Here is a 57,671-nt window from a genome sequence, read left to right on the forward strand (position 1 = left end):
CTCGTCACGCGCCCCGGCTATCCGCCCGGATACGCGGGCACGGCGGGCGCGTTGCCCTTCGGGGCGAACGTGCATGAAATGCCGGCGAGCGAGGTGCCGTCGCAGTCATTCGACGTCGTCCTCTTTCAGCACAAACGACAATGGGACGATGACCGTCTCAACCTTCTCACCGACGCGCAACGGCGCCTGCCGCGTGTCTATATCGAACACGATCCGCCGCAGGAAAATCCCTTCGAGCAGAAGCACTGGGTGCAGGAGCGCGACACGCTGCTCGTGCATGTCACGCACTTCAACCGGCTGATGTGGGACAGCGGCGACACCCCGACGCGCGTCATCGAACATGGCGTGGTGGTGCCGGAACACGTGCGCTACAGCGGTGAGCTGGAGCGCGGCATCGCGGTGATCAATCATCTGCGTCAGCGCGGCAGGCGACTCGGGAACGATGTCTATGCGCAGGCCGCCGCGTGCGTGCCGCTCGATCTCGTTGGCATGGACGCGCAATCGGCGGGCGGGGTCGGCGAGATCGGCAACCTGGAGCTTGCGGCGTTCAGCGCCAGATATCGCTTCTTCTTCAACCCGATTCGCTGGACGAGTCTCGGGCTTGCGATCGTCGAGGCGATGACGATCGGCATGCCGATCGTCGGACTCGCGACGACCGAACTCGCCACCGTGATCCGCAACGGTGAGAACGGCTTCGTCCATACGGATACGCATGCGCTCATCGACGCCATGCAGCAGATGCTGCGCGATCCCGCTGAAGCACGGCGTCTCGGCGAAGGCGCTCGACGGACTGCGCTCGAACGCTTTCACATCGCCCGCTTCGCCCGCGACTGGGACGAAGCGCTACGCCACGTATGCAGCTAGCACGCATCATCACGGGAACATTTGAACATGAAAGAAGCTTATAGAAAGCGCATTCTGGTGACGGGCGGCGCAGGCTTTCTCGGCTCGCATCTGTGCGAGCGACTCGTGGCACAAGGTCATGACGTGTTATGCGTCGATAACTTCTACACCGGCACGAAGGACAATATCGCGCATCTGTTCGACAGCCCTAACTTCGAGCTGATGCGCCATGACGTCACCTTTCCGCTCTATGTGGAGGTGGACGAAATCTATAACCTCGCGTGCCCCGCTTCGCCGATCCATTACCAGCACGACCCGGTGCAGACGACGAAGACGAGCGTGCACGGCGCGATCAACATGCTCGGGCTCGCCAAGCGCGTCCACGCGAAGATCTTCCAGGCGTCGACGAGCGAAGTCTATGGCGACGCGCACGTGCATCCGCAACAGGAAGCGTACTGGGGCAATGTGAATCCCATCGGGCCGCGTTCGTGTTACGACGAAGGCAAGCGCTGCGCCGAAACGCTCTTCATGGATTACCGGCGGCAGCATGGGCTGTCGATCAAGATCGCGCGCATCTTCAATACGTATGGGCCGCGCATGCATCCGTCGGACGGGCGCGTGATTTCGAACTTCATGATGCAGGCGTTATCGGGCCAGCCGATTACGGTGTATGGCGAAGGCACGCAAACGCGCTCGTTCTGTTATGTCGATGATATGGTCGATGCGTTCATCCGCCTCATGAATACGCCCGACGAACTGACGGGCCCGGTGAATCTCGGTAATCCGCACGAACTGACGATGCTCGAAGTCGCGCGGCGCATCATCGCGTTGACGGGCTCGTCGTCGGAGATTGTGTTCAAGCCTTTGCCGATGGATGATCCATGGCATCGACAGCCGGATATTGCGCTCGCGCGCGAGGCGCTCGGCTGGTCGCCGACGACGCCGCTCGACGAAGGGCTGCAGCGCACGGCGCAACATTTCCGGCAGATCATCGAAGCGTCGGAGTCGCGCGCGGCGCAGCACATTTAGTCCGTGCGCGCCGTCACCGCACCGATCGTCCCGATCAGCTTCGGCGCAGGCACGGGCTTCGTGAGATGCGCCTGAAAGCCCGCCGCTTGCGCGCGTGAGCGCGCTTCGGCCTGCGTATGTCCCGTCAGCGCGATCGCGGGCATGCGTTCGCCGAGCGACGCCCCACGGCTCGCCTCTTCCTCACGAACGCGTCGCAGGACTTCATAGCCGTCCTGCTCGCCGCCGAGCACGATATCGCAGAGCAACACGTCGGGCCATTGCGCGCCCGGCAGCGCTCGCAGTTTCGCGAGTGCCTCATCGCCCGATGCGCACAACACCACATGCGCACCGACCGATTCGAGCACACCCTCCAGCGCATCGCGTGCTTCCTCCTGATCGTCGAGCACCATCACCGTGACGCCGGCGAGCGCATCGTCGTGCGCGGCTTCGGCGGTGGCCGTATCGTCGAGCACCGGGCGCAAGGGCATCGTCGCGACATAGGCGACGTGCTTGTCGATATAGCGCACAGCCAGGCTGCCGCCTGACTCCGTCAATGCGTTCTCGAGACGCCGCACCTGTTGCTGCGACAGATCCGCGGGATTCGGGCGTTGTCCCATCACTGTGAGGCTCGCGTGATTGCCTTCGCGGAACACGCGCAACTCGATGCGCTCACCGCGCATCGCGGCGCCCATCTGCGCGCGGCACAACTCGGCGACGATCTGCTGCAGCACACTCGCATCGCCGGATACGCGCAAGCCCGGCTCGGTGATGACGGTATATAGATTCACGCCGCGCGCCGCGATCTCTTCGTGCAGCGCATCGACGACGCCCGCGACGATCGCGTCGAGCCCGACCGCCTGCGCCGAGACCTTTCGTTGCGCGTGCTCCAGCTCGCCCTGCTGCCACTGCAGCGACCACATGCGCGCATACACGCCGTCGCGTGCGAGCAGCTCATGGTGCTGTCCCTGCTCGACGATACGCCCGTGCTCCATCACGAGTATCCAGTCCGCATCGACCACGGTCGAGAGCCGATGCGCGATGACGATTGACGTGCGTCCCTTCGCGAGACGATCCAGCTCGTTCTGGATCGCGCGTTCAGAACGCGTATCGAGCGCGGAGGTCGCCTCGTCGAACACGATGATGCGCGGATTCTTCAGTATCGCGCGCGCGATCGCGATGCGCTGACGTTCGCCGCCCGAGAGCCGCACGCCGCGCTCGCCGACACGGGTCTCGTAGTGATCCGGCAGGCGCTCGATGAAGCCATCGAGTTGTGCGGCGCGCGCGGCGTGCACGATATCCGCGCGCGTGGCCTCGGGACGGCCATAGCCGATGTTGTAGGCGATCGTATCGTTGAAGAGCACCGTGTCCTGCGGCACGATGCCGATAGTCTCGCGCAGGCTGTTCTGCGTGACGTGCGCGAGGTCCTGTCCGTCGATCCGTATCGCGCCCGCGGTCGGCTCATAAAGCCTGAACAACAGCTTCACGAGCGTCGACTTGCCTGAGCCGCTGCCTCCGACTACGGCGAGCTTCTTGCCTGGATGCGCGCGAAAATCGACGTCGCGCAAAATCTGCCGCGCCGGATCGTAGCCGAACTCGACATGATCGAACTCGATTTCACCCGCCGTCACGACGAGCGGTTGCGCCCCTGCCTCGTCCACATCCTCGCGCACGCGGCCGCGCGACAGAAGAATGTTGAACATGCGCTCGACGTTCACGAACGCGTCGTTGGTCTCGCGAAACACGAAGCCGAGCGTGTTGAGCGGGTTGCAGACTTGCACGATATACGCGTTCACCAGCACGAGGTCGCCGACGCTCATCGTGCCCGCGACGACCTGTTGCGCGGCGCGCAGCATCACCGCCGCGATGCCGACGGCGATGATCGTGCTCTGCCCCACGTGCAGCAGCGTCAGCGCGCGTTGATTGGCGACACGCGCATGCACCCAATCGTCCAGCACGCTCGTGAGCCGGTTCGTTTCGATGCGCTCGCTCGCGAAGAACTTCACGGTTTCATAGTTGAGCAGGCTATCGACGAGCCGGCTGTCGGACTGGGCCTCGAGCTTGTTGACCGCGCGCTGGAAGCGCATGCGATAGCGCGTGAAGATGAGGGTCCATACGGAATACAGCACGAACGTCGCGGCGATGATCGAAATGAATTCGATAGCATAACTGCTCATCATCACGGCGACGACCGTGCCGATTTCGATCACCACCGGCACGATCGTGAAGAATGCGGTGCCGAGCAGAAATCCGACGCCGTCCGCGCCCTTTTGCACGTCCCGCACGACAGCGCCGGTTTCGCGCTGCGCATGAAAGCGCGCGCCCAGGGCATGAAGATGAGCGAACGTTCGCTCTGCAAAGGACGCCACGGTGCGCTGCGTGACGATGCTGAACACCACGTCGCGTGCCTCGTTCAGCACGTCGCCGAGATAGCGCAACAGAACGTAGGCGAGCACGAGAAAGACAGGAAAGACGACGGCCGATGCAGGATGACTGAACTCGTCGATGACGCGCTTGAGCATCAACGGCACGGCTACGACCGCGAGCCGCGCGCCGATCATCAGGACGATGGCGGCGGCGGTCTGATAACGCCACGCCCACACCGCGCGCCACAGGTCGGCAACGATGCGGCGGCGCACCTGGGTACGCGCTGCATCGGTCGATACGCCCGGCGTCACTCCTTCCAGTCCTTGCGCTTGCGGGTGTCGGAAGAAGCCGATGCGCCCTGCGCGTTCTTGTTCTGAACGCGCTGTTCTTCGGTGCGGCTCAACGTGGCGGGGTCCGTTCCCGACTGGCCCGCCGCACCCGCGCCGCCCTCCACGCCGGCGGACTTCCCGGACTCGCCGCGCGTTGACGCATTGCCCGGCGGCCCCCCGTTTTGCTGGGCCCATGCATTGGCGCCACCCCACATGCAGGCGCACGCGAGCGTGACAATCGTTACAAGGCGAAATTTGCGGTTCATCTGCACCTTCCGTTTGCGCGAACACTGCACATGCAGACGCGGTTCGCACGAGTGTTTCGATAGTCGTTCATAGCAATGCACGCGCCAGAATGCGCGACGCGTCGAACCGGAGCGGCTTCGTTGCATGTTAGACGGGTTTGCCCATCGCGCGGTCGATTTCTTCGTGCTATTGGGGGCTTCAGGATGACGCAGCGCCACTTCGCTTCAGATACCGCGCGATGAACGTGCGCGTCACATCGTGAGGAAAACGCACGGCCACGCTTTCGCCGCTGACCATTTCCACGACACCTTCGCCATAGCGCCGCACGAGGACGCGCTCGCCCCGCTCCAATGCGGGCACCGTCCGCTTCGGTCTTGCCCCGCCTTTCAACCGGGCCTGTTCGACAAGCTCGCGCGGGCTTTCGATGACCTCGGGCGGATGCAGGCAGTTGTCGCACTCCCCACAGGTCTTTCCCTCGAGTTCGTCGCCGGGCATGACGTAATGCGCGCCAGAGGCGGAGACCGTTTCGCACGCGCGTGCTTCATCCGTGTCGTGCGCGAAATAATCGAGCAGGATGCGCCATCGACACCGGGCGCTTTGCGCATAGCCGATCATGCTTTCCAGCACCGCGCGGTCGCGCTCCGCTCGCGCCACATAAGCATTCGATGCTTCGTCGAGTCTCGCGGCGGCCTTGCTGCCGTCCTCATCGATCAGCTTCATGCCGCCGTGACGCGTGCGTCGCGTCATGCCGATGTCGTTGAGCAACGTCGCCGCGACGCGGAGCTTGTTCGCGCCCACGTCGGGCAACGCTTCACGCAGGCGCGCAAGCGGCTTCTCGAGCGTCTTGCCGCTGTTCTCGTTGGCGAGCTCACGCACCGTGCGCGCGACGCGTTCGATCGTCTGCGCGCTCGGATAGCGGCCGCTCAGGAAGAACTGCTGCACCTGCTTGTCCTTCAGTTCGAACAGCAGCGTGCAGTTTGCCGGTTTGCCGTCGCGTCCCGCACGGCCTGCTTCCTGATAGTACGCATCGAGACTGCCCGGCATCTGCGCATGGATGACGAAGCGGATATCGGACTTGTCGATGCCCATGCCGAATGCGTTGGTGGCGACCATCACACGCGCCCGGTCTTCCATGAACGCGTCCTGTGACGCGGACCGCGCGTTCGCCGCGAGCTTGCCGTGATACCGCTGCGCCATCACGCCCGCTTCGACCAAAGCCGCATGAAGCGCGTCGCATTCCGCGACTGTCGCGCAATAGATGATGCCGCTGCCCTTCTCGCTGCACGCAAGTTCGACGACGCGCTTGCGCTTGTCCTCGGAGTTCGTCATCTGCTCGACGGCGAAGCGCAGGTTGTCGCGATAGACACCCGTATGAATGATATTGGCCTTGCGCATCGCGAGCTCGCGCACGATATCGACGATGACAGCGGGCGTCGCCGTCGCCGTGAGTGCGAGTACCGGCGGGCGGCCCAGCAGCGCGAGCGCCTGCGTGAGCTCGACATACGCGGGACGAAAGTCGTGTCCCCACTGCGAAATGCAGTGCGCCTCGTCGATCACGACGAGCGCGATCCCGGGGAAGCCCGGCGTCTTGAGTTCGTCGAGGAACTCCGTGCTGACCAGACGCTCCGGCGTGACGAACAGCATGCGCAACGCGTTTTTGGAGAGGGCATCCATTGCGTCGCGCGCTTCGCTCGCGGAGAGTGCGCTGTTCAGGACGGCGGTCGCAATGCCGGCTTGCGTCAACTTCGTCGCCTGATCGCGCATCAGCGAAATCAACGGCGAGACGATGAGCGTCATGCCTTCGAATTGCAGTGCGGGCAACTGGTAACACAGCGACTTCCCCGCGCCGGTGGGCATGACAGCAAGGGTATCGTGCCCGTCCATCACGCTGCGGATGACGTCTTCTTGTCCGGTCCGCAGATGCGGAAAGCCGAATACTCTACGCAGCGCATTTTCCAGTTGTCGGTCGAGCGGCTTGCGCGTGCGTTCTACGGTCGAAGGCATAAGATTCCATCGTTCGGAGCATGCGTTTGATCCGCTCGCGGTTCAACGCTTGCTCCGTTGTCTACAGGGACGTCGGCCGAAGCGGTCGCTTCGGCACTTTGTCAAACGCCCGCCGCGCCGCCTGACGGCACCTCGACGGGAAGCGAACGCTTATGCTCCGTTGCGGTATGGAAGCGCCGAATCGTGAGAAGCACCTCCTCGCTTACTTCCTTTCCCTCGAGAAAATCGTCGATGTCCTCGTAGGTAATGCCGTAGCTCTCCTCATCGGGTCGTTGCGGCGTGAGCGTCTCGAGATCGGCGGTCGGAACCTTCATGACGAGTGAGTCTGCCGCACCCATCGAACGCGCAAGCGCGCGCACGCGACGCTTCGTGAGTCCCGACAGGGGCAGCACGTCCGCGCCGCCATCGCCGTACTTCGTGAAGAAGCCCATGAGGGACTCCGCCGCGTGATCCGTGCCGATGACGACGCCGCGCCGCGCGCCCGCTATCGCGTATTGCGCGATCATCCGCTCGCGTGCCTTTATGTTTCCCAGCACGAAGTCTTCCTGGAAGTCATCGGTGTACTGTGCGCCGCCCTGCTTTAACGATGACAACATTTCGTCCGATGGCCCCTTCACGTTGACGGTCAGCGTCTCGTCGGGACGCACGAACTGAAGCGCGAGCTGCGCGTCTTTCTCGTCGCGCTGCGCGCCATAGGGCAGTCTGACAGCGACGAAGTGAGCCTCATAGCCGCGTGCACGAAGCCGCTCGACGCTCAGTTGCGCAAGACGTCCCGCCGTCGAAGAATCGACGCCGCCGCTGATACCGAGCACGTACGTCTTGAGTCCCTGTGAAAACAGGTAGTCGGCGAGAAAGGAGATGCGACGCTCGCGCTCTGCATCCACATCGAAATCGCCGGCGATGCCGAGTTCGCGGATGACCTGTTGCTGCCATTGTTGCCATTCACTCCTGCTTTCGTGCATGCTCGCCTCCCTGTTCGTTCGCTCAGCCTTGCCGCATCTCGTTGAAATGGTGTTCGATGCGCGATAACGCATACAGCGCGGCAGCTTTTCGGACTTCGTTGCGTTCACCCTCGAAGACCTTGGTCTCACTGAAAGTCTGGATGCGACCGTCGCGCAGCTTGTAAGACCAGGCAAAGCATTGCGTGCCGGCCGGCGGGCCGTCGTTTCCGGGAGGCGCATCGGCGACGCCCGTATTCGACACGGCAACATCCGCACAGCACGCCTCTTGAGCCAGCGCGCCCTCGGCCATTTCTCGCGCGACCGCCTCGCTTGTCAGTCCGTGCTGCTTCATCGTTTCTTCACGTACGCCGAGGAAGCCCGCCTTGCCAGTCGGCGAATAAGTCACGAAGCCAACATCGAGGCAAGCTCCGCTTCCCGGCACCGATGAGATCAGCGAAGCGATAAGGCCCGCAGTGCACGACTCGGCCGTCGCGAGCATCAGGCCGCGAGAGCTGAGAAACGACACGACCTGTCTCGGGATGTCCACTCTGTCTTCTCCGTTCTCGTTGGCGACTACCGGCCGACGCAACGGATCAGCAATCCGTAGACCAAAACGGAACACTGGACCGCCTTGTCGGCGCCGCGTTTTCGAAGCAGCGTGTGCCATAACAAGCGACGCCACGCCTTTTCTTCTGATGAATCAGGAGAGGCGTTTACCGTCCGGTCGCTCGGGCTTGTTCCCCGGCTTCCTGCGCAGCGTCACCGTTCGTGTTCTGGCCGCTCGTAGCGCCTTGCGCATCCTCGGCTTCGATGGATGCTATCGCCTGCTGCCAGAATTCCTCGGCGCGTCCGTCAGGCGAGCCCTCGCGCTCCCAAATCTCATAGGCGCGACGACGAATGCGGTCTTGCTCTTTCTGATCATCCATGACCTTTCTCCTGTTATGCGGCATCGCCGCCGCCGGATTGCGAAGCTTGCACGCTGCTGACGCAACCATCGTGCCGCGGTCATTCGATGCACTACGAGACCGGCAACTCATCGGGCCTCTGCCAATCGGCACGCCGTTGTCGGTAATTGCTTCCCGCTTCGATCGTGACGCTGAACATTTCGCGGCGATCAGCCCGCAAGATTTCCGGCGTTGTTGACGTTAACGCAGATACGTTGAACCGTGCGGTTCGCCCGATCGAACCGACGCACTATTACAGAGACCCCGTCCCACGAATGAACGACGCATTCCGCCCGATGCCGGATGAGAGCGGTGCGAGTGCCACGGACAGAGCCGCGGCGCCGAGCGCTGTCCCGCAGAATCAGCAATTCCTGTCTTTCGTCCTTGCGCGCCACGCCCGGGGCGTGTCGCCGCGCGTTCCCGGTCTCATGCTCATCGCGATGGCGGGCTGCGGCGTCGCGTCGATAATCTTTCAGATGCTCGGCGACCTGTCGCCTGGCGTGCGGCTGTTGCTTGCTGCGGGCGCCGGCGCCGGCGTCCTCGCGCTCGGCTGGCGATACCTGCGAGGTGAAGAGGCGCGTGCGGTCGCCGCGCACGCCCTCGCGAGCGCGCTGCTCGACGCCAATCGCGAGTGCATGAAGCTCCTCGATGTGAACGGCCACATGCTGCGCATTTCGGAGTTCGGCGCCGAGCTGATGCAGGCCCCGTCGCCCGAGGCGCTGGCGGGCGCAAACTGGCTCGGCTTCTGGTCCGGCGAAGACGCCAGCGCCGCCCGTGTTGCGTTCGACGGCGCATTGCGTGGCGCCCGGACCGCGTTCACAGGCGCGTGCGCGACGACGCAGGGACAGCCGAAATGGTGGCATTCGCGCCTCATCCCCATCATGGATGCGCGCAAGCACCGCGTGCTCGCGCTGCTCTGCGCCTCCACCGATGTCACGCTCGAACGGACGCTCAGCATCGACCTGCGCGCCAAGGAGCAGCTGATGTCGGAGATGGAAGCGCACGTCAGCATGGTGTTCTACTCCTATAGCGCGGACTTCACCTACTTTCATCATGTGAGTGCGGGCGCCCGGACCGTGTTCGGCATCGAGCCGGCGGTGCTTCACGCCCATCCCGCCGCCTGGCTCGATCTCGTCCTGCCGGAAGACCTTCCCGCGTTGCAGGCGGAGATGCACCGGATCGTCGCGGAGTCGGCTGAAGGCCGCATCCAGTACCGTATTCGACGCGCGAACGGGCAGGTTCGCTGGATACGCAGCACCGGCTTTCCCATGCGCAGCGAAACGGGTGCCGTGACGCATATCGTCGGCATCAGCGAGGACGTGACCGTCGAGCACGAGCATCTGGCCGAGCTCGACCGTCTCGCCTACTCCGACGCGCTCACGGGCCTCGCGAACCGCTGCGCGCTCGTGCGTCGCATCGAGGCGCTATGCGCTGCCGGGCTGCCGTTCGGGCTGATGTTCATCGACCTGGACCGCTTCAAGGTGCTCAACGATACCCTCGGCCACACCGCTGCAGACCGGCTGCTGCGGGAGGTCGGTCACACCATCAAGGCTGTGCTGCCGCCAGATGCCTATGTCGCCCGTCTGGGAGGCGACGAGTTCGCGGCGCTCGTCGCCGCCCCGGCCGACAAGGACGCTCTGTCGCGCGAGGTAGAGGCCGTGCTGCGGGGAATAGCCGAAAGCGGACAGGCGAGCCGCAGCGGCGCGTGTGTGACGGCATCGATCGGCGTTTCCGTGTTTCCGGACGACGGCGTGGATCACGAAGCGCTGCTGACGAGTGCCGACATCGCCATGTACGCCGCGAAAAAGGCCGGACGCAACGGCTTTTGCTTCGCCGCGAAAGACGCCATGAAGCGCATCGTCGAATTCGAACTCGAACGGGACCTGCCTGCGGCGCTCGCAGAAAACCAGTTCGTCCTTCACTATCAGCCGATTTACGACGCCCGCTCGCTCGGCGTTCATAGCGTCGAGGCGCTCATACGCTGGCGTCACCCGACGCGAGGCCTGATTCCTCCAGGCGCGTTCATCCCGATTCTGGAGGAGAGCGGCTTCATCGTTCCGGTCGGCGATTGGGTCATCGAACAGGCGCTGAGCCAGCTCGCCCGATGGCGGCAAAAGACGGCCACGCCGCTCGGTGTCTCGATCAACGTGTCTGCGCGGCAGTTCGGCGGCCGCCGCATCGTCGATGTCATCCACGACGCGTTGAGCCGTCATGACGTGTCGCCTTCCAGCCTGCACATCGAAATCACCGAAAGCGCGCTAATGGACGATCCCGCGCTCGCGCAGGAGACGCTCAGAGCGCTCAGGCGACTCGGCGTGGGCGTGGCGATCGACGATTTCGGCACCGGTTATTCGAGCCTGCGCTACCTTGCCGACTTCGCGCCCGACATGCTGAAGCTCGACCGGTCGTTTATCGGGCGCATGGCGACCGACGACTCCATCGAGATGATCGTGCGCGGGATGATCGACATATCGCACGGTCTGGGCGTGCGTGTCATCGCCGAGGGCGTCGAGCACGTCACGCAACTCGACGCGTTGCTCGAGGCGCGTTGCGACTTCGTGCAAGGCTATTTTCTGAGTCGGCCGCTCCCGGCAGAGGAGATCCTCGGCGTGAATGCGTTTCCGTCTGCCGTTCTCGAAAGCGAGTGACCGATTCAGGCTGTGCGCCTGCCCGCAGTCTTGTCTTGCGCCCTCGCGAGCCGCCGCGCGATTTCGGCGGCCGCCCCGTCGTCATCCGCGATGTTCAGAGGGCCTCCGTCGCCTTCCGATGCGAGTTTCAGATAGGCGGCGGCGAGCTTGCGCAACTCGTCCTCGGTCGCGTCTTCAATGCCGATCAACTGATTGCTCGCCAGGCGATGGGACGCCAGCAACTCGTTGAGCTTCAGATGAAGCGCGACGCTGTCCTTGTTTGCGCTCTGCTGAATGAGAAAGACCATCAGGAACGTGACGATCGTCGTGCCTGTATTGATGACCAATTGCCAGCCTTCGGAAAAGCGAAACATCGGTCCGGACACGAGCCATATCACGACCGAGATGACGGCGAGCCCGAATGCCACAGGCGAGCCCGCCCATCGCGTGACGGCACTCGCGAACGCGTCGAACGCCCGCGTGATCGGATTGGCTTTCGCGTAGCCCGGACTCGACGTCGTGGGCACGGTGTGCATCGGCTCTGCATCGGGCAGTGGGTTTTGTCGACTCATATTCGGGGCCGCAGAAGTAGTTCGAGCCAGAAATTTATCAACCGGACCTTTCGAAGGACATACGGGCGCCGTTTTTCTCGCTTCTGCCCGCGCCAATGCCGCTCACGGAGACCGGCTCATCGGGCGCTATATTAGGCCAACGCGCCAGCAGTTTCAGCGGGACATGCAACGCTCGCCATGAATCTTTCACCGGACTCGGCCTTTCAAGGCCGGCATCGAACCTGTTCCAGTCCGCGGAAATCCGTCGGGTACAGATCGGCACTCCCGTCCAGGTTTCCAGTCGCTGCGTAGAGCAACGGCTGCCCATCCGGATCGAGCACCGCGCCGTCGACGACCTGGCCCACCACCAGGCGATGATCGCCGGCCTCGATGTCGGTGACCGTCTGACAGTCGAAATAAGCAAGCGCGTCGGGCAATAGCGGCGCCCCCGTACGACCTGCACGCCACTGCACCGACGATAGTTTGTCGACCGCGCGGCCCGATTGCGTTCCGAAGTGCTCGGCCGATGCCTGCTGGTCCGCTCGCAGCACATTGATCGAGAAGACCCGCCCGCTCTTCAGAATCGCATAGGACGCGTGTTCCGGATTGATGCTGAGCGCGACGAGCAGCGGGCGATAGGAGACCATTGAGACCGAACTCGCAGTGAACGCATTTCGCAGATTGCCGTGCGCGACGCCGATTACATGGACGCCTGTGGTCAAGCGCCGGAAGAGGTCCGCCATGCCGTTGGCCATCACACCACCTTTGGTGTCGTTAGCCCTGCGATTCTGTTGATTCGATCATCGCGAAAGCTGTTCGCGCTTCATTCAAGGTTCGTTGCAATTCAGCGGGATGACAGTCCTGTTGCGGCGGGCGTGATAGCGGTATCGAAGTCGCCCAGTGCTTTTTCGAACCACACAGACCTGTCCGCCGAACGATTGCCGGGCTCGACCGACATGCGACGGTACCCACGAGCTTCGCAGGCCCGCGATGCACCCCGCTCGGCCGGCGTAACGCAGAGCCGCAGCACGTGATAGCCCAGCAAGCGTGCTTGTCCTTCGAGATGTGACAGCAAGGTCGCTTCGAGACCGCGATATTGCAGACGAACATATAAAAGCCTCACTTCGGCGACGTTGTAGCTTTGCCGTCGGATCGCTCCGCATCCCATCGCTTCGCCCATCGAGTTTCTCGCCAGCACGAAACGGGCGCGGATGCTCCGCAGGTCGCCATATGCAATGCTCTGCTGTGCGCTCTTCCCCGTCATCGCCGCGAGGTAGGCCGAGCGTTCATCGCATAACATGCGTGCGTCGAGCGAATCCGGCTCTTCGCTGCCGATATAGATGGTTTCGAAGTCGGTCATGCTTGCCTCTGCTTAAACGGAACCGGAAGGTAATGTCCGTTGTCTTGCCTAGCAATGTGCGTTCCGTCTGGTCGGGATTGCCATATCTGGCAGGAATGAGACGAATTAGACCGTGCGTGCCGAATATTTCCGTTGGACGGTTAATCGCCGCGTCGGGCGACGCGTAACGCTATTCCGATGCGGCGAATGTCGGTCCACGCCGCAAACGAATCGGACCACGAATAGTCAGTTCGGGGTTCAGCGTCGCCCGGCCTTGTGCGATGACGATTCTTCCGTCACAAGCCAGATGTGCAGCCACTTTCCGTACCGAGGGCATGAGTGCGCGCCATTCCTCTTCATCGCAAAGAAGCGTGCGCGCAACGTCCGATGGACAAATCGAGCTTGTTTCAGCGCGCCGGCCGAGCAGATCCAGCACGCAACGTTCGATGTCGAGATCCGTTATGGTCATTGCTGATTGCAAGCCTCACGCGTTTGCCGATCTTTCGAATTCTCATGCGAAGCAATATGCAGCGGCCGCCTCCGTCAGAGCGATGCCGCGTAGTTCCTCGGGCGATGCGAAATGCACATCGATGATCTCACGGTTATCGAGCCGTAGTTCGGGCATGGAATCGAGGTGCAGTTCGAAGAAATGCACGGTGTCTCTTCGTCCATCCCAGACACCGCAGGCGCTGCCCGCCGGAATCAGCGCGTGTGACGAGAAGCCGATCTCCTCGTCCAGTTCGCGCAATGCTGCCTCATAAGGCGTCTCACCAGCGCTCACACTGCCGCCGGGCAAATTCCATTCGGGCCTATACGATGACTTCACGAGCAAGAGCGTTCGTCCGACGTAGATCGCCACGAGCGCGCCTTCATGGTGAGGCCGTCGAAGGTGCCACCACACGCGAGCGAGCTGATATCCCGTGCGAAGCAGCATGCGCCATACAGAGTCGATAAGCGTGGCCGGTCGCGCTCGTTCAACGCTCGGCATCGGTGCTCTCCTTTTTCCTTTCAAATATCAGAAGGGGTGGCCAGAGTTCTGTGCGGCTTCGGCAAGACGCGCCCCGCGTATTGGTCGAAGTGATCGATATTGGCTGCGGTATCGCCGATCACACCGGAGCTGGGGTATTCGATTGTCGCACGTGCGCGAAGGTGCACCCGACGAAGACATGGAAGTTCGCCTGCAGCATCATCATGGTGCGTTGGCGCACGTCAAAAAAGCGCGTCGATGATTCGCCGGTTTCGATTCTCCTCGGGCTAGCCGGAGCATTTGGTCGAGAAGCGTTATGGGGAAGCGGTCAAGGCCGGTCCTGCCAAGCTTCTCGACGCTCGGACACGGAAGCCTGGCAACGCGAACCCGGGGCGCAGACAGAGGTTTTGCATCGGACCTTGGAGCCACGGGGCGGTGTTAGCCGACCTACAGACTGCTCTTGGACGCGCGGATCATCCGTGTCGGAAATACGCGTAAACCCCCATCAAGTCCCGTTGAGCGGATGCCGTTATCCCCAACAAGCTACAAGTGGTAACAGCACGCGGAGAAGCTAACGTTTGCGCAAGACTGGACTTTGAGGCCCGCCGTGAACGGCATGTCTGAACGTCACACTCCGCGACGTGTGATCGCAGAAGCAAGTCCGCATCGATGCGCGGGGTGCCCGGCAGAAGGAGATGAGTGTGAATCTTGAAAGCGACATTAAGCAGCTTGAACGGTCGATCAATACGTTGATTTGTCGACCGACGCTGATCCGCCGTGAATACTGGGCAGCCCAGACAGAAAAACTTCTCGTGCTTCCAGGACTATCGGCCCGCGATCGTCATCGCTTGACCGTCCTGCTTGATCTTCTTGGCACAACGACCCGCGAACAGGCGCCTCCGTCAGGCTCGCCAGCCACGATGCTCGGCCTTCCCAAGGGAAACGAATTGCAATGTGCCTAGCACGGATCGCATCCTCACCTTGACCTGCCCCGGGTTCTATTCCGAACTGCGGCTCGAGTCGCCTGTTCTACGCGACTCATAGTGGAGCAACGACCGCGAAGTCCCACCGGCTTGCGGACCGCTTCGGGCGTGCGTCACCCGCAGATGCTCCAGGCGCGAGGCGTACGCGTCGAGCGACCACGCATCCATTCGAAGGCACGACAGTCGTCGACGTGCCATCCTCCCCATCGCTCTTGCCCAGGCGTGACTTCCCGCTCATGCAGGAAGGTAATGCGCCTCATGAAATCTTTTCGATTGTCGTCGCGACGCAGCCGCGTCGAGAATGATTTCGCCCCCGCCGCCGGCGCCGATTCGCGGTCGCCGGACAACTCATCCGCATCGACATCGACGCACACCAGGTCATGCGCGACGTTCATCCGGACGTGGCTATCGTCGGCGACGCGCGCGAGGCGTTGAGCGCCCTGTCGACGCGACTGCATCATCGCGGGCGATTCGACGAGCCCGGTCCATGCGGGCAACTTCCTCTACGACGCGTTGCGCATCAACCGAAGGTCAAGCTCTTCAGCGACTGGATCGTGCGCGATCGGGATACCGTTTCGGCTGTCGGATAGTTCGAGATCGCGTCAGAACAAGAAGGCCGCGGACCATCGCGAGCCGTTATCCCGGCGCCGCCCATGCACACGTGAATGCCGAGGGTTGTATCGAGTTGCCGGGTCTGAACGATGGCCATTACACTCGGACATGCCCTGCCGCGCGAGTCGCCAGCGCGAGCCATCCGACCACGAACCGGACCTCCTGCAAAGCATATGGTCAACGACCTCTGGTACAAGAACGCGATCATCTACTGCTTGTCGGTCGGTACGTTCATGGACGCGAACGCGGATGGCGTCGGCGACTTCCAGGGCCTGCTGCGGCGGCTCGACTATCTGCAGGGGCTCGGCATCACCACCATCTGGCTGATGCCGTTCCAGCCATCGCCGGGTCGCGACAATGGCTATGACATCACCGACTACTACAACGTCGATCCGCGCTACGGCTCGCTTGGCGACTTCACAGAGTTCACACACGCATGCCGTCAACGCGGCCTGCGTGTAATGATCGATCTCGTCGTGAATCACACGTCGGACCAGCATCCGTGGTTCAGGGACGCACGGCGCGACCCGGAGTCGAAGTATCGCGACTGGTATGTCTGGTCGAAGAAGCGGCCGGCGCACGCGAAAGACGGCGTGGTCTTTCCCGGCGTGCAAAGGTCGACGTGGACCTATGACAAGGAAGCGGCCATGTGGTATTTCCATCGCTTCTACGAGTTCCAGCCCGATCTCAACACCGCCAACCCCTATGTGCAGGCGGAGTTGCTCAAGATCATGGGGTTCTGGATCCAGCTCGGCGTCTCGGGGTTTCGCATGGACGCCGTGCCATTCGTCATCGCCACGAAGGGAGCGCAGGTGAAGAGGCCCGTCGAACAGTACGACATGCTGCGTACGTTTCGCGAGTTTCTGCAATGGCGCCAAGGCGACGCGATCATTCTCGCGGAGGCGAACGTGCTGCCCGACACGGACATGCAGTACTTCGGCGACGCCGGCGAGCGGCTGCAAATGATGTTCAACTTCCAGGTGAATCAGAACACGTTCTATGCGCTCGCGACCGCGGATACCGGCCCTCTGAAGAATGCGCTCGAGTCGACGAAATCGCGCGCGGCAGCGGCTCAGTGGGGCGTGTTTCTGCGAAACCATGACGAGCTCGATCTCGGCCGGCTGTCACGTCAGGAGGGTGAAGCCGTTTTCGCTGCGTTCGGCCCCGATCCGGCCATGCAGCTCTACGAACGCGGCATTCGTCGGCGTCTCGCGCCCATGCTCGATGGCGACCGGCGCCGGCTAGAGCTCGCGTACAGCCTGATGTTGACGTTGCCGGGAACGCCCGTCGTGCGTTACGGCGATGAAATCGGCATGGGCGACGATCTGCGTCTTCCCGATCGCGAAAGCGTGCGCACGCCGATGCAATGGTCGAGCGAGCCGCACGCCGGCTTCACGAAGCATCCGCGCCCGGTCTGTCCGGTCATCTCGGACGGACCGTACGGGTATGAACGCGTGAATGTCGCGAGCCAACGTCGGGATCCGAACTCGCTGTTGAACTGGACCGAACGCATGCTTCGCATGCGCAAGGAAGTGCCTGAAATCAGTTGGGGCGATTTCGCGATTCTGCCGGCCTCGCGTGAAGATGTGCTCGCGCTGCGGTACGACTGGCGCAACAACTCAGTGGTCTGCTTGCACAACTTCAGCCCGGCCGCGTGCACGGTGAAGTTCCGGGTCGGCTCAGGAGCCGGCGAGAACGCCATGCTCGTCAACTTGCTCTCGGACGATCACAGCCAGGGCAATTCGAAAGGACATCACACCGTCGTGCTGGAACCGTACGGGTACCGATGGTACCGGGCTGGCGGTCTGGATTACCTCCTGAAGCGCAGTGAAGTGTGACGCGTGGCGTGGTCAACGCATGCGTCCGGACGGTAGCGCCCTGGGGACGCACGGCCTGCGTTATCGACGTGCTCGTGCGCCGGTTCCCTCATCGTCGTGCCGACGCCCATTCCGGGAAATCTCGTAGCGGATTGCCTTCGACAGAATCCAGTTGCAACTGATCCGGCTGCCAGGTCGGGGCAGCGCGTTTTAGATCGCATTTCCCGGGCGGAAACGCAAACGTTTGCCAAGAATTTTTTTCCGCCAAACGTTTTCGTCATTCAAACAGCGGCAATTTGTGCGTGGCACAACAGAGGCCCCACATTTGTACGTCGAATATTCGTCTGCGGCATGAGCAAACCGAAGACAGGGAAAGCGGTCGATGGTCATCGTTTAGATGGACCGAATACCTGAACAAGAAATCAAAAATCAAAAGACCACAATGACTAATACATTAATTAGTAAAACGAACGACCGGCCATTTGTAATGGTAACGGGGGGCGCGGGATTCCTGGGCAGTCACGTGTGCGACCGCCTCGTGCGGGAAGGAAAGCAGGTGGTCTGTGTCGATAATTTCATGACGGGCCGACGCGCCAATGTGGCGCACTTGCGAGCATCGCCCCACTTCACGTTGATCGAAGCCGATATCTCCGTGTCGTTGCCGCAGATCGACGTGTCGGAGATCTGGAACCTGGCCTGCCCCGCCTCGCCGCCGACCTATCAGGTCGATCCCGTCCACACGATGCTCACCAACGTGATGGGCATGAAGAACTGCCTCGATCTCGCCTACGATACCGGCGCACGCGTCTTTCAGGCATCGACGAGCGAAGTGTATGGCGACCCGGAAGTGCATCCGCAAGTGGAGTCGTATCGCGGGAAGGTGAATCCGGTCGGTCCGCGCGCATGCTATGACGAAGGCAAGCGCGCCGCCGAAACGCTGTGCTTCGACTATCGCCGCATGTACGGCACCGACGTGCGTGTCGCGCGCATCTTCAATACCTACGGTCCGCGCATGGACCCTCAGGACGGACGCGTCGTCTCGAACTTCGTCGTGCAGGCACTGCGCGGCGATCCGCTCGAGATCTATGGCGACGGTTCGCAAACGCGTTCGTTCTGTTTCGTCGACGACCTCGTCGAAGGATTCTTCCGCATCATGCGCGCACCCGAAGCGCCGCAAGGTCCGGTCAATCTCGGCAATCCCGGCGAATTCACGATGCGCGAACTGGCGGAGCTGGTGATCGGCATCACGGGCACTTCGTCGACGCTCACGAACAAACCGCTTCCTGTGGACGATCCGAAGCAACGCCGTCCCGATATCGGCATCGCGCAATCGCTGCTCGGCTGGAAGCCGCAGATTCCGCTGCGCGAAGGACTCTCGTCGACGATTGCCTACTTCAGCGCCGAGCTCTGGCTCACGCCGCTCGCGGAGGAATGCTGATCATGAAAGCACTCGTTACCGGCGGCGCCGGGTATATCGGCAGCCATACGTGCAAGATGCTGGCGCGTGCAGGTCATACGCCCATCGTTTTCGACAATCTCTCGACAGGTCACGCGGACGCGGTCAAGTGGGGCCCGCTGTGTATCGGCGATCTGCTCGATGCCGATGCGCTCGACGCCGCATTCGAGACGCATCACCCGGACATCGTGATTCACTTCGCCGCGCTCGCCTATGTGGGCGTGTCGATGCAGCACCCGGCGAGCTATTACCGCGTGAATGTCGGCGGCACGCAATCGCTGCTCGACGCGATGCGCCGTCACGATGTATCGCGCATCGTGCTGTCGTCGAGTTGCGCGACCTACGGCATTCCCGCCGTGTTGCCCATCACCGAGGACACGCCGCAACAACCGGTGAACCCGTATGGCTTCACGAAGCTCATCACGGAACGCATGGCCGCCGACTATGAACACGCATACGGCCTGCGCTGGATCGCACTGCGCTACTTCAACGCGGCGGGCGCCGATCCCGAAGGCGAGCTCGGCGAGCGTCACGATCCGGAAACGCACGCGATTCCGCTCGCGATCGGCGCCGCGCTCGGCACGGCTCCCGCCTTCAAGGTGATGGGCACCGACTACCCGACGCCCGATGGCTCCGCCGTGCGCGACTACGTGCACGTCAACGATCTCGCGGATGCCCATCTGCGCGCGATGGCTCACCTGCTCAAAGGCGGCGACAGCGGCGCATTCAACCTTGCGACGGGACGCGGCACATCGGTGCTCGAATTGCTCGACGCGGTGCACGCCGCAACCGGCAAGCCCGTGAACGCGATGCACGCGCCGCGCCGTGCGGGCGACCCGCCCGCGCTCTGGGCGCAGGCGGACAAAGCGCAGCGCGTGCTCGGATGGAAGCCGCAGTACACGGACATCGGACCGATGGTCGAAACAGCGGCGAAATGGTTCATCGAAACAGATAGCCCGGTCGCCGCCTGAACGCGCGACGCACAACGGGCAGAAGAAGACCAACACAGACCAGAAGCAATCGATCAATCGAATCGGGGAGCAACAAAATGAGCGTACGTATTGCAATCGTGGGGACCGGCTACGTCGGACTTGTGAGTGGCGCGTGCCTGGCCGAACTGGGACATGACGTGATCTGCATCGACAACGATCCGTCCAAGATCGATGCATTGAACAACGGCCGCATTCCGATCTACGAACCGGGCCTCGACGAACTCGTCGGCCGCAACGCCGAGCGCGGCAACCTTCGCTTCAGCCTCGACCTAGCGGCGAGCGTGAAGGGGCGCGAAGCGGTGTTCATCGCGGTCGGCACGCCCTCGCATCCGGGCACGGACCGCGCGGACCTGAGCTATGTGATGGCGGTGGCCGAGCAAGTCGCGCCGAACATCGACCAGTTCACGGTGCTCGTGACCAAGTCGACGGTGCCCGTCGGCACGAATCGCGAAGTGCAGCGCGTGGCCGAGCGCTGCCTCGCGCCGGGACAATCGTTCGCGGTCGCGTCCAACCCCGAGTTCCTGCGTGAAGGCTCGGCGATCGAGGACTTCATGCATCCGGATCGCGTCGTGTTCGGCACCGACAGCGAAGCCGCCGCCGCCATCATGCGCCGCATCTACGCGCCGCTCGCGCAGAACGGCTATGAAGTGCTCGCCACCGAAATCGAAACAGCCGAGGTCATCAAATACGCGGCCAACGCGTTCCTCGCCGTGAAGATCAGCTACATCAACGAGATCGCGGATCTGTGCGAGGTCGTCGGCGCGGACGTCGATCGCGTCGCGGCGGGCATCGGTCTGGACCGGCGTATCGGCGCGGCGTTTCTGAAGGCCGGTCCGGGCTGGGGCGGCTCGTGCTTCCCGAAGGACACGCGCGCGCTCAAGGCGACAGCGTCCGAACATATCGTGCCGATGCGCATCGTCGAGGCAGCGATCGAAGCGAACTCGCGCCGCAAGACGGTCATGTTCGACAAGATCGAAGCGGCGTGCGGCGGTTCGGTCGCGGGCAAGCGGCTCGCCGTGTTCGGCCTCACCTTCAAGGGCCAGACGGACGACATGCGCGAAAGCCCGAGCGTTGGCCTCATCCAGATGCTCGAAGAGCGCGGCGCGAAGGTTCGTGCGTACGATCCGTCCCGCCCGGTCGAAGCCGCGCGCATGCTGCCGAACATCGGCGTGGCGGCGACGCCGGTCGGCGCGGCGCGCAGCGCGGACGCGCTCGTGATCCTGACGGACTGGAAAGACTTCACCGAGTGCGATCTGGGCGAGCTGGCCGACTATATGGCCGACCCGGTGATGGTCGACCTGCGCAATCTGTTCGATGAAGACGCCGTGCGCGAGAGCGGCTTTCGTCAGTACGTGCGCATCGGGTGCAAGTCCGTGAGCAGGCGACGCGCGCCCGCCACCGAACGGCGCGCCCGGCGCACGCCTGCTCCGTTCGTCGTGCCGGCAAAACCTGCGCATCACGAAGCGCGCGGGGACGTTCTTGTCGCTGTCGAAGCAAGCGAGGCCGTATGAGCACGCCGGTCACCCGTCCCGAGCAACTGGAGGCGGAGCGTGGCCGCCCGGCGAGCGAGGCGGACACGCCGAATCTCGCCGCGCCCTACCTCGTGCCCTTGCTGTCCGGAAGGCAACGCATCTCTTTCACCGTGCTGGCGGCATGCTGGCTGCTGAGCCTCCTCGGGTTCTGGGCGTGGTGGCTGCAGCCGCAACACAACGTCGATGCATTTCGCTACCCGGTGAACTGCGCGGTGCTCTTCTGGACCACGGTCATCCCAGGCTACTTCGTGCTGGTGTTCTCGCGCGCCCGCGTGCCGAATCGCGCGCGGGCGGTTCCCGCAGGTCTTCGTGTGGCGATGGTGGTGACGAAGGCGCCGTCGGAACCCTTCGCGATCGTGCAGACGACGCTGCTCGCCATGCTTGCGCAGTCCTATCCGCACGACACCTGGCTCGCCGATGAAGATCCCTCCGACGAGACGATCGACTGGTGCGCGCGCCACGGCGTGCATCTCTCGACGCGCAAGGACGTGGCCGATTACCACAATGCGTCGTGGCCCCGGCGCACGCGCTGCAAGGAGGGCAATCTCGCCTACTTCTACGACCACTTCGGCTATGCGAACTATGATTTCGTCGCGCAGCTCGACGCGGACCACGTGCCGCAGCCGGGCTACCTCGAAGCGATGCTGCGTCCGTTCTCCGATCCGAACGTCGGTTATGTGTCGGCGCCGAGCATCTGCGACAGCAACGCGCCCGAAAGCTGGGCGGCGCGCGGCCGGCTGCACGCGGAAGCGGCGCTGCACGGCGCACTGCAGGCGGGGCATAACGGCGGGCTGGCGCCGCTTTGCATCGGCTCGCACTATGCCGTGCGCACGCGCGCGCTGCGGGATATCGGCGGTCTCGGCCCGGAACTCGCGGAGGACCACTCGACCACGCTGATGATGAACGCTCACGGCTGGAACGGCGTGCACGCACTCGACGCAATCGCGAGCGGCGACGGTCCCCGCACGTTCGCGGACATGGTCACGCAGGAGTTCCAGTGGTCGAAGAGCCTCGCGGTACTTCTGTTCCGCTATACGTCGAGGTACTTCGGCCGCCTGCCGCTGCGCTTGAAGGGGCAGTTTCTGTTCGCGCAGCTCTGGTATCCGCTCTTTTCGCTGACGATGGCGGCGAGTGTCGCGATGCCGGTCATCGCGCTCCTCACGCATCGCGTCTGGGCGGACGTGCCCTACACGGATTACCTGCTGCACGCGGTTCCGGTGACGGCGAGTATTCTGTTGCTGATGGCCTGGGTGAAAACCACGGGCTGTCTGCGCCCGCACAGCGCGAAGGTCGTGTCGTGGGAAGGGCTTGCGTTTCTATTCGCGCGCTGGCCCTGGTCGCTGCTCGGCGTCGTGTCGGCGGCGCTCGACTGCGTGCGAGGACGCGAGTTCGCGTTTCGCGTGACGCCGAAGACCGCGGCCGCCGATCCGGTCGCGCCCATGCGCGTCGTTGCGCCCTATCTCTGGCTCGTGCTGATCTGCGCGCTGCCGGTCCTGCTCGTCGATGATGCCGACAACGCTCGCGGCTTTTACGTGATGTCGATACTCAACGCCTTCGTGTACCTTGGCATCGCGATCGTGATCGTGGTGGCGCATGCGCGCGAAAGCGGGCATCGCAGATCGACGCTCGGACTGCTCTTCGCCGAAGGTCCGCTGGCGCGGCGCGGCCTGTTCATCACGGCAGCGCTCGTATTGCTCGCGGGCGGCTATCTGCGGCTCGGTCAGGGCGTCGAAGCGCTGATGTGGCGCAGCGAAGCGATCACGCCCGCGGTAGCCGCAAAGCCGCCGAAGATCGGCGCTTACGATCCGGACCACGCCTATGCACTCGCCGATACGCTCGACGTCGAGCATATCTTCGTGTCCTGGGCCGACCCCGGCGCGCCCGCTGCGATCCGCGAAGCCGGCAACTACGCGAGCCTGCGCAAGCGCAGCCTGATGGTGACGGTCGAACCGTGGACGGCCCCATCGCGCAATTCGCATACGCTTCTGCGCGACGTGACGCTCGGCGCCTACGACGCGGAGATCGACGGCGTGTGCAGCGCGCTGCGCTCGCTCGAATCGCACGTGCAGGTGCGCTGGGCACAGGAAATGGAAACCGCGACCGGCCGCTATCCGTGGGCCGCGAACGATCCAGCGGGTTATATCGCCGCTTACCGGCATTTCGTCGACCGCTGCCGCGCTGGCTCGAAGCTCCTGAGTTTCGTCTGGTCGCCGCGCGGCGATACGTCGTTGCCCGCGTATTTTCCGGGACGCGGCTATGCCGACGAAGTGGGCCTGTCGGTCTTCGATTGCCCGACGTGCGCGCTGGGTGCGAAGGAAGGCGCACCATCGGCGCGGGCGATCCTGCAAGAGAAGTACGCGCGCGTTCAGAAGTACGGCTTGCCGGTGATCGTCGCGGAACTGGGCGTGGAAGGCACGCCCGAGCGCCAGCATGCGGTACTGACGGCCTTGCGCGACGTGCTGCCGCACATGCCGGCGCTCACGGCCATCGTCTACTTCAACTCGCCGGATTCGCCGGGTGCATGGCCGCTCTTGCACACGCCGGACTGGCGACTGGAACCGACGATGCTCGGCTTGCTCGAGCCGGCGAATTAACGCGTCGTCGGAAAGAGGTGGTGCGAAGCTCGCGGATCATGCGGGCTTCGCAAGGCCCGCTGCCGCCATGCGGACTTGTAGGCAGCGTCCCGAGCGCAACAAGCATGACGCGACCTTGCGTTTCCGCAGTCTTGATGAGCGACGTCTGAGCCAGCTGAAATTCATTCGCGCTTGCGCCGCTGTCCAAACGTTTTTCGAAGCGGACCGCGGCTCTCCGTCATGTGCGACAGCGGCAGTCATTCAGGAAAGACCCGACACGCTGCCGGTCCTTTCCGCCAGCCGGTCTCAGCCTGCAGCTTCCCGTAAAGGCGCGGGAGGAACGACGGTCTCGACGAGGCCCGTTCTGACGTCGTAAACCAGTCCCGACACGATCAGGTCATCGGGAAGGTTGTTGTTCGCCCGGAGTGCTGCGACGTCGAGCGCCACTGCCTCGTATGGTTCGGTGATGGCGAGTTCATCAAGCGTGTCCGTGTCGACACCAAGATGCCTCGCGAGCAACGCGGGTGCATGCTTGTGGCAGCCGATGATCCCGCAATCCGTGTGCTGAAGCAGGACGAGATTGCGCGCACCATCGGGGCGTCCTGCTGCTTTCGCTACGACGCTCAGCACCGCCAGCGTTTCCAGCAACGGCTTGTTGATCCGGCCACCGACGTTGCGAATGACGGCCGCCTCACCCTGCTTCAGGCCGAGCACGCTAGCGGGATCGACGCGAGGATCGACGCAGCCGACGACGACCGTCCCCGTCGACGGCATCATCTTCAGTTCAGGGGCGAACGCGGTGTTTGCGAAGTCGGCATTGCGTTCCAGCATGACATCGTTGAAGTCCATTTTGCTTGCTCGTTCGGAATCGGCTCGAAGCAGCCTGGTTGAATTTCATGCGTTTGTCGCATCGCACTCGCGCGATGCGCACTCGACGACGGTATCGCTGATTACACACGCAGGCTCAGGCGAGCTCTTCGAGATCGCTCGCGGGCTCTTCAACCGGTGCGCGCACCGACCGCTCGATGACGTGCAGCTTCGGCGTGCGGTCGATCACAAGCCCGAGCACATCGGGACGGCTGTAATGACCACGCGAGTCCATCATGCGTTTGCGCTTGTCGATCTGCCAGAAATCCAGATCGGCGATGATCTCGCCCTCCCCTTCACGCAGCGGCGCGCCACCCATGTACTCGCCTTCCGGCGACACGATCGCGGTGAAACAGCCGCTGGAAATCGGGCCGAGCTGGGTTGTGTTGGTATCCCGCAGAATCTGCTGTTGCTGCTCGGGAGTCAGCCAGGCGGTCGCATTGACCACGAAGGCGCCCGCCTCCAGCGCGTGCTGGCGGATGTTCACGGAGATCTGCTCGGAGAAAAGATCACCGGCGAACGAACCCGGGTACATGGCCGAATGGATTTCTTCACCATCTGCCATCAGCGCGTACCGTGCGAGCGGGTTGTAGTGCTCCCAGCAGGCCAGTTGCCCGACCCGTCCCACGGCAGTATCGACCGCGCGCAAGCCGGAACCATCGCCCATTCCCCAGACCATTCGCTCGTGGTAAGTCGGCGAGAGCTTCCGGCGCCGCTGCACGAGCGTGCCATCGGCATCGAATAGCAGTTGCGTGTTGTAGATCGTCCCGCCGTCGCGTTCATTGACGCCGATCGACACCACCATTCCGGCCTGTCGTGCCGCTTCGCCGATTGCCCGAGTCGTGTCCGACGGTACTGTCACCGCCTGCTCGAGCAGTTTGTAGTGCTCGGCGCCCATCGCGAACGGCGATTCGATGAACGAGAAGTACGGATAGTAGGGAACGACGGTCTCGGGGAACGTCGCGAACTGGACGCCTTGCTTGCCGAGCGCCAGAATCTTTCTGACGACTTTATCGACAGTGCCTTCCCGGCTATAGAGAACAGGCGCGATCTGAACGGCTGCGGCCCGGATGATTTTCGACATGATGGTGTTCCTTTCGTTGCTGCGAAGCGGTGAGAGAAGTGCTTGTACCTTAACGTCGCGAGCCATTACGATCCATGTCGTTGTTGCCACCATTCATGACACTCCTCGCTCGAGCGCGGACTGCGCGCTGTCTCGGATCAAGAGGCTTCATTCCGGGACTGCAGCCCGGGCAGCGCACATTCACATCACGTTCCCTTTGCGAACGGCAGGATCAGATATGCACCGGATTGGCTTCATAGTGCCGAGAAGATTTCAGATGATGAGCCTCGCCGCCCTGACGGTGTTCGAGATTGCGAACCTGCCCGATGGACGCAAGAGCTACGACGTTCATGTGTTGTCTGAACACGGTGGTCCCGTCGAGTCTTCGGGCGGCATGAAGCTGGAGACCGAGGCATTTGGCGATCCCGCATTCGACACGGTCATCGTAGGCTCGATCACGGAAATGAAGATCCCGTCGCCCGACGCTGCCGTGGTGGCTTTCGTGAAAGAGGCAGCCAGGGTATCGAGACGGATTACGTCGATATGCAGCGGTGCATTCGTTCTGGCCGAGGCCGGGCTGCTGGAGGGAAGGCGCGCGACCATGCATTGGGCGCATGCGTCGGAATTCAGGGCGCGCTTCCCGAACGTCATCACGGAGGAAGACCGGATCTTCGTCAACGACGGCCCAATCTGGACTTCGGCCGGAATGACGGCCGGTATCGACCTTGCGCTGGCACTGCTCGACGACGACCTGGGCGCCGACGCCGCGAAAATGGTCGCGCGGCTCCTCGTCATGAATCAGCGTCGTCTCGGTGGGCAGATGCAACACTCCGCGCTGCTCGATATGACGCCCAAGTCCGACCGGATCGAATCGGTCCTCACGCACATTCGCCGCAACCTTCGCAATCCGCTCACCATCGAGGAGCTTGCTGAAGTGGCGAACCTCAGTCCTCGTCAGTTCAGCCGTGCCTTTCTGGCCGAAACCGGCCAGTCGCCCGCCAAGGCTGTGGAACAGCTTCGCCTGGAAGCAGCCAGATTCATGATTGAGCAAGGCCGCCACACGATCAACGTGGTGGCCCAGGAAACGGGTTTCGCGGACCGGGAACGTATGCGCCGCGCGTTCCTCCGAACATTCGGCGTGCCCGCCGATGTCCTGCGCAGAAGCGCCCGGCGGGAACCGGCCAGAGGCAACTGAGGCCGCTCTGTGGAACGGGCACGGGCAAAGCACGGCGTCTAAGTGATAGCGCCCATGCGAGGCAGAAGCGCTGATCCGCGCCATTGATGGAAAAACGACGAGGTTGGCGCGAGTGCGCTCGTGATAGGCGCGAAGCGAATCTAATGAGATGGTCACAACAAGCGCTCGTACGGAAGTCCGCCGATGGCAACATCGCTGTGGAACGTGGATTGCTACAGGTTTTATCCTGCGTGTTGGGGTTAGTCCACCCGTTGCAGGCGTTCCGCATGCCCCAACTTCCTAACCACCGCCCGAGGGTGGTCTTTTTTCCGGCGAGAAAGGCATTTCGTCCATCCTTGGCTTGCGCGAAGAGGAACTATGCCCGTAGACCTCTTACCGCCACACCATCAGGGGAGGATCTACGAAGATCTGTCGATGTCGTTCGGTGGATGAGGTGGTTCGAGGGTCCCGGAAGACTCTGCTTCCATTGGTGTCGAATTTCCCTTTTTTCAAAACATGCAGCGAGCACCTCTCCTCCTGGTATGCGGAGCGCGCGTGCTGGATCAGGTAAATTCAGACGACGCAAACGGCCGCGGACTCGAGCGTCCGAGTGTCGGCGCACACGAAGCAACAAAGCAAGGCAGTGACACACATGGAAAGTAGTGAAGAGCGCGTCGAACTATCGGAGTGGGTGCAACTTTGGACGCAGTCCACAATCGACCTTGCCCTGTTTGCGTTGACCCCGCAGGGGTTCGTCGCCTCGTGGAATCCTGGCGCCGCATCGATCTACGGCTACGACGCATCTGAGATCGTCGGGCGGCACTACTCCGTCCTGTTCGCCTCCGATGCGCGCTCGGCCGAGACTTACGAAGCCGAACTACGCGACGCCCGCGAGCACGGCAGCCACACGACCGAAGGGTGGCGAAGGCGAAAGGACGGTTCGGTGTTCTGGGCAAGCGTGGTCACCACTGCCCTCATAAAGCCGGATGGGCATGTTCGCGGGTTCGTGAAGGTCGTCCGCGACGAGAGCGAGAAACGTCGCGCCCATGACGCCGTCATCGAGAGCGAGCGGCGCTTCAGGCTGCTCGTGCAGGGTGTGACCGATTATGCGATTTTCATGCTCTCGCCCGACGGACACGTGACTAACTGGAATCAGGGCGCGCAACGTATCAAGGGGTATGCGACGGAAGAGATCGTTGGGTCGCACTTTTCCCGCTTCTACACATCTGAAGACATCGAGGCTGGCGTGCCCCACCGGGCGCTCACCACGGCCGCCAGAGAAGGGCGTTTCGAAGCCGAGGGATGGCGTGTCCGCCGCGACGGTACCCGTTTTCGGGCACACGTGGTCATAGACGCGATACGGGATGAGTCGGGCACCTTGATCGGCTTTGCAAAGATCACGCGTGACGTCACCGAGAAATACGAGGCCCAACAAACGCTCGAGCAGACTCAGGCGGCGCTTTTCCAGGCGCAGAAGATGGAAGCAATCGGCAAGCTCACCGGGGGCGTGGCCCACGACTTCAACAACGTATTGCAAGTGCTGCGCGGCAATCTCGACCTGCTACTGAGCCGCGCCTCGTGTGACGAATGGTCAATCGCGCGTCTCGCCAACGCGCTCGATGCGGTCGAGCGCGGTGCCAAGCTCGCCTCGCAGCTGTTGGCCTTTGGCCGCCGTCAGGCGCTTCGGCCGGTCTCGGTGAATCTCGCCACCATGATCCGCGGCATGGACGATTTGCTGCGCCGCGCGATCGGGGAAACCATCGAGGTGGAAACGGTCGTGGCCGGTGGCCTGTGGAACGCAATGGTGGACTGGCATCAACTGGAAAACGTCGTCCTGAACCTGGCGATCAATGCCCGTGACGCGATGCCGGACGGCGGGAAATTGACGCTCGAGCTTGCCAATGCCATGCTCGACGATAGATATGTTCGCTCGCTTTCCGATGTGCCAGCCGGTCACTACGTGATGTTGGCCGTCACCGATACTGGCAATGGGATGACGCAGGAAATCCTTGAACGCGCCTTCGATCCGTTCTTTACGACAAAGCCTGAAGGAGAAGGCAGCGGGCTGGGCTTGAGTATGGCCTATGGATTCGTCAAGCAGAGCGGCGGCCATATCCGCATTTACAGCGAACCGGGACACGGCACGACAATCCGCATCTATCTCCCCAGGTCGACGGCGCAGGCTTACGAGCCGGTGCGCCGTACGACCGGCCCGACACCCGGTGGAAACGAGATCGTCCTCGTCGTGGAAGACGACCACAAGGTTCAGGCGACGGTCATCGAGATGCTGAAGGAACTCGGTTATGGTGTGCTGAAAGCGGACAACGCAGAGCAGGCCCTCGCTGTCGTGAGCAGTGGCATGCATGTCGATCTTCTTTTCACTGATGTGGTTATGCCAGGAACGCTCAAGAGCCCCGAGATGGCTCGGCAGGCAAGGCGGCTACAGCCTGACTTACGCGTGCTCTTCACATCGGGCTACACGCAAAACGCCATCGTCCACGCGGGGCGTCTCGATGAAGGCGTAGAGCTTCTGAGCAAGCCCTATAGTCGCGAAGACTTGGCGTTCAAGATTCGACACGTGCTCGGTTCTCCCGGTGAGACGCTCGCGAAGGACAATGCCAGGGCGAGCGAACTGCAGGCCGCACAAACGCCGGCTCAGAACATCCTGGTGGTCGAGGACGACCCTTTGGCCTGCGAAGCCGTGTGCGAGCTGATCGAACTGCTGGGCCATCGGGTGTCTGCCACGGCGCACGCTTCGGGAGCGCTGACAGCGCTGGACCAGCGCCGGTTCGATGTGCTGCTCACCGATATCAACTTGCCCGACATGTCGGGCCTGGAGTTAGCGAAGCAAGCGAAAGCGATGTGTCCAGGCCTTGGAGTGATCTTTGCCTCAGGGAGCACCATCCCGCCGCAAATGCAACCCAGCTTCGCATGGTCCGAGCTTCCGAAGCCTTTCACTCTTGGTCAATTGGAGGCCGCGATACGAGCCGCGATCGCACCGCATCCGACATCTGTGCCAAAAGGCTCTATCTAGGTCCGACGGTAACAGATCCGGCCGGTCGTTCGAACATCTCTGTTCCGTGTTTGGCACTGTCAGAGAGCGGCTCAAGTGGATCGACACACCTCGTTCGTCGAAGCAGTAATTCGCAACGACGGCCAATCGAACATCTTGTTTCGATCCACAAGACACAGACCTGAATCGACCGGTTTAAGCGGTTAACGAGCGCAGATCAGCGGGTCACTTATCGACGTTCCGCGATTACCGTCGAGGGGACGGTCAGTCAAGAGGATGGCATAAGGATTGCGCGACTACGGTGGGCCGTGAATGCGTTTCGAAGCGCGAAGCGGCCCCGTTCGTCACGCGGCAGGTGCCGCAACACGCCCAGTGCACATTCGATGCGCTGAGACTTTGAGGCGAAGGACAACAGTGACGCTTAGTCGCTCCGCTCGGTCGCTCCAAGGTGACTTCTCATAATCATTGTGTACGCGGTGCCGGGACGGGCTGCGTATGTGCCCACTGAAAGGAGCCGTTGATATGTTCGTCCATAACAAACGCTTGCAATACACCGTCCGCGTTGCGACGCCGAACCCCGGTCTGGCTAATCTACTACTGGAGCAATTCGGCGGGCCGCAAGGCGAACTAGCCGCTGCGTGCCGCTACTTCACCTAGGCGGTCGGTGAAGACGATCCTGGCCGGAAGGATCTGTTGTTCGACATTGCTACTGAGGAACTCAGCCACCTCGAAGTCATCGGTTCGATTGTGGCAATGCTCAACAAAGGGGCGAAAGGTCAACTGGCCGAGGGCGTCGAGCAGGAGGCGGAGCTTTACAGGTCGCTCACCGGCGCCGGCAATGACTCGCATATCACCTCGATTCTGTACGGCGGCGGCCCGTCGCTGACCAACTCGGCAGGCGTACCTTGGACTGCAGCGTACATCGACACGATCGGTGAGCCCACTGCCGACTTGCGTTCGAATATCGCCGCCGAAGCCCGCGCGAAGATCATCTATGAACGGCTTATCAACGTCACTGAAGACCCTGGCATCAAGGACGCACTGGGCTTTCTGATGACGCGTGAGATCGCGCACCAGAAGTCGTTCGAAAAAGCGCTGCATTCCATTCAGCCGAACTTCCCGCAAGGCAAGTTGCCAGGTAACCCGGAATTCACAAGCGTGTACTTCAACATGTCCAAAGGGGGCGACGCTCGCGGTCCGTGGAACGAAGGCGGCGACTGGGAATTTGTGGAGGACCCACAGCCGGCTGTCGACGGTGGCGACGGAACGGCAACCGTTACGGTGTCTGAAGAAGACGTGCAGGTGCTTCAGTCGATGGCCTCGCGCACCGCATCCGATCCAACCACCGACCCGACCACCGGCGCGGACCTTGGCTCGGGTAAAGCTGTCTGAGTGCAGCAGAGAGCGTCTGACGCATGGACCGCGCTTGGGCGCGGTCCGACCCATAATCGACTTTATATGCCCACTGTTACATCAGAACGGACTTGCCAGTTCATCGGGAGCCGATTGATTAGATCGCAACGGCAGTAGTACCTTCGGCGCTCAGTTGGGGCCGCGTCGAACGACAGCGCAGACCTCGCCCTGTTGCACCCTCGGGCGGCGATGGCCGCGTTCGGTGCCGTTTGTCGTGCGTCGTCACAGTCTGCCGTCGAATCGCTGTGCACGAGGGACACGGAACGGCGTCAGGAGCACCGATGCGCGCATCATCTTGCCGCGTTTCGCCACCCTCAGCTACAACGTCGTCCGCGCTCTCCGGCAATTTCATTCCGCGGCGGGCGCAGCTATCGGGCGCGCCGCGGCCCATAGCTGCGCCGCGGCAGGTGTCGTTAATTCACGCTTCGCTTTCCAGCTTGCTTCACGGCCGGCGTTCCAGCCTCTTCTTCGGACACTTGTTGCTCGGCCAACAACGTCAGTTTTTCGTCCGTTGCCTTTTCTTCTTTTAGCGTTTCAAGCAGCAGATTCATCGCGTCGGTGTAGCCTAGCTTTTTTGCGAGCGCCGCTAACGTCCCATAGGTCGCGATTTCGTAGTGCTCGACTTTCTGCGCAGCTGCAATCAAGGCCGCGTCGAGAATGGGCCCCTGCTCGATTTCTTCAATCTGCTCCTGCCCCTCCTCAACGAGCCCCTCCATTGCAACGCACTTTACGCGCTTGAGCTTGATGTCCGTGTTTTCGACCACCTGGTCAATTCGCTCGATCTGCCCCTGTGTTTCTTCAAGATGGGTCTTGAAGGCGGCGGCAAGCTCAGGATTGGTCGCAGCTCGGGCGAGCTTGGGAAGCGCCTTAGTCAGCTGTTTCTCGGCACTATAGACGTCCGACAGCGCATGCACGAACAAGTCGTTTAAGGTTTTTGCAGCCATGAATTTCTCCGGTTGGTTTGTAGCGGCCCGCTTTTCAGCGGACGCACCCATGCATCAAAGGACCCTTTATTCCTCTCGCCGAAAGCACCGGACTACGTCTCCCGCGCCTAGACATGGTCCGGTGTAACCGCGGTATTGGAAGCAGTGCTTGTTCAGCAATGGATATGCCGCGTCCCAGAGCGCGCGATAGCGTAAGTCGGGTATACACCCATCACGCGGTCGTTACTTCACCCCCTTCTTTGCCGCCAGCGCTTGCGCCATCTCGAGATGATGCTGGATAGTCGGCAGCGCCTTTGCGGCAGCTTTTTTCAGATCTGCATTCTGTCCCTCTTGAGCTTCTTTCTGAAAGGCTGCGACCGCCTTTTGGTGTCCTTCGACACCAACGGTCTTGATATAGGCAGCGTCGAACGCCTTCCCTTTCAACGGTTTGAGCGCGTCGAGCACTGCGGGATCCGAATTATCTTTGGGAACTACGACGCCGTGCGGCGCCGCCATCTTGAGCTGAACCGTCAGCTTGGTGTGGTCAATCATCATCTGATGGGCGAAGTCTTTAACGTCCTTGTCCTGGGACTGCTTCGTGGCGAGCTTTGCCGTGTCGATCTCGGTCGAACTTGATTCGGATGCGGCCTGCACGAACGCTTTGTCGACTGGAGAGAGGTCGTTGGCTTGTGTCGTACTCGCAGCTTGTGTTTGAGCGAAGGCTGGCGAGAAAGCGCCAAGTAGCGCGACGATTGTCGTTGCGCGGATAGCCATATTTGTTTTCACGGGATGCTCCCTGGATTGAAATGTCGGGCTTAAGAATGAGCAACTGCTGTGCCGAGGACTCGGCCTTCTTGTCCGCCGAGTGCGTGCGTTGCCAGGTCGCGGCTGAGGCATGGTCGATGCTGAAGGTAGTTGCAGGAAATGCGAATGGGAAGTTTCCTTCTTATCGGCGACTAAAACCAGACAGGCCTGCTAATGAACAACGCCGAATCCAACCTCACTCAGTCGCAACCGAGGGATATTCAGGCGAAGACGCCTCCTGAGACGCCTGCGACCGAGACCGACCGGGCCGATCTAGAAGTCATGGTGAGAGGTTACGTCGGCGCGGACGCGCCACCGTTGTCGTACGACGGACCCAGCGGGACCAAAATCCGCTGCCATCGGTCGGTAGCGACGTATGGATCATAAATTCAGGTTCGCGGCAACGAATTGCAGGACCGACAGACCGGAGGCGACATGCGTGCGACCATAACACTCCTTGGATGCGGCGCCCCGCCGATCGACCCATCCCGTGTGCTCGCACTCATGGCTGACGAGGGGCTTGTTTGCAGTCACCAGCTGGGTCAGCGGCGTCTCGAATTTAACTGCTATGGCGAAGCCTCGGCGTTTCGCCGATTCGCGTCGCGGGCAATGATGCTGCCCGGCGTTACTTCCGTCACGTTGCAGCGTACCGACTGTGTCGAGCAACGCAGCCCGAGTGCATCGTATTAGTTTCCATCGGGCAGTATTGCCACCGGCAGCGAGCGTTTTTGCCACGTCGCCTCGTAAAAGCATTTGATGTTAGAGGTGATTTCGGCAGTGACTTCCTTGCCTTCGAGAAAGTCGTCGATATTTTTGTAGCTGATACCGTAGCTATCTTCGTCGGGACGCTGAAGGGTCAGCAATTCCAGATCCGCGGTGGGCACTTTCATGACCAAACGATCCTCGGCGCCCAGCGACCGGGCCAGCGCACGGACGCGACGCTTCGTCAGGCCAGAAAGCGGCAGTACGTCGTACGGGCGCTCGTCCAGCTTCACGATGGGCAATTGACGGCGGCAAGCGAAGGCCCAGGAAAAGCGTAGAAATTCACTGTATTGCCCCGCATATAGGCATGGATTGAGCGTGCCGTCGCAAGCGACCATCCCAGCCGGATAAGGTCGTTGGCGGGATTCCAGATGACCGCCCGGCCTGCTAACGGCTCCCGGATCATCCAAATTCTATGTCGGGCACAAGGCTGTCCAGGACAATCCCAAAAGGAGGTAAAACGGGCCAAGCGTCGCCACATTGAGTTGATTTGACGTAACGGAGCTCACCTTGCAATCTGGCCCGCCCTTTGCCGGCGCCTCGCCACGTTTGATGTTCGTCGCGCGATGAACTCAGCGGCTCAGCGGGCTGGGCGATGGGTTGTGTTCATTCTAAAGCTCCGGCCGCGCGAGATCCCCGTCGACAATCGCAATGCCGCGCTGCTGCGCCGCCGCTACGGCGCCCGTACTCGTACTAAACGGGCCGATGTCTGGGGCGCCATCAAACGGATAAAGCAGTCGGCCGTCAGTCTTGCGCACCACCTTCAAGGTTCCGTAGAACCCACTCGAAAGCGATCCGCGATAAGAGGCATATATTTGGAAGTCGCTTTGAGAGTGACCAGGCATCGCAGGCACAGATTTCGACTGGAAGAGAACGATTTTAGGGCGTCTACCGGTTGCACCCATCATGGCTCCTCGCGCTTCAGGCTGTTCAACCGTGTCCAGCAAATGCCGGTCCTTAACACCGCACGGGCTCATGTTCAGCCTGGAGCTGCCGGAAAGCGCCGCATCCGGCGATGCCTCGATAAGGCTTTGCGGCGATAGCGATCATTTCTTCCTCTCCGATAGAGTCTGCGCGGCGATAAATGCATTGAACTCGAGCTCATGCATCTTCATGCGTCTTTCTGGTTGTCTTTAGTTCGCGCTCCCATTGCGCCCATAGACTACTGCTCTCGCCGTTCTTGTCGTTGAGATAAACGGCGAGTGCCGCGCCAAGGAGCAACAGAACCACCGTCGTCGTTAACATTTCCGCCACCTTCCAGAACGGGTTCACCACATTGCGTCGCCACATGCGCGCCGATGAAACGCGCGCGGTGGAGGGCAGGAAGAGCCACTTCCGGGTCCTTCCCGCGGCCGCGATCATCGTTTCATAGTATGACGAAGGACTTGCTCGCGTCGACGTGAATTTCAATTAGGAATGGCGAATGTCTGTAGATCGGCACCCAAGCGTGCGTCCAGCGCCACCGACGACATTTGATGGGCACGACGCTTGCGCTGCTTGAAAGGCCGCGGCTGAAAGCGGGCTTTACGCGTTCACTTACTATTTGGATGATCCCATGAAACTTCTAACCACTCGAGATGGACTGCCCCGGCTGTCATGGGCCTCAATAATCGCTGGCGTCATCCTTTCGATGGTCGTCTACCTCATCATGAGCGTTCTCGGTACGGCCATTGGGGCATCGCTGCTGTCGCCAATGTCGAAGCCCGATCCGTTGCACGGGTTTGGCTTTGGGTCCGGGGTTTGGGTCATCGTCACCACGGTACTGGCAGTCTTTGTTGGCTCCTACTACGCAGGCCGCTGCGCACCGGTGCTGGGGTGGCTGCACGGCCTATTGTCCTGGGCGGTGATGACGCTGCTTATTGTGTACGGCATGACGTCGCTGATCACCGGCGCGGTCAGTACTGCCGGCAGTGTCGCCGCAACGACGGCGCAGGTAGGCGCGACTGCCGGAAACCAGGCGGGCACCAACACGTCGATGGTTGATACCGCGAAACAGCAAGTACAAGCGGCAGTCGCCTCGGCAGCATCGGCCGCGTCAGGTCCGCAGGCCGAGCAAACGGCGCGTGAGACGGCCGATACAGCTGCTCGGGGCGTGGCGCGTGCGAGCTGGTTCTCCTTTGCCGCGCTTGTCGTGGGCGCGATCATCGCAATCGTCTCTGGCGGCGCCGGCTTTCGCCACCAGCCGCCGTTTGAAGAAAGCGCCGGCACAGCAACTGGCGTTGATCCGTCACCGGGGCGCAACCGTGCAGTGCCAAGAGACGGTCGTGCATGAGGGAACGGTGCTGTGGCTTGCGACCCGGATCCGGGAGACGTGCTGATGAGAAGGAGTTATGCGTGAAGAAGAACCTTCCGCTGCGGTACCAGCGCCTGATCCTTCCGACGCAGTGCTAGCAGTGCGGTTGGGCAGAGACCACGTGCATAGACCTGTTGGTCCTTTGACATGTTCTGGATAACTTGAAATGGCACAAACGACAACCGGGGTATTAGTTCGTTTTCGGCGGCATTGATGAACCTAAGGAAGTCGGCCGCTAGCACGAAAGGGCCTCCAGGTTCGTAAGTGTCGGTCGCCTTTCATTGGATCTAGTTACTCATGACCGCTCCCATCCCATTAGGCCGGTGAACGTGGCATGTGCACGATGAATCGAGTCCCGCGTTCCGTCGATTCGACGCTTATCCTGCCCTGGTGCGCGAGGGCAATGCAGCGGCAGATGTAAAGGCCCAGGCCCACACCGGCTGCGGTCCCACTGTGGTTAGGAGAAACCGCCCTTGTCAGCGGATCGAAAAGCGTAGGAAGCGCGGCCTCCGGTATCGGATCGCCTGCGTTCGAAACGATCACGGTCACCTGTTCGTCTTGACCCTTAGCTTCGACGACAATCGGACCCGAGCCATATCGCACGGCATTGGTCAGCAAATTGACCATCAACTGTCCGAGCCGGCTCGCATCCCATCGGCCTTGCAGTGTGCCCCCAAGACGCAGGTCGATGTGCGCATTTGGGTATGACGCGCGCACTTCGTCCGCCGCGTCGGCACAGATACGCCCCATATCCTGCGACGTAAAGCTGACCGGCATTGCGTCACCCAGACGGGTGCGTGTGAAGATGAGCAAGTCGTCGATCATCTGTTTCATGCGCATTGCTCCGCGCTGTACGAATGCGACCGCTCTCACACTGGCTGAAGACAGGCTTTCGTCGTGCAGAAGCACTTCGCTCGAGTTAAGTATCGCGCCAAGCGGGGAGCGCAGGTCGTGTGCAAGCACGCCGGCAAACAGGTCCCGGATGCGCGCCGTCCGATACGCGTAGTGTCGTACCGATTCCGCGAGCACTTGATCGATTGCCTCATTGAAACGAATCATTTCCTGAAACGCTATAGCACCGTCTGGTGAGGTCTTCTGCCAGCGTCGCAACACCGTGGCCCGCAGCGCACGAAACTCTGCCACGACATCGTTGATACCGAAACCATGCGAGAGACGAGCCTCTGCGTGCTGCTGCGCGACGCGATCGAAGCTCGTTTCCCGTTCCTGCTGTTCGCCCCGCGACTTGCTCTGCTGCTGCGCTGGGCTCTGGGTGTCGCGCATGTCGGCGGCAATCGCGCTCAATATCTCGGCGGCCGAATCACGCAGTTGCGTTTCAGAGAGCTGGCTGCCCTCTTGGCTGAGTGCAAGGGCGTAGCCGGTCCAGTCGTCAATCAGCCCGGAAAGATCGGCTTCAATGAAGTTGGCGAGGCTCATTGATTCTCCAAATCAGAAGTGCGATGCCGTGTCGCGGTTGCCGTCATGCCGACGGAGCAAACTGGGCCGAGGGCGCCCGGGCCGCGGTCGGATTATTCCTCTCCGGTCCGGCCAAGTCGCCAACGTCGTTTGCGCTATCGTAGCCTATCGCAAGCCACCCAAATCCTGCCCGTCTGAATTCAGCCGACCGCGCCGCCCGCAGGCCCCCGCGCCGCGCCCAACACGAAAGAGCGCCCAAGTTCCAGAACTTCCAGGGTCCGGTGCCACCTCAAGGCAGCGCCAGATCGCGTCTTGCGTTTGCGGAGTTGTGTGCAGCGTCTCCAGGTCGGAAGCGAGTTACTGCTCGAGCGACTGCATCAGGCGCGCGAGATCCCGCGGCTCGACGTGGATGAGTCCGCCTTTCGGGCTGTCAATGTCCGCGATGAGCGCGAGCGACAGCGCGACCGTCACCGGAAGAATCGTAATGAGCAGCCCTTTGCGCAGGTTGCCCTTCGCGCCATAACCTTGCACCACGCAACCGAGCAGCGCGATGATGATCATCAGATACCACGCGCCCAGGGGAATGTGATTGATGCGCGCGGCCTCGGCGTAGTCCTGCGAGTTCAGGACGTCGTTCATGCCAGCAACGACAAGCGCGCCGATCGGTGTCGGCTGCTCTTTCGCAACTTGTGTCACGAGCTGCCACAGTTCCGTTTCGACATTTGCCGTATCGCGGACGTTTTTCGCGAGCTCCTCGGGCGAGCGCGTCCGGTAGTTTGCCAGTCTCAGCTTCGTGTAATGGAGCAGTGCCGACTTGATCTTCGCGCCGGCGGCCGCTCCGGCAAGATCCGCGCGCGAATATTCTGTGCCAATGGCATTGGCTTCGCTTTCCTCCAGCGTCTTGCGCAGGTCGTAGCGATTCACCGCCATTGAAAGGCTGAACCCGACCAGCAGCGCGAGCAGCGTCAAAGTGGATGTCTGGATGAGGTTTAAGTCTTCGCGATCTTCCGCTGGCAGCACGGCGATGCGCCGCAGCGCGTACGCACCGAAGGCCACCGCGCCGATGAACAGCACGAGAAGCACGACGAACAACACCTCCGGGTGATCGACGAACGCAGTCATTCGCTGCCCCTGTGACGCAGGTTAAGTGGAAGCGGCCTTATTCGAGCCGCGCGGGCAAGGGGCCAAGGAAAATTGCCTTGATTTTTCCGCGGCAGAATACTCGCGACAGCTCGGCGATGACGCATGAAGATCAACATCACTAGAAGGATCTGCACGGCCAGGAAGCGGCTAGTTGGCAACGGCCCGGTCTGCTGACTGGCTGCGTGCGGGCCGGGCGCCTCCTTCCAGACTTCATAGACCCGTTCGACATAACGGACGATAAGCGCGAGGAGTGCGTATATCAGCGCCTTCCATGCGAGCGGTTTGTCGGCAAAGCGATTGTTGAACGCAAGCATGTCTGCGACCCGAACGGACTTCCCAAGGATGAGCGATGCGATCAGCACCCGTGTCGACGTCGGCAGTGAGACGCCTGTGCCTCTGATCATCAACCCGCGCACGTTTCGACTGCGCCTTGCTTTCTCCTGGTCAGCGCTCCGGGCATCGACTCCGTGAGCGATGAAGCGTCATACGGCTACGAGTGCTTAATGCGAACGTGAAGCATCAAGTCCTTGAAGGGATAATGCTAAAACACTGATTCGATAGTTTTTTAAATCTATCAATGCGCTCTTTCAATCAGGGAAGTCTATTGGTCGAGCGTCTGACGCGCGTACCGCATGAGTCTTACCGTATTTGCGCCTTGTGCCTGGCTGTCTCTTTTGGCAATCGATACGGTGCATTGTCGATGGCAGGCCTTAGAACCGAATGCGCGCGCCTATAAATGGACCGGCAGTCCGTACGTTGTAGTAAAAGGAAGACGTGTTGTAATCCTGTGCGAGTATGCGGAAACCACCACTCGCGCTGACCGTTTTTGTTGCATCCCAGAGAATCGTTGCAATGAGTTGCCAGGAGTAGTTGCTGCCTCCCGCGCCGACGTCGGCGGAGCCCCATACAGACCATCTGTCCGATAACTGGTAGGCGGCCCGCACACCGAACAGCCCATCGACCCAATCGACATTCGTGCCTCGCGCGGCGCCCGCCGGCAACAGGCGACTCGTTGAAAAGGTCAGGTCCGCGTTGAGATTCGTGTATCGGAGGCCAGCGTATAGATCTACCGGCATCGTTTCGCTTTGCAAGATGCGGTATCCGCCGGCAAGCTGTACGACACTGTTTTCGAGTTTCAGCCTTGCCGTGCCCAGCGCGCCACCCAGAATCGGATCCGAATCCCTGCCCATGCTGATGTAGAACCCGTCGAAAATAATCGACCAGCGTTGCTTGCGTGCTTCGAAGGTGCCCATCACGCCAAAATCCAGATTGCTCAGGACGTTGGAGAAGTGAACATTCACGTTCTGCGCCGGGATGACATTCCCCACACGAATCGTGCCGCTTTGTCCCGCCATCCAAAGATAGGGCGTAACCGAAAACTGCCAACCGTCGTGTTCCTGAGGCGCGGATCGCTGCTGTGCGTTGCACGTTATTCCAAAGGAAAGCATTAACACGCCGGAGATCCACATCGCGTTCACGTTCGACGATTCGCAATGCATGTGACCACCTCATCGTGGAGTTGTGAGCATCGAGTGCAGATTGAACCGCGGGGCATGCGGGCGATATCGTTCTAGTAGTTCTTCAACCTCGTCGCAGTCGCTAGCCGCCCTCGTCAGGGCTTGCGCAACGGCCTCGGCACTCATGCCCCATAGCCGCTCGCATGCTCAACTGCTCGTTCGAACGTCTGCGGTGTTTGCGCCCGTCACCGGTACTTCGACGAAAGCCGCGGCTCTTCCCGCCTGCAGAAACTGGTCCGGCGTCGTAGTTTCGAACAGATGCATCGCCCGGCTGATGATGCCCGTCCAGCCCGTCTGGTGGCTGGCGCCGAGCCCGGCTCCGTTGTCACCGTGGAAGTACTCATAGAACAGCAGGCAATCACGCCAGTGCGGATCCTCCTGAAACTTCCGAGTGCCGCCATGAACCGGCCGGCGGCCGTCGCTGCCGCGCAGGAAGATGCTCGCCAGCCTTCGGGTGATCTCCTCGGCGACTTCGTAGAGCGTCATGTGACGCCCGGAGCCGGTCGGGCATTCCACTTTGAAATCGTTGCCGTAGTAGCTGAAATACTGCAGCAGCGCGCGGATAATGAGCCCGTTCACCGGCATCCAGATAGGACCGCGCCAGTTGGAATTGCCGCCGAACATGCCGGTGTCGGATTCTGCCGCCAAGTATGAAACCCGGTATTCCTGCTCACCCGTGCGGTAGACGTAGGGATGCTCCGCGTGGTATCGGGACAGCGATCGGATGCCGTACGGACTCAGAAATTCGTTCTCGTCCAGCATCTTCGACAGGACGCGTCGCAGGTTCGCTTCGTTGAGAATCGAAGCCATGCGGCGGTCGGCGACTCCCTTAGCCGTCAGGTCGTGGATCGAAGCCATGATCTCAGGACGCGCCGCGAGAAACCGCTTGAGATTCTCGAAAGCATGGGGATATTTCTCCACCAGCGCTCCATCGAACGAGGTGACGGCGCATAGCGGCAGCAGCCCCACCATGGAGCGCACTGTCAGCCGCTCGGAGCGGCCATCGGGCAACCGCAGCACATCGTAGAAGAACCCGTGTTCTTCATCCCACATGCCGCCGCTCTCTCCGGTGCGCAGCATCGACGATGCAATCCACAGGAAGTGAGATACGAACTTCACGCACATGTCGACGTAAGCAGGGTTGTTCAAGGCAAGCTGCACCGCGATCTCGAGCATGTTCTGGCAGAAGAGCGCCATCCATGCGGTGCCGTCCGCCTGTTCCAGATATCCGCCCGTAGGCAGCGGTGCGCTTCGGTCGAAGACACCGATGTTGTCGAGGCCGAGAAAGCCGCCTTCGAACACATTGTTGCCCGTACGATCCTTGCGGTTCACCCACCACGTGAAGTTCATCAGCAGTTTGTGGAACGACCGCTCGAGCCAAAGAAGATCTCCGCGCCCATAGCGGTATTGCTCGAGGCGATAGGCAAAGATCGTCGCCCAGGCGTGCACCGGTGGATTGACGTCGCCGAAGTTCCACTCGTACGCCGGAAGCTGCCCGCTCGGATGCAGATAACGCTCTCGCAGCATCAGGTCGAGTTGCTGCTTGCCGAAATCTTCGTCCACGAGAGTCAGCGCGAGAACGTGGAAAGCGAGATCCCACGCTGCATACCACGGGTATTCCCATTTGTCGGGCATCGAGACGATGTCCGCGTTGTACATGTGATGCCAGTGATCGTTGCGTGGCGCCCGCCGCTTGGGATCGAACGGGTCCGAGCCGCGTTCGGTCAGCCATTTGTCGACGTCGTAGTAATAGAACTGCTTTGACCACATCATGCCGGCAAGCGCCTGGCGCATCACATTCGTGGCGTCCGCATCCAGCGAGGCGGGAATGACCTTCGCGTAGAACTCGTCGGCTTCGCGGTGGCGCGCTTTCATCACTTCGTCGTAAGCGCTACCGAACGCCTTGCTGAAGCCGTCATCTGCCGAGGTCTGGTGCTCTGGCGTATCGCGGACAAGGCGCATACGGACGGCGAGCGACTCGCCCGAGCCGACCGTCATCGAATAGTGTGCGGCGGCCTTCGTCCCGCGCTTCTCCGGATTCACCGCCGCTTCTTGTCCGTGAACGACGTAGCGGTCGATGCCATCCTTGACGTACGGCGTCCGGTTTGCAGTGCCATAAAGGCGCTCGGTATTGGTTTCGTTTTCCGTGAAGAGAAGCGAAGCGGCGCCTTCGCAATAGAGCCGCCAGGCGCCGAGATCGGGGTGAGAGACAGCGATGACGCTATCCGTGTTGCTTGCCCACGCCTGGCGAAGCGATGGCCGAGCCACGTTTTCGGCCCATGACCAGATGTCTCGGAACCAGAGTGTCGGCAGGACATGTAGTGCGGCCGCGTCCGGACCCCGATTGATCGCGGTGATCCGAATCAGAATGTCTTCCGCTGAGGCCTTGGCGTACTCGACAAAGACATCGAAATAGCGGTCTTCGTCGAATACGCCCGTATCGATCAGTTCGTACTCGAGTTCCTGCCGGCTTCGCTGACGATTCGTCTTCACGAGGTCGTCATAGGGATACGCGGCCTGCGGATACTTGTACAGATACTTCATGTAGGAATGAGTCGGCGTCGAGTCGAGGTAAAAGTAATACTCCTTGACATCCTCTCCGCGGTTTCCTTCGCCATTTGTCAGGCCGAACATCCTTTCTTTCAATATCGGATCGTGACCGTTCCATAGGCTCACGGCGAAGCACAGAAGCTGCTCATCGTCGGAGATGCCGGCCAGTCCGTCTTCACCCCATCGGTACGCCCGCGAGCGCGCCTGATCGTGATTGAAATAGTTCCAGGCGTCGCCGGATTCGCTATAGTCCTCGCGCACCGTGCCCCACTGTCGTTCAGACAGATAGGGTCCCCATTTCTTCCACGGTGTGACGCCGCTTCGGGCTTCAACGAGCCGGTCATGCTCTGCAGTCACTTGACACCTCCTTCCACTGCGCAACGCCCGGCTGTTTCAGCCGGGGCCGGGATGGATGCCATCGGGCGACGCTTATGCCCGCTCAGTGATGAGCGCCCCCACCCGCATCGTCGAGTTGGCGCAGCACCGCGTCGAGGTTGAATGACGCAGGCTTCTGACGCGGAGGAAACGCCTTGAAGTTTTCGATCTGCGAGGCGACGACCGCCTGCATCGCATACACCAGATAGGCGTGGGAGATCATCCAGTCGTAGTACGTGTTCGAACTCTCATCCGCACGCTCGAATGGATCGCGCCGAAGATTGAACATCTTCGGAATCCGCAGCCGGACGAAAGGTTCCGCCCAGCATGCCAACTGTTTGGCGCGCTGCTCCAGCAGCACCATTTTCCAGTCACGCACGCGGATGGCCATTACGTCGCCGTCGTCGCTGATATAGAAGAACGAATCGCGCGGGCTTTCCTTCACTTCGCCCATCAGATAAGGAAGCATGTTGAAACCGTCCAGATGGACCTTGTACGTTTTCTCGCCGACGTTGTATCCCTGAAGCAGCTTTTCTTTTACCTCCGGCTCGCCAGCCGCCGCGAGCAAGGTCGTCATCCAGTCCTGGTGCGTGACTATGCCGTTGAGAACCGTGCCGGCAGGGATTTTCCCCGGCCATCGAACGAACGCCGGAACACGCCAGCCGCCTTCCCAGTTGGTATTCTTTTCGGACCGGAAGGGCGTGATGCCCGCGTCCGGCCAGCTATTGAAGTGAGGGCCATTATCGGTCGAGTACATCACGATGGTATCGTCGGCAATGCCCAACTCGTCGAGCTTCGCAAGCATCTTGCCGATGTTCTCGTCGTGCGCAACCATGACGTCGTTATAGTCGCCCTGTCCGCTCTTGCCCTTGTGCTTCTCCGCACAGTGAGTGCGGAAATGCATGGCCGTCGTGTTGTACCAGACGAAGAATGGTTTGCCTTCGTTGTGCGCCTTGTCGATGAATGCGCACGCGAGTGTCGTCGTTTCTTCGTCGATCGTCTCCATGCGCTTTTTGGTCAGCGCACCGGTGTCCTCGATTCTCTGACCGCCCTTTCCATCAGCGTGGCAGTGGAGCACACCTCTCGGACCGAAGCGTTTCCTGAACGCAGGATCCTTTGGATAATCCGGATCTTCGGGCTCCTCTTCCGCATTCAGGTGATAGAGATTGCCGAAGAACTCGTCGAATCCATGCATGGTGGGCAGAAATTCATCCTTGTCGCCCAGATGATTCTTGCCGAACTGCCCGGTGACGTAACCCAGCGGCTTGAGCATCTGCGCAATGGTCGGGTCCTCCGCTGACAAACCGACATCCGCACCCGGCATGCCGACCTTGGTCAGTCCCGTGCGGATCGGATTCTGTCCGGTAATGAATGCTGCGCGGCCAGCCGTGCAACTTTGCTGAGCGTAGTAGTCTGTAAATGCCACGCCCTCATTGGCAATGCGATCGATATTGGGCGTGCGATAACCCATCTGCCCGCGGCTGTTGAAGCTGATATTCCACCATCCGATATCATCGCCCCAAAGAATCAGAATATTCGGCTGCTTTGTCGCCATGATTACTTCCACTCCTTTTCAGATAGCGCCCGCTGAGCTTTGCGCAGCCGGGCGAAGGATGCATCAATCACCGAACCGAGCCAGAATGCCGCTCGCCGGCCCCTGCTCTGTGAGCTCGTAACGGCCACCGACGTCATTGGGCACCACCTGACCCATCATGAGGTGCGCCGCTCTTCACTGCTCCCTGAGTTGAACGAACGACGCGGCGCGTTGTCGCCGTGGCAGAATTTGAACTTCCTGCCACTGCCGCATGGACAAGGCGCATAAGGTCCGCGCCGTTTATCTTCGATGGCGGTTATCGCCATCACATCGGACGGCGGCCGGCCATCGTGCAGGAGTTTCGCCATCGTCTCCATTGCATGGCGCGACTGCGTAAAGAACAACTCGAGACCGGGGCACAAATAGTTATGCCCTGCTTCACCGTCCCGTGAAAGCGCGAAACGGTCCTTCGGACATCCGCCGTTGCACAACGTCCTCACCGCGCAGCTTCTGCACTGGGCCGTGAGCGAACTGCGTTTGTCCAATCCAAACCTGCGTTGTTCGGCCGACGCAATGAGTTCGAGCATATGCGTTTCGTGGATATTGCCCAACCGATATCCGGGCTCGACGAAGTGATCGCAGGAATACAGATCTCCGTTGTATTCGAGCGCAGGGCCGAGGCCGCAAGTCGGAGCGTGAATGCACAGCAAATGACGGCCGAAGAAGGCCTCGAGCGTCACATCGAACAATTGCACGAAGACGCGTCCGACGTCCCGGCGTACCCACTCTTCGAATACATCCATGAGGAAGAGCCCGTACTGTTTCGCGCCGACCGAACGATCGGTGACGAGATTGCCGGTCTGCGTGTACAGCACGCGCTTGTGGCCCGCCCGCTCGCTCCAGCCGCGGTTCGCGAGTTGAATCGTCTGTTCAGTTGCGCGCTCGATGATAGGGATGAATTGAATCCACTTTGCGCCGAGTTCATCGCGAAAGAAGCGATAAACCGAGCGGCCATGCCGTTCATTGGCGGAATGGACCGTGCACAGGATGTTGAACTCGACGCCGTGCCTGCGCAGTTGGTTCCAACCCTTCATGACCAGTTCGAAAGTGCCCTGCGCGCGGCGATCGACACGAAACGTGTCATGGATTTCACGCGGACCATCGACACTCAGGCCCACGAGAAAGTGATGCTCTTTGAAGAATTCGCACCATTCGTCATCAAGAAGAATGCCGTTGGTCTGAAAAGTATGATTAACCACCTGTCCAGGCTTGCGGTACTTTTCGACGTATTCGACCGCGTGCCGGAAGAACTCGACCCTCATGAGTGTCGGTTCGCCGCCTTGCCAGGCCACGGTGACCTCTGGCGTGCGATGCGATTCCAGCAATTGGCGAATATAGGTTTCGAGCGTCGCCTGAGACATCCGATGCTTTTCATTCGGATACAGCGCCTCTTTCGACAAGAAAAAGCAGTATTTGCAATCGATGTTGCAGGTCGAGCCGCTCGGCTTGGCCAGCAAATGAAAACGCGGCGGCGCATCCGGCGGCCGGCTCTCAGCCAGTTGGGGATTTGCAATGCTCGATGACGAAGCGCGTGACTGCAACGTGGCCTCCATTCGCCGTACACTCCTCAGCTGTCAAAGTGCCGATGATTGCCCGAGACCGCGGACCGGGCGCCTCAAGATTCGGCGGGGTTGGAATTGAAGCAGAAAGTCCTGGCAAAGACGTGATACGTATTTAAGACAGCTTGCAAGGCGAAAGCAAATTCAATTTCACGGTTTGCGAATAAAACGTATTGGCGAGAACGACCGTCTCGCGCGAGGGTCACTCGTACGTCACTCGAGGCACGCAATGCCCCGAGGAGTTGTTGGTGCCGTGCCGCAACCAGCGATATGGGAGTAGATACATGAGAAACCCCTGCCATTCGCCGCGTCTTTGAAGTGGACGCTTCTCGCAATCGCGCGTCCCATGAACTAGATTTACGTTGACGCTCGGGAGCGGCTTTAACGGTTCGTGACAGAAATGAATGCGTCGCCGCAACTCGGTCCTACAAATTCTTGCGGAGGCTGGTGTGGTTAACGTGCAAGCGCGCTCGGCGAATCAACTCGCCGAAGAACGAACCGACCTCGCAACGACGCGCACGCTGATGGCAGCCGATCGCACGTTGATGGCATGGACGCGTACTGCGCTCTCGATGATCAGCTTCGGCTTTACGATCTATAAGCTGCTCGAAGGATTCAGGGAAGCGGGCGTTCATCTGGCGCATCCGCACAGCCCGAGAACCATCGGCCTCTTTCTCACGGGAATGGGCACCGTGTCGATGGTGCTCGGAACGATTGAGTACTGGCGATTGATCGTCAGTTTGCGCGAATATCATGCCGTCAGTATTTGCCGGCCGACATTTTTTGTCGCGTTAGTCATGGCCTTTTCGGGTAGTTTCCTCTTTATGAGCATCATCATAAGGTTGCTCTAGGCGCACGCGAGGCGCGGCATGCGGCAGCCTTTTCGCCGACCTCGTTCGGGATCGAATGGTCGCTGTACCTATTCAAAGGTGGCAGTGTCGTGACTGAAACCCTGATAGTCGTGCTCAAGCTCTCTATCGGCGTGTTGATCGCCTGTGTCGGTGCTGGAACTTCGTTTTCCGAACTGACCTACGTATGGCGACGTCCCGGTCTATTGCTCCGCTCTCTTGCAGCGATGTACCTTCTCGTCCCTCTGGTCGCCTTCGGCCTTGTGCTGATTATGCCGATCGAGCGAGGGGTCAAGGCGGCGATGCTCGCGCTCGCTGTGTCTGCGGGCGCCCCGCTGCTTCCAAAAAGATTAAAGACACTGCATAGCGCGCAATACATCTTTAGCCTGCTGATCACATCCTCGCTCGTCGCAATTGCCGCCGTACCTGTGTGGACCGCGTTACTGAGCGCCTACTTCGACGTGGAAGTAACGCTGACCGTACGTACTGTCGTGACGGACATTGCCAAAACTATTCTTCTGCCGATCCTGGTCGGCATGGGGCTTCGCCTGATTTTTCCAGTCTTATCGGAACGGCTGTCGAACCGGGTCATGACGGTCGCCTGGGTTGTCCTCGCCGTCTCGGGCATTATTCTGCTGTTTGTCCATAGGGAACACCTGGCGGGTCTCACCTGGCAAGGCGTGTTCTCACTCGTAGGACTCATGGTTGGGGCACTGTTCATCGGCCAGATTCTTGGAGGGCCAGACGCCGATGAACGAACGGCGCTGGCGATCGCGTGCGCAATGCGGCACGTGGGTATAGCGTTGGTGGTCGCGTCGGAGTTCGTCGGGGTGAAAACATTGGTACTTGTCGTGGCGTACTTCGTCACCGCCTTCATTGTGTCGAGCATCTATTTGAGATGGCGACGACGGCGATTCCTGAGCGTTGATGGCGAGGGACTCTTTCGATAACCCGTGCTACCGCGGTCGAGTTATGCCGTGCGATTGACCTATACGCAGGTTCGCTGGCGGCCGTGGCTTAGTCACGGTCGTTGACTCATTCATTTCGCTAAAGCCACCCCGCCCATGCGAGAGGGCACCAAGACGTCCCACTCGAGCCTGCGCCCGCGACACACCGCCTAAAGCCCATAACCTCAGGAAACGAATGACGCACTTCCGATGCGTCTTGTGGATTGCAGATCCGCCGGATGGTTTGACTATCGATACGGGAAAACGCGCGGTGTAATGTCAGACCTTTAAATCTCCGAGCCGTCCGCTTTGCCATCAATGACGTCTTTAGCCAGCCGCGTGAGTCGGCTGAGAGCTTCCGCTTCCGAGAATACGGCGGTCCGCCAGGCAGGCGTGAACTGCCTGTCATCATCAGCGTCACCCACCTCACGCGTGATAACAAACGTGCCCGAGTACGCGCCGCTATCGTCAGGACCGGTCACATCCACACTGATATTGCATTCCTTGTATGTCGAGTTTTGGGCTGTCATTACCCCTCCTTCGCAATAGTCGAGGATTCCAACATGACAAACGAACTCACCAGTCAAGTGGGAGCTTCGTTGTTGTCGCGAAGCGCCGTACGCACCTCATCCGATAACACAGGATAGCCTCTCCGACTGTGGCGTGAAGCGACTCGTTCAACTCTTCCCTGAAGCCGTCTCTGTCTCGGCGAGCGCCTTCAGGAACGTCTCGGACCACCAGCGAACGTCCTGCTCTCGGACTCGGTTCGAAAGCGCCGCATGTCGATTGATGCGTTCATCGAGCGGCATGACCAATGCCCGTTGAATGGCGTCTGCCGTGCCCTGCGTATCATAGGGGTTGACGAGCAGCGCCTCGGTTAGCTGCTCGGCCGCACCGGCGAAACGCGAAAGCACCAACATGCCCGGGTCAGCCGGATCCTGAGCAGCGATGAACTCCTTCGCCACCAGGTTCATGCCGTCGCGCAACGGCGTCACCAGCGCAACACGACTCGCGCGATAGAGTCCCGGCAGTCGTTTGCGAGCCACATTGCGATGAATGTACCTGACCGGCATCCAGTCCAGTTCTCCAAAGTCACCGTTGATTGCGCCGCACAGGCTGTCCATTTCACGGCGAAGATCGTCGTACGCCCCGACATCTTCGCGGCTCGGCGACGCGATCTGGATCAACGTAGCGCTGTCACGATTTTCCGGATAGCGCTCCAGTAGTTGTCGGAAAGCGTGAATCCTTTGCGGTAGTCCCTTCGAGTAATCGAGTCTATCGACGCCGAGAAGCAAGCGCCGCCGCGAGTATTCCTCACGCATGCGTGCAAACATCTCGCGCCCTTCCCTGGCCCGGGCGAGGCGCGCAAAGTCCTCGACGTCTATGCCAATCGGGTAGGCCCCGACCTGTAGCGTGCGATCGAACGCACGGAGGTGGTTTGGACCCAGGCGAACGGCCCGAGCCTCTGATTCGACATAGTGCGAAAAGTGCGTGACATCGGACTGCGCCTGGAAGCCGACGAGATCGTACGCGAAGAGCGAACGCATGAGCCATTCGTGCTCGGGGATCGCCGCCATGATCAGTGGAGGCGGCATCGGAATGTGCAAGAAAAAGCCGATGCGATGTTTGCAGCCGGCCGAACGTAATTCGGCGGCCAGCGGGATCAGATGATAGTCATGCACCCATACGATGTCATCTGGCTTCAACAATGTCAGCAGCTTGCGGCCGAACAACTGATTCACGCGCCGATAACCTTGCGCGAAGCGCGTGTCGAACTTCGCGAGATCCAGACGGTAGTGACATACTGGCCAAAGCACACCGTTGGAGTATCCCAAGTAGTAGCTGTCGTGATCCGCACGGGTCAGGTCGAGCGTCGCCAGTGTCACATTGCCGCTCGTATGAACATCGAGCTCGTGCTGTTCGTTAGCGTCACCTTCCACAGTGTCGCTGAGTTTGCCGCTCCAGCCGAACCAGAGTCCCCCTGTTTGTTCGAGGCTTTCCCGCAGGGCGACCGCGAGGCCTCCTGCCGCAGCTTTGCGAGGATCGGCGGTACGGTTTGATACGACCACCAGACGGCTCATATCGGGCTCGGGTTGGCATTTGAATCGAATATCGCGGAAGACCTTTAAGCGCCGGGTTTCAGTCTATAGTTCCGTTTCCGCAGCGGCGCCCCGCATCCGCATCGGGCGCCGATGCCTCTAACGCGACTTCACGTCCGCCTCGCCGTTTATCCATGGGCGCAGAGCCTCGGGCGTGCGCATATCGGCCGGCACCTCGAAGTCGCGCGCCGCACCGCGCATCTCCTCGGCCGACCGCGGGAATCCGGTGCGCATACTGTATAGCGTCACATAGCGCTCGGTGTCCGCCTCTGCGGCATCAGCTGATCTGTCGGCGGACAGTGTGACGCCCGTATATACATCGAGCGCTGTCACGGCCAGGAGATTCGTGACCGCGCCGATGGCGCGCCCCCGGCCCTCCGACGCAACGCCATCGGACTGCGAGGCGACTGTGGCGAGATCAAGGACGTCGCCACCGACGCGCGCCCACACATACGGCGCAGGATTGCGCGACATCAAAATGCCGATTCCGCAAGCGATCTCACGAAGTCCATAGAGACGCACGAGCGCCCGGCTGCTGCCTTCGAGTCCCGCCGCGCGCGCAACCGTTCTCGGCGCAAGCAGTTCGGCGGCGCCTAACGCCAGGCTGTACCACCCGAGCCCGCGTGCGAGCGAGCGCGTCTCGGATGCGGAAAGAAGTGCACTTCGTGCGGGATCGCTACGAGGGTTCATGGATTCACCTGACCTTGATTGTCAACACTGCATGACTTTCGGTTTGAGGACGACCCTGACACACCGTCCTTCTTGTCGCCCAACGTCTTGGACATGGCGGCACCGTCGGAAGAGGCAACGTATGCGTTATCACGCGTCGTTCCATCGGATGACGTAGGTCTGCCCATGCGCCATTTTCTTCGCGCGCAATCGCTATTCCCGCGACGCTGCCCGATGGTCGGACGCACCGAACGCAAGCAGAAACCCTCAGGCACCTCATATGCTCGCGTTAAACAAACATCACATACGCACGTCAAAGGGGCTCGACCAATCATAGCGGCGTCAAAGAATGAGAAATTTTGCCTTTTCAAACTGGACTTTTCTGCGCCGCCACCTGGTTTTTTTCAGGGAGGCCTTACTGCACCCTTGGTCAGCTGGCGCGATCTTTCCAAGTTCACGACGTCTCGCGGAAGCAATGGCACGGCCGGTGCCGCTTGCCGGCACCGGCCCTGTCGTGGAACTAGGCGCCGGCACGGGCGCAGTGACCCAGGCCTTGCTCGATCGCGGTGTCCGCCCAGAACGCCTGCTTGTCGTCGAGCGCGCGCCGGCCCTTGCCGCCCATTTACGGGCACGATTCCCGCAGCTTCGAATCATCGAAGGCGATGCACGAAACCTCTCGAGCTTTTTGACGGACCCTGGTCGGATCGACGCCGTCGTGTCCAGCGTGCCACTTCGTTCGTTGCCTTACGCCGAATCGCGTTCAATGGTCGCGCACTGGTGCAGCGTACTTCCGACCGGGACGCTGTTGATTCAGTTCACTTATGCGCTGTACGGTCCACCAAGACATCTCAGCCATGAATTCGTCGAGTTGTCGTCCGAGGTCACGTGGCTGAATCTCCCTCCGGCCAGGATACTCACACTCGCGCTTCGAACACCGCCTTCCACGCGCGCAAGTATTGCGCCGGCAGTACAGGGCTGAGAGCAATGGGCCGTCGCAAGGTCGGCCGCTTGCGTGCGCTGACGTTGAATCGCTCTTGCCTTTTTTAGCAGAACACTTGCGTCGGCACACATGGCGCGGAGGTTTGCCCAGCCTAGGTTGCATCACCGCCCGTAATTTCCGGCGCGATCGCTGCGTGGTTGATGAGCGCAACGAGCGATATGCCTCCAATTACATTACCGATCAAAGTCGGAATGAGGAAGACAAAGAAGTAGTCGCCGAGGCCGACAGCGCCGCTGAAGACGGCATAGAGGCCCTCCACCGATCCGGCAATTACATGGGACAAATTGCAGGCGGCAACCACATAGGTGATCAACAAGACGGTCAAAAGCCGCGCTGAGCGCGCGCTGGGTAATAGCCATACCATGAGCGCGATCAGCCAGCCCGCCAGCACTGCCCGCACGACGGTCACGCCGAAGCTGCCAGAGAACGGCGCTTCGGCGACGCGATCGAGTGATGCTTGAACGTCCGTGGAAAATACACCAGGCAACTGGAGCATCGCCGCGAAGCAGGCTGTTCCAATCAGGTTCCACGTTAGTACGATCCCCCAGAGGCGAAGCGCCTTCACGACTGTTTTCAGATCACGGCGCGTCAGCACTGGAAGCACAACGCTGAGCGTGCTCTCCGTAAACAGCTGTTGCCGACCGAGAATGACGATCACAAAACCGATGGTGTAACCGAAGCTCGAAACAAGCGGCCGCCACTCACTGTCGGGCAGTTCACCATCAAGGACCGCCTGCATCAGGAATGAAAAACCCATCGACAGACCCGCCGCGAGCGCCGACCATGTAAGCGCGGAAACCGTGCGTTCCATGGCTGCCTCGCCCTCTTCCCGCACTATTTCGTGGATGACGAGCGCGGCAGGCGTCGAGTGGTCGGCAGCCTGTTCTTGCTCACCTTTATTAAGGTGAGGCGAATTGGAACCCGCTTCTGTGTCAGACATGGAACCTCCAGTTTGAGTGGATCGATTTCGATAAGTAGCCATCCTTCATGGAGGGTCGAAAGACCTCCGCTCCAGTGTCGGCATTGCTGTGGAGAGAATCAGAAAGTCCGCCAGGTGCACGGGTATCGTCTGCGATTGAACTCAACACCGCAGTGTGGATGGCCGTGATACATCGGAGGGAGTGGGATTGGTGCAGGGCGTCAGTGCTGCCTTCCGAGCGGCGCAATATGTTCAGGGGCATCCACTCCTTATTTAGAGCCGTCGTCTACTGAGGATAACTTTTTAACTTAAGAACCGATGCATGGACTCGATCTGTCGGTGAAACGTTGATCACACACGCCATGTACGGTGTCGCGCAGCAAGCCGTACGCGGCCTCTTCGGCCACAACGAGGCTCTCGATTCGCGCGCTGATCGCTTCCTGCTCTGAAGCATCGTCGAGATTGACCAACTGCTGCTTCGCGAGCGTCAAGCGCTCCTGCAGGCCCCGAACGACAGACCACAGCGCATTCTCGGTCTGTTGCCGCTGGACCTCTTCGAGCGAGCGCCCTGAAAAGGCGTGGCCGGTGTGACACCTGTAGCGAAGCGGTGCGCTGTCACCAATGCGCCACACGACGCCACCGCATTCGGGGCAAGTCAACGGACTGCGGGAACCGATCGATTCGATGATGTCAACGCTCGACCTGCCCGTCGACGCGATTTGAGTTTCGATAGCGGCGATCCGCTGAATGTTCGATGCTTCGGGCTTCTCGACGACAGGTTGGTCCAGCAATGTCATGACGAACAAGGAGAGTTCCGCGACGGAAGCAACGACATCGGGTTTGACCGCGCGCAGTGCGTTTAACGGCATGCCTGGCGCCGGAGACTCTGCCGGGTCCTGTACTGCAACGAAGCCGCCGCACGCATCCACCGCCTTGAGGCCCGCCGCGCCGTCATCCAGATGAGCCGTGAGGATGATCCCGATGACGCGTGCACCATAGTTGACCGCAGCCGATCGAAACAACGGGTCGGCTGCTGGACGAGCGAAATTTTCCTTTGGACCGGCGATAAGAAGCGTTTTCCGTCCTGAACGATCAAGTGGCGGTCCGGCGGGGCGACGTACACGACGGAATCTTGGAACTCCTGTTCGTTCTCCGCGTGTTGAACGCGTAGAGCGCAGGATCTTTGCAGTATCTCCGGGAGGATGCTGGGCTGAGCGCCGACGTGCATCACCACGAATACGGACGCCGGAAGATCGGCTGGCCATGCCGATACAAGCGTGTTAAGCGCGGCACGCCCACCAGTCGAAGTCGCCACGACGATAATGTCACGCTTTTTCACGGGCCCTCCGCCAGTCATATACGTAGAGCAATAAAGGCGCCTGACGTCGGCACTGGGCGCGGCGGCCGTCGCGGTGTGTCGATACAGCCGGCAACGCTAATTAATCGCTTCGATTAGACTAACCTTGCAGTTGTAACGATAAGCGCTGCGGCGATGCGGTATCGACTTTGCTGAACCTTACGGACCGTGAAAACGTGGACCGCAGCGGCGATATGACCGAATCGACCACCGGGTGCTTACGCCGCGCCCATTGCTGCTAGCGCAAAACGTCGAGCGACTTGCCGACTGTCGGAATCGTTCGAGAGTGCCGGGCAAGATCGATGAACGGGGCGGAGCAGACCGCGGGACGGGTGCAGCGGCATGCGTCAGGCGCTATCGGTTAGCCGCAAGGACCCCTCCTTGAGGTGCGACTAGAAAGCGCGCATGTGGGGCCTACTGGTGCGTCGAGACGCAGGTGACCGACCGGCGGTTTTTTGCCATACGGGAGATGATGTGACCGACCCCGCAACGATGAGGACCGAGCCGGCATCGCCGGGTTTTCCAGTAGTCGGTATTGGCGCTTCTGCTGGCGGTCTCGAGGCAATTTCCGAGTTGATGTCGGAAATTCCGGCTGTGAGCGGCATGGCATTTCTCGTAGTGCAGCATCTCGATCCGTCCCGCCAGAGCCTGCTCGCGGAAATTCTTGCCAAGCGCATGGCCACGCGGGTGCAGGAAGCCGCCGACGACATGATTATCGAGGCAGACCATCTGTACACGATCCCCGCGAACAAACGAATGCTCGTGGTCGATCGCCGCATCCGGCTTCAACCCCGCGACGAGTCGCTCGGACCACCGATGCCGGTGGACGACCTGCTCGAATCGCTCGCCAAGGACCAGGGCGCCAACGCCATTGGCGTGATTCTCTCCGGGAGCGGCTCGGATGGTGCGCTGGGTCTTCAGGCGGTTCAAGTTCAGGGAGGTTTCACGTTCGCTCAGGACGCGTCGGCACTTTTTAACAGCATGCCGCATGCGGCAATCGGGCTCGGATGCGTCGATCGGGTGCTCGCACCGCATGAAATCGCAAAGGAAATAATCCGCATAGCGCGACATCCTCACCTGGGGTCAGTGGCAGGCGCGAAACCCGATGCGATTGAATCGGCTGAAACCAGTTTCCAAGCTATTTTCCGTCTGCTCCAGAACGCCTGCAATATCGACTTTACGCACTACAAACCCGGTACGATCCAGCGCCGGCTGTCGCGTCGCATGGCATTGCGGCAACTGACCTCCACAGCACAATACGTCAACGTGCTCGAATCGGAGCCTGCGGAAACCCTCGCATTGGGACGCGACCTGCTGGTCCAGGTTACCGAATTCTTCCGCGATCCCGAGACGTTCGAGGTGTTGACCCAGACTGTTTTCCCCCGCCTCATGGGTGATGACGCAGGCAAGACACTGCGGATCTGGGTGCCAGGGTGCGCGACCGGCGAGGAAGTCTATTCCATTGCCATTTGTCTACTTGAATACCTTAGTCAGCGCGCGCAGGTTCCGTCAGTCCAAATCTTCGGCACCGACATCAGCCCTGGACCGCTGGACACGGCGCGCGCCGGCCGGTACATCGAGAACATCGCGCGAAATGTGTCGCCCGAACGCCTGGAGCGGTTCTTTGTACGCGATGGCAAATACTACTGCGTTGACAAAGCTGTCAGAGATCTCTGCACGTTCGCACGCCACGACGTGGTGAGCGACCCGCCGTTTTCGCGGATGAACCTGATCAGCTGCCGAAATTTGTTGATCTACCTGAGTGCGCCCGCCCAACGCAGTGTAATGCCGCTCTTTCACTACGCGCTAAAACCGGATGGTGTACTGATGCTGGGCCCATCCGAGACGGTCGGCGCCTTCTCCGAACTCTTTGGCGTCGTCGAGAACAAGCGCAGCAAGGTGTATAGCAAGAAGCCCCGCATGAGTTCGCCTGCCGAGATGCGCCTTGCGCCGCGACTGGTTCCTTCGACCGCCGTCCGTTCTCCTAACGTCTCCAGCGATGAGTCGGAACCCGTCGACGCATCATTACTTCGCGCCGAAGTCGATCGTCTCTCGCTCGCCCGCTATGTCCCGCCGTCCGTACTATGTGACGATGATCTGAACGTCATCGAGTTTCGAGGGGACACCTCCGCCTATCTGACCAACCCGAGCGGTCCGCCGATCACCAATCTTCAGCGACTGGCGAAGCCCGAAATCTTTCCTGCTCTCAACGACGCGATCAGGCAGGCGCGGCAGGAGGGTGTTGTCGTTCGTAAGGCCGATCTGAAAACCGCGCGTACTAGCGGGTTGGTGACCGCCAGCCTCGAGGTTCATCCGGTCCAGACCGCCGAAGCGGCGGGCCGCTGGTTTTTGACGTTTTTTGAAGGCAGCCTGAAGAGTTCGGATACCCTGTCGACGCAAAAGGATGAGCCGTTGAAGTCCCTGATGTTGCAGACGTTGCGCCAACGTCTGGGGCGCAAGGTCGTCTCACAGGGCGCGGATCCGAAAGACGAAGAGATCGTCCGACTGAACGCCGAGGTCGGCGCCATGCGAACGCAGCTTCGAACCATGCTCGCGGAACACGAAAGCGCACGCGAAGAGCTCAAGTCAAGCGAAGAAGAACTGCTATCAAGTAACGAAGAATTCCAGAGCACCAATGAAGAGCTCGAAGCGGCGAAAGAGGAGTTGCAGTCACTGAACGAAGAACTCTCGACGACCAACGATGAGCTGCGCTATCGCAATCAGGAACTCAAGACGACTCACGACGATGTGGTGCGAGCACGTGACTATGCCGACGCGATCATCGACACGATGTCCGACCCGCTGCTGGTGCTGGAGCCAGACCTGCGCGTTACGCGGGCTAATCGCGCGTTCTACGAAACCTTCCGGACGACGTCCGATACCACGATCGGTGCGATGCTCTATTTGTTGGGAAATGGACAGTGGGATATCCCGGGCCTACGCGAGTTGCTCGAAAATATTCTCCCGCGAAAAGCCATCGTTCGCGACTTCGTGATTACGCATGTATTTGAGGAAATTGGGTCGCGCACGATGCGGCTCAATGCTGCCCGCGTGGTCGGACGAGTGCATGAACTGATCGTGCTCACCATTGAAGACATTACGCAACATCAGCGGTTGGTTGACCGACTGGAAGCGGCCGACCATCAGAAAGACGAATTCCTTGCGATGCTGGCGCACGAACTGCGCAACCCCCTCGCGGCGATCAGCAACGGGCTTGCGATATGGGAGCGGATGGACGTCG

At 60.9% G+C, this 57,671-nt stretch carries 46 protein-coding genes and 3 pseudogenes (2 of these 49 running past the window's edge); 18 read left to right on the forward strand and 31 right to left on the reverse strand.

The features are described 5' to 3' along the window. A protein-coding gene (locus NCS58_RS19680; protein ID WP_061117982.1) for a glycosyltransferase family 4 protein crosses the window boundary here: on the forward strand, positions 1-864 show its 3' portion. The gene continues 96 nt to the left of window position 1, outside the view; only the last 864 of its 960 coding nucleotides appear in the window; its start codon lies beyond the left edge, outside the window; it ends in the stop codon at positions 862-864. Positions 865-891: 27 nt separating this feature from the next. After that, on the forward strand, positions 892-1,872 hold the full coding sequence (locus NCS58_RS19685) for a UDP-glucuronic acid decarboxylase family protein (RefSeq protein ID WP_061117981.1): 981 nt from the start codon (positions 892-894) through the stop codon (positions 1,870-1,872). On the opposite strand, the gene NCS58_RS19690 is transcribed toward NCS58_RS19685, so the two are convergent. From NCS58_RS19690 to NCS58_RS19715, 6 genes are all read right to left on the reverse strand, one after another. After that, positions 1,869-4,526 carry an ATP-binding cassette domain-containing protein gene (locus tag NCS58_RS19690; protein WP_061117980.1) on the reverse strand — a complete coding sequence of 886 codons (2,658 nt, stop codon included), beginning with the start codon at positions 4,524-4,526 and terminating at the stop codon, positions 1,869-1,871. The two genes, NCS58_RS19685 and NCS58_RS19690, sit on opposite strands and share 4 nt — an antisense overlap. Further along, the gene (locus tag NCS58_RS19695; RefSeq protein WP_143756326.1) at positions 4,523-4,810 is read right to left on the reverse strand and encodes a hypothetical protein; all 288 of its coding nucleotides are present in this window, start codon (positions 4,808-4,810) and stop codon (positions 4,523-4,525) included. The genes NCS58_RS19690 and NCS58_RS19695 overlap by 4 nt, the downstream gene beginning before the upstream one ends. A 178-nt stretch (positions 4,811-4,988) precedes the next feature. Next, entirely contained in the window at positions 4,989-6,794 is a 1,806-nt protein-coding gene (locus tag NCS58_RS19700) for an ATP-dependent DNA helicase RecQ (RefSeq protein ID WP_250538862.1), read from the reverse strand. A 101-nt stretch (positions 6,795-6,895) separates the two neighbouring features. Continuing rightward, positions 6,896-7,756: an ammonia-dependent NAD(+) synthetase gene (gene nadE / locus NCS58_RS19705; RefSeq protein ID WP_061117977.1), complete on the reverse strand. Its 861-nt coding sequence runs from the start codon at positions 7,754-7,756 to the stop codon at positions 6,896-6,898. 22 nt (positions 7,757-7,778) lie between these two features. Then, positions 7,779-8,282 (reverse strand): CinA family protein, encoded by a 504-nt coding sequence (locus NCS58_RS19710; protein WP_061117976.1) that lies wholly within the window; start codon positions 8,280-8,282, stop codon positions 7,779-7,781. A 166-nt stretch (positions 8,283-8,448) separates the two neighbouring features. Then, positions 8,449-8,661, reverse strand: coding sequence for a DUF2934 domain-containing protein (locus tag NCS58_RS19715; RefSeq protein WP_086961023.1), 213 nt, complete (start codon positions 8,659-8,661; stop codon positions 8,449-8,451). Here NCS58_RS19715 and NCS58_RS19720 point away from each other — a divergent pair. Together NCS58_RS19720 and NCS58_RS19725 are read left to right on the forward strand one after the other, a co-directional pair. Next, the gene (locus NCS58_RS19720; protein ID WP_143756325.1) at positions 8,660-8,878 is read left to right on the forward strand and encodes a hypothetical protein; all 219 of its coding nucleotides are present in this window, start codon (positions 8,660-8,662) and stop codon (positions 8,876-8,878) included. The genes NCS58_RS19715 and NCS58_RS19720 overlap by 2 nt on opposite strands. A 76-nt stretch (positions 8,879-8,954) precedes the next feature. Next, complete coding sequence (locus NCS58_RS19725; protein WP_250477468.1) at positions 8,955-11,327, forward strand: bifunctional diguanylate cyclase/phosphodiesterase; 2,373 nt, start codon at positions 8,955-8,957, stop codon at positions 11,325-11,327. A 5-nt stretch (positions 11,328-11,332) separates the two neighbouring features. Here the strand turns inward: NCS58_RS19725 and NCS58_RS19730 are convergent, their stop codons facing one another. The 5 genes from NCS58_RS19730 to NCS58_RS19750 all read right to left on the reverse strand — a co-directional run bounded on the left by NCS58_RS19730 (position 11,333) and on the right by NCS58_RS19750 (position 14,184). Further along, positions 11,333-11,842 carry a low affinity iron permease family protein gene (locus NCS58_RS19730; protein ID WP_250477469.1) on the reverse strand — a complete coding sequence of 170 codons (510 nt, stop codon included), beginning with the start codon at positions 11,840-11,842 and terminating at the stop codon, positions 11,333-11,335. A 239-nt stretch (positions 11,843-12,081) separates the two neighbouring features. Further along, positions 12,082-12,612, reverse strand: a complete 531-nt coding sequence (locus NCS58_RS19735; RefSeq protein WP_061117973.1) for a flavin reductase family protein — start codon at positions 12,610-12,612, stop codon at positions 12,082-12,084. A gap of 89 nt (positions 12,613-12,701) precedes the next feature. Continuing rightward, positions 12,702-13,217 carry a GNAT family N-acetyltransferase gene (locus NCS58_RS19740; RefSeq protein ID WP_061117972.1) on the reverse strand — a complete coding sequence of 172 codons (516 nt, stop codon included), beginning with the start codon at positions 13,215-13,217 and terminating at the stop codon, positions 12,702-12,704. Positions 13,218-13,386: 169 nt separating this feature from the next. Beyond that, complete coding sequence (locus NCS58_RS19745; RefSeq protein WP_250477470.1) at positions 13,387-13,677, reverse strand: DUF3253 domain-containing protein; 291 nt, start codon at positions 13,675-13,677, stop codon at positions 13,387-13,389. Between the two features lie 30 nt (positions 13,678-13,707). Further along, on the reverse strand, positions 13,708-14,184 hold the full coding sequence (locus NCS58_RS19750; protein ID WP_061117970.1) for an NUDIX domain-containing protein: 477 nt from the start codon (positions 14,182-14,184) through the stop codon (positions 13,708-13,710). Positions 14,185-14,864: 680 nt separating this feature from the next. Between NCS58_RS19750 and NCS58_RS19755 the strand changes: the two genes are divergently transcribed. Beyond that, a complete protein-coding gene (locus tag NCS58_RS19755; protein ID WP_250477471.1) occupies positions 14,865-15,125 on the forward strand; it encodes a hypothetical protein in 261 nt (86 codons plus the stop codon). Between the two features lie 134 nt (positions 15,126-15,259). Here the strand turns inward: NCS58_RS19755 and NCS58_RS19760 are convergent, their stop codons facing one another. Next, positions 15,260-15,541, reverse strand: coding sequence for a hypothetical protein (locus tag NCS58_RS19760; RefSeq protein WP_086960990.1), 282 nt, complete (start codon positions 15,539-15,541; stop codon positions 15,260-15,262). Positions 15,542-15,931: 390 nt separating this feature from the next. Here NCS58_RS19760 and NCS58_RS19765 point away from each other — a divergent pair, with 390 nt between their 5' ends. The 5 genes from NCS58_RS19765 (at position 15,932) to NCS58_RS19785 (ending at position 24,149) form a co-directional block, all read left to right on the forward strand. Further along, a complete protein-coding gene (locus tag NCS58_RS19765) occupies positions 15,932-17,596 on the forward strand; it encodes an alpha-amylase family protein (RefSeq protein WP_061117968.1) in 1,665 nt (554 codons plus the stop codon). Between the two features lie 421 nt (positions 17,597-18,017). Beyond that, the gene (locus tag NCS58_RS19770) at positions 18,018-19,013 is read left to right on the forward strand and encodes a UDP-glucuronic acid decarboxylase family protein (protein ID WP_061117967.1); all 996 of its coding nucleotides are present in this window, start codon (positions 18,018-18,020) and stop codon (positions 19,011-19,013) included. A gap of 2 nt (positions 19,014-19,015) precedes the next feature. Then, complete coding sequence (galE, locus tag NCS58_RS19775) at positions 19,016-20,002, forward strand: UDP-glucose 4-epimerase GalE (RefSeq protein WP_061118132.1); 987 nt, start codon at positions 19,016-19,018, stop codon at positions 20,000-20,002. A gap of 77 nt (positions 20,003-20,079) precedes the next feature. Beyond that, positions 20,080-21,534: a UDP-glucose/GDP-mannose dehydrogenase family protein gene (locus NCS58_RS19780; protein ID WP_250538863.1), complete on the forward strand. Its 1,455-nt coding sequence runs from the start codon at positions 20,080-20,082 to the stop codon at positions 21,532-21,534. Further along, entirely contained in the window at positions 21,531-24,149 is a 2,619-nt protein-coding gene (locus NCS58_RS19785; protein ID WP_250538864.1) for a glycosyltransferase family 2 protein, read from the forward strand. Before NCS58_RS19780 ends, NCS58_RS19785 begins: the two co-directional genes overlap by 4 nt. A gap of 285 nt (positions 24,150-24,434) precedes the next feature. Here NCS58_RS19785 and NCS58_RS19790 read toward each other — a convergent pair whose 3' ends face one another. Then, the gene (locus tag NCS58_RS19790; RefSeq protein WP_061117965.1) at positions 24,435-24,977 is read right to left on the reverse strand and encodes a carbonic anhydrase; all 543 of its coding nucleotides are present in this window, start codon (positions 24,975-24,977) and stop codon (positions 24,435-24,437) included. A gap of 115 nt (positions 24,978-25,092) precedes the next feature. Further along, on the reverse strand, positions 25,093-26,079 hold the full coding sequence (locus tag NCS58_RS19795) for a nitrilase-related carbon-nitrogen hydrolase (RefSeq protein ID WP_061117964.1): 987 nt from the start codon (positions 26,077-26,079) through the stop codon (positions 25,093-25,095). 217 nt (positions 26,080-26,296) lie between these two features. Between NCS58_RS19795 and NCS58_RS19800 the strand changes: the two genes are divergently transcribed. The 3 genes and pseudogenes from NCS58_RS19800 to NCS58_RS19810 all read left to right on the forward strand — a co-directional run bounded on the left by NCS58_RS19800 (position 26,297) and on the right by NCS58_RS19810 (position 31,637). Then, positions 26,297-27,253 carry a GlxA family transcriptional regulator gene (locus NCS58_RS19800; protein WP_250477473.1) on the forward strand — a complete coding sequence of 319 codons (957 nt, stop codon included), beginning with the start codon at positions 26,297-26,299 and terminating at the stop codon, positions 27,251-27,253. 631 nt (positions 27,254-27,884) lie between these two features. After that, complete coding sequence (locus tag NCS58_RS19805) at positions 27,885-30,266, forward strand: PAS domain S-box protein (protein ID WP_061118131.1); 2,382 nt, start codon at positions 27,885-27,887, stop codon at positions 30,264-30,266. Between the two features lie 501 nt (positions 30,267-30,767). After that, positions 30,768-31,637: pseudogene (locus NCS58_RS19810) on the forward strand (manganese catalase family protein). A 434-nt stretch (positions 31,638-32,071) separates the two neighbouring features. Here the strand turns inward: NCS58_RS19810 and NCS58_RS19815 are convergent. From NCS58_RS19815 to NCS58_RS19835, 5 genes and pseudogenes are all read right to left on the reverse strand, one after another. Continuing rightward, entirely contained in the window at positions 32,072-32,602 is a 531-nt protein-coding gene (locus NCS58_RS19815) for a ferritin-like domain-containing protein (RefSeq protein ID WP_061118130.1), read from the reverse strand. 222 nt (positions 32,603-32,824) lie between these two features. Next, positions 32,825-33,355 (reverse strand): DUF4142 domain-containing protein, encoded by a 531-nt coding sequence (locus NCS58_RS19820; RefSeq protein WP_061117962.1) that lies wholly within the window; start codon positions 33,353-33,355, stop codon positions 32,825-32,827. A 716-nt stretch (positions 33,356-34,071) separates the two neighbouring features. Then, a pseudogene (locus NCS58_RS19825) lies at positions 34,072-34,356 on the reverse strand (NAD(+) synthase); the annotation flags it as partial. 402 nt (positions 34,357-34,758) lie between these two features. After that, entirely contained in the window at positions 34,759-35,124 is a 366-nt protein-coding gene (locus NCS58_RS19830) for a DUF6723 family protein (RefSeq protein ID WP_311394673.1), read from the reverse strand. Positions 35,125-35,248: 124 nt separating this feature from the next. Continuing rightward, a complete protein-coding gene (locus NCS58_RS19835) occupies positions 35,249-35,557 on the reverse strand; it encodes a hypothetical protein (protein ID WP_250477474.1) in 309 nt (102 codons plus the stop codon). A 145-nt stretch (positions 35,558-35,702) separates the two neighbouring features. Between NCS58_RS19835 and NCS58_RS19840 the strand changes: the two genes are divergently transcribed. Beyond that, a complete protein-coding gene (locus tag NCS58_RS19840; protein ID WP_061117959.1) occupies positions 35,703-36,419 on the forward strand; it encodes a YrzE family protein in 717 nt (238 codons plus the stop codon). 336 nt (positions 36,420-36,755) lie between these two features. On the opposite strand, the gene NCS58_RS19845 is transcribed toward NCS58_RS19840, so the two are convergent. The 7 genes from NCS58_RS19845 to NCS58_RS19875 all read right to left on the reverse strand — a co-directional run bounded on the left by NCS58_RS19845 (position 36,756) and on the right by NCS58_RS19875 (position 46,489). Continuing rightward, positions 36,756-37,874, reverse strand: coding sequence for a sensor histidine kinase (locus NCS58_RS19845; RefSeq protein ID WP_061117958.1), 1,119 nt, complete (start codon positions 37,872-37,874; stop codon positions 36,756-36,758). A gap of 336 nt (positions 37,875-38,210) precedes the next feature. Further along, complete coding sequence (locus NCS58_RS19850) at positions 38,211-38,975, reverse strand: hypothetical protein (protein ID WP_061117957.1); 765 nt, start codon at positions 38,973-38,975, stop codon at positions 38,211-38,213. Continuing rightward, entirely contained in the window at positions 38,972-39,400 is a 429-nt protein-coding gene (locus NCS58_RS19855; RefSeq protein WP_061117956.1) for a hypothetical protein, read from the reverse strand. The genes NCS58_RS19850 and NCS58_RS19855 overlap by 4 nt, the downstream gene beginning before the upstream one ends. A 306-nt stretch (positions 39,401-39,706) precedes the next feature. Next, positions 39,707-40,495, reverse strand: coding sequence for a hypothetical protein (locus NCS58_RS19860; RefSeq protein ID WP_143756324.1), 789 nt, complete (start codon positions 40,493-40,495; stop codon positions 39,707-39,709). A gap of 165 nt (positions 40,496-40,660) precedes the next feature. Then, positions 40,661-43,420 (reverse strand): MGH1-like glycoside hydrolase domain-containing protein, encoded by a 2,760-nt coding sequence (locus NCS58_RS19865; RefSeq protein ID WP_061117954.1) that lies wholly within the window; start codon positions 43,418-43,420, stop codon positions 40,661-40,663. An 82-nt stretch (positions 43,421-43,502) separates the two neighbouring features. Next, entirely contained in the window at positions 43,503-44,993 is a 1,491-nt protein-coding gene (locus NCS58_RS19870; protein ID WP_061117953.1) for an arylsulfatase, read from the reverse strand. A gap of 155 nt (positions 44,994-45,148) precedes the next feature. Continuing rightward, positions 45,149-46,489, reverse strand: a complete 1,341-nt coding sequence (locus tag NCS58_RS19875) for an anaerobic sulfatase maturase (protein ID WP_250477476.1) — start codon at positions 46,487-46,489, stop codon at positions 45,149-45,151. 506 nt (positions 46,490-46,995) lie between these two features. On the opposite strand from NCS58_RS19875, the gene NCS58_RS19880 reads away from it, so the two are divergent. Beyond that, the gene (locus NCS58_RS19880) at positions 46,996-47,442 is read left to right on the forward strand and encodes a YidH family protein (RefSeq protein WP_086960984.1); all 447 of its coding nucleotides are present in this window, start codon (positions 46,996-46,998) and stop codon (positions 47,440-47,442) included. A gap of 89 nt (positions 47,443-47,531) precedes the next feature. After that, positions 47,532-48,389, forward strand: coding sequence for a bile acid:sodium symporter family protein (locus tag NCS58_RS19885; protein ID WP_061117951.1), 858 nt, complete (start codon positions 47,532-47,534; stop codon positions 48,387-48,389). A gap of 284 nt (positions 48,390-48,673) precedes the next feature. Here NCS58_RS19885 and NCS58_RS19890 read toward each other — a convergent pair whose 3' ends face one another. The 3 genes from NCS58_RS19890 to NCS58_RS19900 form a co-directional block, all read right to left on the reverse strand. After that, a complete protein-coding gene (locus NCS58_RS19890) occupies positions 48,674-48,916 on the reverse strand; it encodes a hypothetical protein (RefSeq protein WP_061117950.1) in 243 nt (80 codons plus the stop codon). A gap of 147 nt (positions 48,917-49,063) precedes the next feature. Continuing rightward, on the reverse strand, positions 49,064-50,467 hold the full coding sequence (otsA, locus tag NCS58_RS19895) for an alpha,alpha-trehalose-phosphate synthase (UDP-forming) (protein WP_061117949.1): 1,404 nt from the start codon (positions 50,465-50,467) through the stop codon (positions 49,064-49,066). Between the two features lie 117 nt (positions 50,468-50,584). Then, positions 50,585-51,175, reverse strand: coding sequence for a hypothetical protein (locus NCS58_RS19900; RefSeq protein ID WP_061117948.1), 591 nt, complete (start codon positions 51,173-51,175; stop codon positions 50,585-50,587). A gap of 328 nt (positions 51,176-51,503) precedes the next feature. Between NCS58_RS19900 and NCS58_RS19905 the strand changes: the two genes are divergently transcribed. Further along, complete coding sequence (locus NCS58_RS19905) at positions 51,504-52,133, forward strand: class I SAM-dependent methyltransferase (protein ID WP_086960980.1); 630 nt, start codon at positions 51,504-51,506, stop codon at positions 52,131-52,133. Positions 52,134-52,245: 112 nt separating this feature from the next. Here NCS58_RS19905 and NCS58_RS19910 read toward each other — a convergent pair whose 3' ends face one another. Both NCS58_RS19910 and NCS58_RS19915 read right to left on the reverse strand, forming a co-directional pair. Further along, positions 52,246-53,094, reverse strand: a complete 849-nt coding sequence (locus NCS58_RS19910) for a formate/nitrite transporter family protein (RefSeq protein WP_250477478.1) — start codon at positions 53,092-53,094, stop codon at positions 52,246-52,248. Positions 53,095-53,381: 287 nt separating this feature from the next. Next, positions 53,382-54,430 (reverse strand): annotated as a pseudogene (locus NCS58_RS19915) (chemotaxis protein CheB). A gap of 474 nt (positions 54,431-54,904) precedes the next feature. Here NCS58_RS19915 and NCS58_RS19920 point away from each other — a divergent pair. Continuing rightward, positions 54,905-57,671: the 5' portion of a chemotaxis protein CheB gene (locus NCS58_RS19920; protein ID WP_250477480.1), read on the forward strand. The gene runs 1,037 nt beyond the window's last position; the window shows 2,767 of its 3,804 coding nt (coding positions 1-2,767); it begins with the start codon at positions 54,905-54,907; the stop codon falls past the right edge of the window.

Origin of the sequence: Caballeronia sp. INML3B (genome assembly GCF_023631305.1) — a bacterium.
GTDB classification, from domain to species: Bacteria; Pseudomonadota; Gammaproteobacteria; order Burkholderiales; family Burkholderiaceae; genus Caballeronia; species Caballeronia turbans.

Bases quoted from the DNA above. Each gene is read 5' to 3' on its own strand.
- NCS58_RS19845 (WP_061117958.1), bottom strand. From the start codon at position 37,874: ATGAGCCTCGCCAACTTCATTGAAGCCGATCTTTCCGGGCTGATTGAC.
- NCS58_RS19730 (WP_250477469.1), bottom strand. From the start codon at position 11,842: ATGCACACCGTGCCCACGACGTCGAGTCCGGGCTACGCGAAAGCCAAT.
- NCS58_RS19800 (WP_250477473.1), top strand. From the start codon at position 26,297: ATGCACCGGATTGGCTTCATAGTGCCGAGAAGATTTCAGATGATGAGC.
- NCS58_RS19880 (WP_086960984.1), top strand. From the start codon at position 46,996: ATGCGTCGCCGCAACTCGGTCCTACAAATTCTTGCGGAGGCTGGTGTG.
- NCS58_RS19850 (WP_061117957.1), bottom strand. From the start codon at position 38,975: ATGACTGCGTTCGTCGATCACCCGGAGGTGTTGTTCGTCGTGCTTCTC.
- nadE (WP_061117977.1), bottom strand. From the start codon at position 7,756: ATGCACGAAAGCAGGAGTGAATGGCAACAATGGCAGCAACAGGTCATC.
- NCS58_RS19890 (WP_061117950.1), bottom strand. From the start codon at position 48,916: ATGACAGCCCAAAACTCGACATACAAGGAATGCAATATCAGTGTGGAT.
- NCS58_RS19795 (WP_061117964.1), bottom strand. From the start codon at position 26,079: ATGTCGAAAATCATCCGGGCCGCAGCCGTTCAGATCGCGCCTGTTCTC.
- NCS58_RS19700 (WP_250538862.1), bottom strand. From the start codon at position 6,794: ATGCCTTCGACCGTAGAACGCACGCGCAAGCCGCTCGACCGACAACTG.
- NCS58_RS19765 (WP_061117968.1), top strand. From the start codon at position 15,932: ATGGTCAACGACCTCTGGTACAAGAACGCGATCATCTACTGCTTGTCG.
- NCS58_RS19790 (WP_061117965.1), bottom strand. From the start codon at position 24,977: ATGGACTTCAACGATGTCATGCTGGAACGCAATGCCGACTTCGCAAAC.
- NCS58_RS19840 (WP_061117959.1), top strand. From the start codon at position 35,703: ATGAAACTTCTAACCACTCGAGATGGACTGCCCCGGCTGTCATGGGCC.
- NCS58_RS19815 (WP_061118130.1), bottom strand. From the start codon at position 32,602: ATGGCTGCAAAAACCTTAAACGACTTGTTCGTGCATGCGCTGTCGGAC.
- NCS58_RS19785 (WP_250538864.1), top strand. From the start codon at position 21,531: ATGAGCACGCCGGTCACCCGTCCCGAGCAACTGGAGGCGGAGCGTGGC.
- NCS58_RS19780 (WP_250538863.1), top strand. From the start codon at position 20,080: ATGAGCGTACGTATTGCAATCGTGGGGACCGGCTACGTCGGACTTGTG.
- NCS58_RS19720 (WP_143756325.1), top strand. From the start codon at position 8,660: ATGACCTTTCTCCTGTTATGCGGCATCGCCGCCGCCGGATTGCGAAGC.
- galE (WP_061118132.1), top strand. From the start codon at position 19,016: ATGAAAGCACTCGTTACCGGCGGCGCCGGGTATATCGGCAGCCATACG.
- NCS58_RS19740 (WP_061117972.1), bottom strand. From the start codon at position 13,217: ATGACCGACTTCGAAACCATCTATATCGGCAGCGAAGAGCCGGATTCG.
- NCS58_RS19715 (WP_086961023.1), bottom strand. From the start codon at position 8,661: ATGGATGATCAGAAAGAGCAAGACCGCATTCGTCGTCGCGCCTATGAG.
- NCS58_RS19910 (WP_250477478.1), bottom strand. From the start codon at position 53,094: ATGTCTGACACAGAAGCGGGTTCCAATTCGCCTCACCTTAATAAAGGT.
- NCS58_RS19760 (WP_086960990.1), bottom strand. From the start codon at position 15,541: ATGAACGTCGCGCATGACCTGGTGTGCGTCGATGTCGATGCGGATGAG.
- otsA (WP_061117949.1), bottom strand. From the start codon at position 50,467: ATGAGCCGTCTGGTGGTCGTATCAAACCGTACCGCCGATCCTCGCAAA.
- NCS58_RS19870 (WP_061117953.1), bottom strand. From the start codon at position 44,993: ATGGCGACAAAGCAGCCGAATATTCTGATTCTTTGGGGCGATGATATC.
- NCS58_RS19735 (WP_061117973.1), bottom strand. From the start codon at position 12,612: ATGGCCAACGGCATGGCGGACCTCTTCCGGCGCTTGACCACAGGCGTC.
- NCS58_RS19860 (WP_143756324.1), bottom strand. From the start codon at position 40,495: ATGCATTGCGAATCGTCGAACGTGAACGCGATGTGGATCTCCGGCGTG.
- NCS58_RS19770 (WP_061117967.1), top strand. From the start codon at position 18,018: ATGACTAATACATTAATTAGTAAAACGAACGACCGGCCATTTGTAATG.
- NCS58_RS19905 (WP_086960980.1), top strand. From the start codon at position 51,504: ATGAGAAATTTTGCCTTTTCAAACTGGACTTTTCTGCGCCGCCACCTG.
- NCS58_RS19750 (WP_061117970.1), bottom strand. From the start codon at position 14,184: ATGCCGAGCGTTGAACGAGCGCGACCGGCCACGCTTATCGACTCTGTA.
- NCS58_RS19855 (WP_061117956.1), bottom strand. From the start codon at position 39,400: ATGATCAGAGGCACAGGCGTCTCACTGCCGACGTCGACACGGGTGCTG.
- NCS58_RS19805 (WP_061118131.1), top strand. From the start codon at position 27,885: ATGGAAAGTAGTGAAGAGCGCGTCGAACTATCGGAGTGGGTGCAACTT.
- NCS58_RS19695 (WP_143756326.1), bottom strand. From the start codon at position 4,810: ATGAACCGCAAATTTCGCCTTGTAACGATTGTCACGCTCGCGTGCGCC.
- NCS58_RS19725 (WP_250477468.1), top strand. From the start codon at position 8,955: ATGAACGACGCATTCCGCCCGATGCCGGATGAGAGCGGTGCGAGTGCC.
- NCS58_RS19830 (WP_311394673.1), bottom strand. From the start codon at position 35,124: ATGAGCCCGTGCGGTGTTAAGGACCGGCATTTGCTGGACACGGTTGAA.
- NCS58_RS19685 (WP_061117981.1), top strand. From the start codon at position 892: ATGAAAGAAGCTTATAGAAAGCGCATTCTGGTGACGGGCGGCGCAGGC.
- NCS58_RS19820 (WP_061117962.1), bottom strand. From the start codon at position 33,355: ATGGCTATCCGCGCAACGACAATCGTCGCGCTACTTGGCGCTTTCTCG.
- NCS58_RS19900 (WP_061117948.1), bottom strand. From the start codon at position 51,175: ATGAACCCTCGTAGCGATCCCGCACGAAGTGCACTTCTTTCCGCATCC.